53 protein-coding genes and 1 tRNA gene (1 of these 54 running past the window's edge) are annotated in these 54849 nt (G+C 72.4%); 27 read left to right on the top strand and 27 right to left on the bottom strand.

What is annotated here, in order from left to right; all coding sequences use genetic code 11:
- On the top strand, positions 1–450 hold the 3' portion of the coding sequence (locus ACFYZB_RS08715) for a PAC2 family protein (RefSeq protein ID WP_351206660.1). The gene continues 534 nt to the left of window position 1, outside the view; only the last 450 of its 984 coding nucleotides appear in the window; its start codon lies beyond the left edge, outside the window; its stop codon occupies positions 448–450.
- A gap of 65 nt (positions 451–515) precedes the next feature.
- Here ACFYZB_RS08715 and mshC read toward each other — a convergent pair whose 3' ends face one another.
- The 4 genes from mshC to ACFYZB_RS08695 form a co-directional block, all read right to left on the bottom strand.
- A complete protein-coding gene (gene mshC, locus ACFYZB_RS08710) occupies positions 516–1745 on the bottom strand; it encodes a cysteine--1-D-myo-inosityl 2-amino-2-deoxy-alpha-D-glucopyranoside ligase (protein WP_388755968.1) in 1230 nt (409 codons plus the stop codon).
- A gap of 102 nt (positions 1746–1847) precedes the next feature.
- Complete coding sequence (locus tag ACFYZB_RS08705) at positions 1848–2687, bottom strand: SCO1664 family protein (protein ID WP_388755966.1); 840 nt, start codon at positions 2685–2687, stop codon at positions 1848–1850.
- On the bottom strand, positions 2651–3241 hold the full coding sequence (locus ACFYZB_RS08700) for a DUF3090 domain-containing protein (RefSeq protein ID WP_228618626.1): 591 nt from the start codon (positions 3239–3241) through the stop codon (positions 2651–2653). Before ACFYZB_RS08700 ends, ACFYZB_RS08705 begins: the two co-directional genes overlap by 37 nt.
- A gap of 120 nt (positions 3242–3361) precedes the next feature.
- Positions 3362–4048, bottom strand: coding sequence for a histidine phosphatase family protein (locus tag ACFYZB_RS08695; RefSeq protein ID WP_351206667.1), 687 nt, complete (start codon positions 4046–4048; stop codon positions 3362–3364).
- A 62-nt stretch (positions 4049–4110) separates the two neighbouring features.
- On the opposite strand from ACFYZB_RS08695, the gene corA reads away from it, so the two are divergent.
- Positions 4111–5106 carry a magnesium/cobalt transporter CorA gene (gene corA, locus ACFYZB_RS08690; RefSeq protein WP_388755962.1) on the top strand — a complete coding sequence of 332 codons (996 nt, stop codon included), beginning with the start codon at positions 4111–4113 and terminating at the stop codon, positions 5104–5106.
- A gap of 17 nt (positions 5107–5123) precedes the next feature.
- Here the strand turns inward: corA and ACFYZB_RS08685 are convergent, their stop codons facing one another.
- On the bottom strand, positions 5124–5912 hold the full coding sequence (locus tag ACFYZB_RS08685) for a ferritin-like domain-containing protein (protein ID WP_388755960.1): 789 nt from the start codon (positions 5910–5912) through the stop codon (positions 5124–5126).
- A 177-nt stretch (positions 5913–6089) separates the two neighbouring features.
- The gene (locus tag ACFYZB_RS08680) at positions 6090–7145 is read right to left on the bottom strand and encodes an LLM class F420-dependent oxidoreductase (RefSeq protein WP_351206673.1); all 1056 of its coding nucleotides are present in this window, start codon (positions 7143–7145) and stop codon (positions 6090–6092) included.
- A 164-nt stretch (positions 7146–7309) separates the two neighbouring features.
- On the opposite strand from ACFYZB_RS08680, the gene ACFYZB_RS08675 reads away from it, so the two are divergent.
- Together ACFYZB_RS08675 and ACFYZB_RS08670 are read left to right on the top strand one after the other, a co-directional pair.
- Positions 7310–8293, top strand: a complete 984-nt coding sequence (locus tag ACFYZB_RS08675) for an aldo/keto reductase (protein WP_351206675.1) — start codon at positions 7310–7312, stop codon at positions 8291–8293.
- Positions 8290–10677 (top strand): helix-hairpin-helix domain-containing protein, encoded by a 2388-nt coding sequence (locus ACFYZB_RS08670; protein WP_388755956.1) that lies wholly within the window; start codon positions 8290–8292, stop codon positions 10675–10677. The genes ACFYZB_RS08675 and ACFYZB_RS08670 overlap by 4 nt, the downstream gene beginning before the upstream one ends.
- 60 nt (positions 10678–10737) lie before the next feature.
- Here ACFYZB_RS08670 and ACFYZB_RS08665 read toward each other — a convergent pair whose 3' ends face one another.
- Positions 10738–11442, bottom strand: a complete 705-nt coding sequence (locus tag ACFYZB_RS08665) for a hypothetical protein (RefSeq protein ID WP_388755953.1) — start codon at positions 11440–11442, stop codon at positions 10738–10740.
- A 47-nt stretch (positions 11443–11489) separates the two neighbouring features.
- Between ACFYZB_RS08665 and ACFYZB_RS08660 the strand changes: the two genes are divergently transcribed.
- The gene (locus ACFYZB_RS08660; protein ID WP_014671721.1) at positions 11490–11678 is read left to right on the top strand and encodes a DUF5703 family protein; all 189 of its coding nucleotides are present in this window, start codon (positions 11490–11492) and stop codon (positions 11676–11678) included.
- A gap of 66 nt (positions 11679–11744) precedes the next feature.
- Here ACFYZB_RS08660 and ACFYZB_RS08655 read toward each other — a convergent pair whose 3' ends face one another.
- The 3 genes from ACFYZB_RS08655 to ACFYZB_RS08645 all read right to left on the bottom strand — a co-directional run bounded on the left by ACFYZB_RS08655 (position 11745) and on the right by ACFYZB_RS08645 (position 14544).
- Entirely contained in the window at positions 11745–12671 is a 927-nt protein-coding gene (locus tag ACFYZB_RS08655; RefSeq protein ID WP_388755949.1) for a chaplin, read from the bottom strand.
- A 167-nt stretch (positions 12672–12838) separates the two neighbouring features.
- Positions 12839–13072, bottom strand: coding sequence for a chaplin ChpH (chpH, locus tag ACFYZB_RS08650; RefSeq protein WP_069781808.1), 234 nt, complete (start codon positions 13070–13072; stop codon positions 12839–12841).
- A 146-nt stretch (positions 13073–13218) separates the two neighbouring features.
- Positions 13219–14544, bottom strand: a complete 1326-nt coding sequence (locus tag ACFYZB_RS08645) for a M20/M25/M40 family metallo-hydrolase (protein WP_388755947.1) — start codon at positions 14542–14544, stop codon at positions 13219–13221.
- 218 nt (positions 14545–14762) lie between these two features.
- Here ACFYZB_RS08645 and ACFYZB_RS08640 point away from each other — a divergent pair.
- The 4 genes from ACFYZB_RS08640 (at position 14763) to polX (ending at position 22162) form a co-directional block, all read left to right on the top strand.
- Positions 14763–14850, top strand: a tRNA-Leu gene (locus tag ACFYZB_RS08640).
- 284 nt (positions 14851–15134) lie between these two features.
- Positions 15135–19025: a Pls/PosA family non-ribosomal peptide synthetase gene (locus ACFYZB_RS08635; protein WP_388755945.1), complete on the top strand. Its 3891-nt coding sequence runs from the start codon at positions 15135–15137 to the stop codon at positions 19023–19025.
- Between the two features lie 68 nt (positions 19026–19093).
- Positions 19094–20431 (top strand): M1 family metallopeptidase, encoded by a 1338-nt coding sequence (locus ACFYZB_RS08630; RefSeq protein ID WP_388755943.1) that lies wholly within the window; start codon positions 19094–19096, stop codon positions 20429–20431.
- Between the two features lie 9 nt (positions 20432–20440).
- Positions 20441–22162: a DNA polymerase/3'-5' exonuclease PolX gene (gene polX, locus ACFYZB_RS08625; protein ID WP_388755941.1), complete on the top strand. Its 1722-nt coding sequence runs from the start codon at positions 20441–20443 to the stop codon at positions 22160–22162.
- Positions 22163–22184: 22 nt separating this feature from the next.
- Here polX and ACFYZB_RS08620 read toward each other — a convergent pair whose 3' ends face one another.
- Positions 22185–22499, bottom strand: a complete 315-nt coding sequence (locus tag ACFYZB_RS08620) for a dsRBD fold-containing protein (RefSeq protein ID WP_351206691.1) — start codon at positions 22497–22499, stop codon at positions 22185–22187.
- A gap of 86 nt (positions 22500–22585) precedes the next feature.
- Here ACFYZB_RS08620 and ACFYZB_RS08615 point away from each other — a divergent pair, with 86 nt between their 5' ends.
- Positions 22586–22960 carry a YchJ family protein gene (locus tag ACFYZB_RS08615; protein WP_351206693.1) on the top strand — a complete coding sequence of 125 codons (375 nt, stop codon included), beginning with the start codon at positions 22586–22588 and terminating at the stop codon, positions 22958–22960.
- Positions 22961–22966: 6 nt separating this feature from the next.
- On the opposite strand, the gene ACFYZB_RS08610 is transcribed toward ACFYZB_RS08615, so the two are convergent.
- The gene (locus ACFYZB_RS08610) at positions 22967–23668 is read right to left on the bottom strand and encodes a FadR/GntR family transcriptional regulator (RefSeq protein WP_351206695.1); all 702 of its coding nucleotides are present in this window, start codon (positions 23666–23668) and stop codon (positions 22967–22969) included.
- 140 nt (positions 23669–23808) lie between these two features.
- Between ACFYZB_RS08610 and ACFYZB_RS08605 the strand changes: the two genes are divergently transcribed.
- Both ACFYZB_RS08605 and ACFYZB_RS08600 read left to right on the top strand, forming a co-directional pair.
- A complete protein-coding gene (locus ACFYZB_RS08605) occupies positions 23809–24327 on the top strand; it encodes a gluconokinase (RefSeq protein WP_388755938.1) in 519 nt (172 codons plus the stop codon).
- 38 nt (positions 24328–24365) lie between these two features.
- Positions 24366–25763, top strand: a complete 1398-nt coding sequence (locus ACFYZB_RS08600; protein WP_388755936.1) for a gluconate:H+ symporter — start codon at positions 24366–24368, stop codon at positions 25761–25763.
- A 120-nt stretch (positions 25764–25883) separates the two neighbouring features.
- Here ACFYZB_RS08600 and ACFYZB_RS08595 read toward each other — a convergent pair whose 3' ends face one another.
- The 3 genes from ACFYZB_RS08595 to ACFYZB_RS08585 all read right to left on the bottom strand — a co-directional run bounded on the left by ACFYZB_RS08595 (position 25884) and on the right by ACFYZB_RS08585 (position 28334).
- Positions 25884–26510, bottom strand: coding sequence for a cytochrome b/b6 domain-containing protein (locus tag ACFYZB_RS08595; protein WP_351206701.1), 627 nt, complete (start codon positions 26508–26510; stop codon positions 25884–25886).
- The gene (locus tag ACFYZB_RS08590; RefSeq protein WP_388755934.1) at positions 26494–27222 is read right to left on the bottom strand and encodes a molybdopterin-dependent oxidoreductase; all 729 of its coding nucleotides are present in this window, start codon (positions 27220–27222) and stop codon (positions 26494–26496) included. Before ACFYZB_RS08590 ends, ACFYZB_RS08595 begins: the two co-directional genes overlap by 17 nt.
- A gap of 101 nt (positions 27223–27323) precedes the next feature.
- A complete protein-coding gene (locus ACFYZB_RS08585) occupies positions 27324–28334 on the bottom strand; it encodes a hypothetical protein (protein WP_388755931.1) in 1011 nt (336 codons plus the stop codon).
- 330 nt (positions 28335–28664) lie between these two features.
- On the opposite strand from ACFYZB_RS08585, the gene ACFYZB_RS08580 reads away from it, so the two are divergent.
- The 4 genes from ACFYZB_RS08580 to ACFYZB_RS08565 are packed head-to-tail and all read left to right on the top strand — an operon-like array spanning position 28665 to position 30826.
- Complete coding sequence (locus ACFYZB_RS08580; RefSeq protein ID WP_351206707.1) at positions 28665–29561, top strand: DMT family transporter; 897 nt, start codon at positions 28665–28667, stop codon at positions 29559–29561.
- Between the two features lie 24 nt (positions 29562–29585).
- Entirely contained in the window at positions 29586–30101 is a 516-nt protein-coding gene (locus ACFYZB_RS08575; protein WP_388755928.1) for an NUDIX hydrolase, read from the top strand.
- 21 nt (positions 30102–30122) lie between these two features.
- On the top strand, positions 30123–30515 hold the full coding sequence (locus ACFYZB_RS08570) for a DUF202 domain-containing protein (protein ID WP_351206711.1): 393 nt from the start codon (positions 30123–30125) through the stop codon (positions 30513–30515).
- On the top strand, positions 30503–30826 hold the full coding sequence (locus ACFYZB_RS08565) for a DUF202 domain-containing protein (RefSeq protein ID WP_388755925.1): 324 nt from the start codon (positions 30503–30505) through the stop codon (positions 30824–30826). Before ACFYZB_RS08570 ends, ACFYZB_RS08565 begins: the two co-directional genes overlap by 13 nt.
- A gap of 30 nt (positions 30827–30856) precedes the next feature.
- Here ACFYZB_RS08565 and ACFYZB_RS08560 read toward each other — a convergent pair whose 3' ends face one another.
- Entirely contained in the window at positions 30857–31861 is a 1005-nt protein-coding gene (locus ACFYZB_RS08560; protein ID WP_388755922.1) for an NADP-dependent oxidoreductase, read from the bottom strand.
- Between the two features lie 56 nt (positions 31862–31917).
- On the opposite strand from ACFYZB_RS08560, the gene ACFYZB_RS08555 reads away from it, so the two are divergent.
- The 3 genes from ACFYZB_RS08555 (at position 31918) to ACFYZB_RS08545 (ending at position 34639) form a co-directional block, all read left to right on the top strand.
- Positions 31918–32217 carry a hypothetical protein gene (locus ACFYZB_RS08555; RefSeq protein ID WP_388755919.1) on the top strand — a complete coding sequence of 100 codons (300 nt, stop codon included), beginning with the start codon at positions 31918–31920 and terminating at the stop codon, positions 32215–32217.
- Between the two features lie 168 nt (positions 32218–32385).
- Positions 32386–33417 carry a phosphotransferase family protein gene (locus ACFYZB_RS08550; protein WP_388755917.1) on the top strand — a complete coding sequence of 344 codons (1032 nt, stop codon included), beginning with the start codon at positions 32386–32388 and terminating at the stop codon, positions 33415–33417.
- Between the two features lie 7 nt (positions 33418–33424).
- Positions 33425–34639, top strand: coding sequence for an acyl-CoA dehydrogenase family protein (locus ACFYZB_RS08545; protein ID WP_388755914.1), 1215 nt, complete (start codon positions 33425–33427; stop codon positions 34637–34639).
- A gap of 71 nt (positions 34640–34710) precedes the next feature.
- On the opposite strand, the gene ACFYZB_RS08540 is transcribed toward ACFYZB_RS08545, so the two are convergent.
- From ACFYZB_RS08540 to ACFYZB_RS08530, 3 genes are read right to left on the bottom strand one after another with little or no spacing between them, the layout of a single operon-like run.
- Complete coding sequence (locus ACFYZB_RS08540) at positions 34711–35304, bottom strand: TetR/AcrR family transcriptional regulator (protein WP_388755911.1); 594 nt, start codon at positions 35302–35304, stop codon at positions 34711–34713.
- A 26-nt stretch (positions 35305–35330) separates the two neighbouring features.
- A complete protein-coding gene (locus ACFYZB_RS08535; protein WP_388755908.1) occupies positions 35331–36998 on the bottom strand; it encodes a class I adenylate-forming enzyme family protein in 1668 nt (555 codons plus the stop codon).
- Positions 36995–37768, bottom strand: coding sequence for an SDR family oxidoreductase (locus ACFYZB_RS08530; RefSeq protein ID WP_388755906.1), 774 nt, complete (start codon positions 37766–37768; stop codon positions 36995–36997). The genes ACFYZB_RS08535 and ACFYZB_RS08530 overlap by 4 nt, the downstream gene beginning before the upstream one ends.
- 207 nt (positions 37769–37975) lie before the next feature.
- Between ACFYZB_RS08530 and ACFYZB_RS08525 the strand changes: the two genes are divergently transcribed.
- A complete protein-coding gene (locus tag ACFYZB_RS08525; protein ID WP_388755904.1) occupies positions 37976–39274 on the top strand; it encodes a serine-threonine protein kinase in 1299 nt (432 codons plus the stop codon).
- Positions 39275–39301: 27 nt separating this feature from the next.
- Here ACFYZB_RS08525 and ACFYZB_RS08520 read toward each other — a convergent pair whose 3' ends face one another.
- Positions 39302–42088 (bottom strand): penicillin acylase family protein, encoded by a 2787-nt coding sequence (locus ACFYZB_RS08520; protein WP_388755902.1) that lies wholly within the window; start codon positions 42086–42088, stop codon positions 39302–39304.
- A gap of 219 nt (positions 42089–42307) precedes the next feature.
- Here ACFYZB_RS08520 and ACFYZB_RS08515 point away from each other — a divergent pair, with 219 nt between their 5' ends.
- The 3 genes from ACFYZB_RS08515 to ACFYZB_RS08505 all read left to right on the top strand — a co-directional run bounded on the left by ACFYZB_RS08515 (position 42308) and on the right by ACFYZB_RS08505 (position 44970).
- The gene (locus ACFYZB_RS08515; protein WP_351206732.1) at positions 42308–42910 is read left to right on the top strand and encodes a hypothetical protein; all 603 of its coding nucleotides are present in this window, start codon (positions 42308–42310) and stop codon (positions 42908–42910) included.
- 139 nt (positions 42911–43049) lie between these two features.
- Complete coding sequence (locus ACFYZB_RS08510; protein WP_388755900.1) at positions 43050–43874, top strand: 3-keto-5-aminohexanoate cleavage protein; 825 nt, start codon at positions 43050–43052, stop codon at positions 43872–43874.
- A 28-nt stretch (positions 43875–43902) separates the two neighbouring features.
- On the top strand, positions 43903–44970 hold the full coding sequence (locus tag ACFYZB_RS08505; RefSeq protein WP_388755897.1) for an RNA ligase (ATP): 1068 nt from the start codon (positions 43903–43905) through the stop codon (positions 44968–44970).
- Positions 44971–45061: 91 nt separating this feature from the next.
- Here the strand turns inward: ACFYZB_RS08505 and soxR are convergent, their stop codons facing one another.
- Positions 45062–45520, bottom strand: a complete 459-nt coding sequence (gene soxR, locus ACFYZB_RS08500) for a redox-sensitive transcriptional activator SoxR (protein ID WP_351206738.1) — start codon at positions 45518–45520, stop codon at positions 45062–45064.
- A 116-nt stretch (positions 45521–45636) separates the two neighbouring features.
- Between soxR and ACFYZB_RS08495 the strand changes: the two genes are divergently transcribed.
- Complete coding sequence (locus ACFYZB_RS08495) at positions 45637–46098, top strand: MaoC family dehydratase (RefSeq protein WP_388755893.1); 462 nt, start codon at positions 45637–45639, stop codon at positions 46096–46098.
- 13 nt (positions 46099–46111) lie between these two features.
- Here ACFYZB_RS08495 and ACFYZB_RS08490 read toward each other — a convergent pair whose 3' ends face one another.
- The 3 genes from ACFYZB_RS08490 to ACFYZB_RS08480 all read right to left on the bottom strand — a co-directional run bounded on the left by ACFYZB_RS08490 (position 46112) and on the right by ACFYZB_RS08480 (position 48307).
- Positions 46112–46735: a TetR/AcrR family transcriptional regulator gene (locus tag ACFYZB_RS08490; RefSeq protein WP_351206742.1), complete on the bottom strand. Its 624-nt coding sequence runs from the start codon at positions 46733–46735 to the stop codon at positions 46112–46114.
- Positions 46736–46808: 73 nt separating this feature from the next.
- Positions 46809–47096 (bottom strand): YiaA/YiaB family inner membrane protein, encoded by a 288-nt coding sequence (locus ACFYZB_RS08485; RefSeq protein WP_351206744.1) that lies wholly within the window; start codon positions 47094–47096, stop codon positions 46809–46811.
- 59 nt (positions 47097–47155) lie between these two features.
- Positions 47156–48307, bottom strand: coding sequence for an acyl-CoA dehydrogenase family protein (locus ACFYZB_RS08480; protein ID WP_388756514.1), 1152 nt, complete (start codon positions 48305–48307; stop codon positions 47156–47158).
- Between the two features lie 78 nt (positions 48308–48385).
- Between ACFYZB_RS08480 and ACFYZB_RS08475 the strand changes: the two genes are divergently transcribed.
- From ACFYZB_RS08475 to ACFYZB_RS08465, 3 genes are all read left to right on the top strand, one after another.
- Positions 48386–49045, top strand: a complete 660-nt coding sequence (locus tag ACFYZB_RS08475) for a TetR/AcrR family transcriptional regulator (protein WP_351206746.1) — start codon at positions 48386–48388, stop codon at positions 49043–49045.
- 41 nt (positions 49046–49086) lie between these two features.
- Positions 49087–49800, top strand: coding sequence for an ArsR/SmtB family transcription factor (locus ACFYZB_RS08470; protein ID WP_388755890.1), 714 nt, complete (start codon positions 49087–49089; stop codon positions 49798–49800).
- 84 nt (positions 49801–49884) lie between these two features.
- Positions 49885–50823 carry a DMT family transporter gene (locus tag ACFYZB_RS08465; RefSeq protein WP_388755888.1) on the top strand — a complete coding sequence of 313 codons (939 nt, stop codon included), beginning with the start codon at positions 49885–49887 and terminating at the stop codon, positions 50821–50823.
- A gap of 6 nt (positions 50824–50829) precedes the next feature.
- Here the strand turns inward: ACFYZB_RS08465 and ACFYZB_RS08460 are convergent, their stop codons facing one another.
- The 3 genes from ACFYZB_RS08460 to ACFYZB_RS08450 form a co-directional block, all read right to left on the bottom strand.
- Positions 50830–51912 (bottom strand): Zn-dependent alcohol dehydrogenase, encoded by a 1083-nt coding sequence (locus ACFYZB_RS08460; RefSeq protein WP_388755887.1) that lies wholly within the window; start codon positions 51910–51912, stop codon positions 50830–50832.
- 16 nt (positions 51913–51928) lie between these two features.
- Positions 51929–53317, bottom strand: coding sequence for an aldehyde dehydrogenase family protein (locus ACFYZB_RS08455; protein ID WP_388755884.1), 1389 nt, complete (start codon positions 53315–53317; stop codon positions 51929–51931).
- A 158-nt stretch (positions 53318–53475) separates the two neighbouring features.
- Positions 53476–54816 carry an ABC transporter ATP-binding protein gene (locus ACFYZB_RS08450; RefSeq protein ID WP_388755882.1) on the bottom strand — a complete coding sequence of 447 codons (1341 nt, stop codon included), beginning with the start codon at positions 54814–54816 and terminating at the stop codon, positions 53476–53478.
- Positions 54817–54849: the final 33 nt, after the last annotated feature.

Raw genomic sequence — 54849 nt, 5'->3', positions numbered from 1 at the left:
GGCGTCCCGGCGGTGTCGCTGTGGGCGGCCGTACCGCACTACGTCTCCCAGCCGCCCAACCCGAAGGCCACGCTGGCGCTGCTCAACCGTCTCGAGGACCTCCTGGACCTGCGCATCCCGCAGGGCGAGCTGCCGGAGGACGCGCGTGCCTGGCAGGTGGGCGTGGACCAGCTGGCCGCCGAGGACAGCGAGGTCGCCGAGTACGTCCAGACGCTGGAGGAGGCCCGGGACACCGCCGAGCTGCCGGAGGCGTCGGGGGAGGCGATCGCCCGGGAGTTCGAGCGGTATCTGCGGCGCCGGGACGTGGGCCCTCCGGGCGGACACGCGACGGCCGACGGCGGGGACGGCGGCTCGTACCGCAGGGACACCCCCGGCGGAGGCAGCCGGCCGCCGAAACCGCCCAGGCCGGATGCGGCCGAGGGCGACGACGAGGACGGCGCGGAGGAGTGAGGACGCCGTAAGGGGCGGTTCCCAGGAGGGAACCGCCCCTTACGCATGCGTCGGAACCGCCGGAGCTAGAGCGCCACGCCCAGCAGCGCGTCCACCGCACGCGTGACCACGCCCGGCGCGCCGGTGTCCGTGCCGCCCTGCTCCTCCTGGCGCGCCGCCCAGAGGTCCACCGCCGCGAGGGCGGTGGGGGCGTCCAGGTCGTTCGACAGGGCCTCGCGGATCTCCTCCACCAGCGCGTCCGCGGACGGGCCGTCGGGGCGGGAGACGGCCGCGCGCCAGCGGCCGAGGCGGGCCACGGCGTCCTGCAGGACCTGGTCCGTCCACTCCCAGTCGGCGCGGTAGTGGTGGGAGAGGAGGGCCAGGCGGATGGCGGCGGGGTCGACGCCGTCCCGGCGGAGCTGGGAGACGAAGACGAGGTTGCCCTTGGACTTGGACATCTTCTCGCCGTGCAGGGCGACCATGCCGGCGTGGACGTAGGCCTTGGCCATGGGGAACTCGCCGGTGAGCACCTGGGCGTGCGAGGCGCCCATCTCGTGGTGCGGGAAGGCGAGGTCGGAGCCGCCGCCCTGGACGTCGAAGCCCATGCCGAGGTGGTCCAGGGCGATGGCCACGCACTCGATGTGCCAGCCGGGCCGGCCCCGGCCGAGGGAGCCGCCGTCCCAGCTGGGCTCGCCCTCGCGGGCCGCCATCCACAGCATCGGGTCCAGCGGGTTCTTCTTGCCCGGACGGTCCGGGTCGCCGCCGCGCTCGGCGGACAGCAGCCGCATGGCGGCCGCATCGAGGTTCGAGACCTTGCCGAAGTCCGGATCGGACTCGACGGAGAAGTAGATGTCGCCCTCCAGCTCGTAGGCGGCGCCGAGTTCGCGCAGCCGCTCCACGAGCGGGACGATGCCGGGTATCGCCTCGACGGCGCCTATGTAGTGCCGCGGCGGGAGAAGCCTGAGGGCGGTCATGTCCTCGCGGAAGAGGGCCGTCTCCTTCTCGGCGAGGGCGACCCAGTCGACGCCGTCCCGCTCCGCGCGCTCCAGCAGCGGATCGTCGACGTCGGTGACGTTCTGGACGTAGTGGACCTGCCGCTTGGTGTCGAGCCACACGCGCTGAACGAGGTCGAACGCGTTGTAGGTCGCCGCGTGCCCCATGTGGGTGGCGTCGTACGGGGTGATGCCGCAGACGTAGAGACGGGCGACGGGACCGGGGTCGAGGGTGACCAGACCGCCGGTCGCGGTGTCGTGGATCCTCAGGTCGCGGCCCTGACCAGGCAGGGCGGGGACCTCGGAAGCGGGCCAGGCATGCATGTACATGAGCCTAACCGGCTGCCCGCCGCGGATACGAACGGGATCTGGCCGGATGACCGATCAGGCGCTCTTGTGGATCGGCGCCCGATGTGCTGATCGTGCTCACACCGGCGGCCAGGGGATGGCGGGCCACTCGCCGCTGGGCTCCGGGTGCACTCCCGTGGTGAGCAGCGCCTCGACACGCGCGCGTGTGGCGTCGATCTCGGCCGGGGTGATCAGTGCGGTCAGCCGCTCGCCCAGCGGGCCGCCCAGGCCCTCCAGCAGTCCCTGGAGGACGTCGACGGCCTCGGTGGTCAGCGGTTCCCCGGCCCAGCCCCACAGCAGCGTGCGCAGCTTGTTCTCGACGTTGAAGGTGACGCCGTGGTCGATGCCGTAGAGCCGGCCGTCGGTGGTGGGCAGCAGATGGCCGCCCTTGCGGTCGGCGTTGTTGATCACCGCGTCGAGGACGGCGAGCCGGCGCAGCCGCTCGTCGTCGGCGTGCACGAGGAGCGCGGTGCGGCCCTCACCGACCTCGGCCAGGCCGATCGCCTTCCAGCCCGGCTCCGGTTCCTCGGCGTCGACGAGGGCGAGCAGCTCCGCCTCGGCCTGGACGTCGATCCACAGCTGGCACATGCCCTCGCCGTACGGCCCGTCGCGCAGCACGGTCGGCGGAACGAGCCCCCAGCCGGTGGCCTCGGAGACCTCGTAGGCGGCCACCTCGCGGCCGGCCAGGGTGCCGTCGGGGAAGTCCCACAGCGGGCGCTCCCCGGCCACCGGCTTGTAGATGCAGGTGGCTTCCCGGCCGTCGAGGGCGATGGTGCAGAACAGTGCGGCGTTGGACGCCTCGCGGATCCGTCCGCGCACGGTCAGCTCACCCCGAGCGAGCAGCTCGGCGGCGGCCGAGCCGGTCCCGGCGTCGGTGGGCGTCACGCTCCGCGGCGGTATCCGTTCTGGCGCGGACATACGTGTCCTTCCGGATCGAGCGGGAGGCTGCACAGCGGGCACGGCGGCCGCCCGGCGTTGACGACGTCGAGGGCGCGCTTGGCGAAGGCCCGGGCCTGCGCGCCGGTCAGCCGGACCCGCAGCATCGGGGGCCCGTTCTCCTCGTCCTGGAGCAGCCGCTCCTCGGCCTCGGCGAGGTCCTCCTCGGTGTCGGCGTCCAGCTCCACCAGGGCCTGCGCCTCGACGATCATGCGCTGTTCCTCGCCGTCCCAGGCCAGCGCCATGGTGCCGACCCGGAACTCCTCCTCGATGGGGGTCTCCAGCGGGGCGGTGTCGGCGATCTCGGTGGGCGCCATGGCGGGGACGGCGGCGCTGCCGCCACTGCGCCGTACGACCTCGTCGAGCAGTTCGTCCATGCGCTCGGCGAGCGCGGCCACCTGGGTCTTCTCCAGAGCCACGCTGGTCACCCGGGAGCCTGCGGTGGCCTGGAGGAAGAACGTACGGCGTCCGGGCAGTCCGACCGTGCCGGCCACGAAGCGGTCCGGCGGGTCGTAGAGGAACACCTGACGGGACACGTCCTGTCTCCATTGAGAGTGAGTGCGGTGAGGGTGGGGGCGGAGGGTGGGTTTCTCAGCGGTGCGGGCGGTTGCGGACACGCGGCGGTGTGGATCGCTTCACCCTACTGCGGCCGACGATCACGGTGCGCCCGCACCACCCCCGACCGGTGCGTCGCCCTCACCAGGTTCCTCGCGCGGGGCGAGCGAAGCGAAATCCCCGGTGTCGCCGAGGCGAACGAGAAACGGCCGCAGCCGGGTGTAGCGGATCGCGGTGACGGAACACGGTTCCACGGAGATCCGCTGGAACAGGTCGAGGTGGAGTCCGAGGGCGTCGGCGACCAGGGATTTGATGATGTCACCGTGGGAGCACATGAGGTAGACGGCGTCGGCGCCGTGCTCGCGCTCCACGCGCGCGTTCCATTCGCGTACGGCCTCGGCGGCGCGGGTCTGCATGGCCCGCATGGACTCGCCGCCGGGGAAGGCGGCGGCCGACGGGTGGGCCTGGACGACCTGCATCAGCGGCTCGTCCTTGAGCTCGGCGAGCTTGCGGCCGGACCAGTCGCCGTAGTGGCACTCCCCGATCCGCTCGTCGGTGTGGGCGCGCAGGCCGGGGCGGGCCTCGAGCAGCGGCCGTAGGGTCTCCTGGCAGCGCTGGAGGGGGCTGGTGACCACCTCGGAGATCGGCAGTGCGGCGAGCCGGCCGGGCAGCGCGGCGGCCTGGGCGGCACCGCGCTCGTCCAGGGCGACGCCCGGCGTCCAGCCGGCGAGCACACCGGAGGTGTTGGCGGTGGAGCGTCCGTGCCTGACGAGGATCAGCGTGGGCATGCGCCCCAGGGTAGGCGTACCAGCACATGCACCGGGGACCGGGCGAAGGGAGAATGCGCTCCGTGATCGTCGACTGCGCCATCTACCGGCACGGGCACCGCACCGAGGGCCCGGAGGACCTGTCCGACGCGCTCGCCGAGGCGCGGGCCGAGGGCGGGTTCGTCTGGATCGGCCTGTACGAGCCGTCCGAGCGGGAGTTCGACCTGGTCACCCAGGAGTTCGCGCTGCATCCGCTGGCGGTCGAGGACGCCCTCAACGCGCATCAGCGGCCCAAGCTGGAGGTGTACGCCGACTCGCTGTTCATGGTGCTGAAGCCGGTCGTGTACGACGCGGCGAGCGACACCGTCTCGGCCGGCGAGATCATGGTCTTCATCGGTGACTGCTTCGTGGTCACCGTCCGCCACGGCGAGCACTCGCCGCTGGCCGCCGTACGGCGCCGGCTGGAGGAGGAGCCGGAGATGCTCGACAAGGGTCCGACCGCCGTGCTGTACGCGATCTCCGACGCTGTCGTCGACCACTATCTGGAGGTGGCGACGGAGCTGGGGAACGATCTGGAGGAGCTGGAGGCGGAGGTGTTCCGGCCGGAGGGCGGCGGCTCGCGGGGCACCGCGTCCCGGATCTACGGCTTCAAACGGCAGATCCTGGAGTTCCGCCGGGCCACCGGCCCGCTGGCGCCGCCGCTGGCGCGGCTGGGCGGCACCGGAGCGTTCGGCGGCACGGTGCCCTTCGTGCACGACAAGGCCCGGCCGTTCTTCCGGGACGTGGGCGACCACCTGACACGTGTGAACGAGTCCGTGGAGGCCCTGGACCGGCTGGTGTCGGATGTCCTGTCGGCGCATCTGGCGCAGATGAGCGTGCGGCAGAACGACGACATGCGCAAGATCTCCGCGTGGGCTGCGATGGCCGCGGTCCCCACGATGATCGCGGGGATCTACGGCATGAACTTCGACCACATGCCGGAGCTGCACTGGCTGTGGTCGTATCCGGCGGTGATCCTGGCGATGGCCGCTCTGGAGGTGCTGTTGTACCGCCTGTTCAAGCATCGCGGCTGGCTGTGACGCGCCGGGGTGGCCGCTCAGGCGAACTCGTGGGCGGGGGTGGCGGGGCCGCCGAGGGGGTCGCGGCGCTCGGGCATGCGGAGGGTGACCATGCGGCGCCAGCCGACGAGGCGTTCGTAGGCGTACACCGCGTGGACACCGCCCGCGAGCAGGGCGTACCTGACCCTGGACCAGCCCAGGATGCGGGCCATGCGGGCCATCACGGCGAGGCTGACGTCCCGGTGGACGCGGATCTCTGCCAGGGCGCACTCGCGCAGGGTGCGCTGGATCAGCCGGCCGTGCCCGGCGGCGGCGAACCGCAGCAGTTCCTCGTGGGTGTAGGCGAGGTGCCTGCCCTCGTCGTCGGAGATCATGCGTACGGCCCTGCCCACCTCGGGGTGGTCGGCGAAGAGCCTGAGCAGCAGTTCCATCTGCTCGGCGGCGCGCTGTTCGGTGACGCGGCTGTGGGCGAGGTAGACGATGAGGTCCCGCTCGGTGAGCGGCTCGTCCCGCCGGAGCCTGTCGTGGGCGAGGCCGATGCCGTGCCGCTCCAGCAGCATGGTGTAGTCGGTCTCGGGCGGTACGGCGACGGGGGTGAGCCCGCGCCTGTGCAGCAGGGCGGTGAAGATGCGTCCGTGCTTGTCCTCGTCGGCGCCGTGCCGGGCGATCTTCGGGGCCAGGGCGCGTTCGCCGTGCGGGACCAGCGCCGCGATCCGCCCGTTCTCCCAGCCGCCCTGGGACTCCCCGCCGGCGGCGATGGAGCAGAAGAGCCGGAACGACTCGTCGTGGTCGAGGATCTCCTGGAACAGACTCTTGGCCGAAAGCATGAAACGAGTCAAATGCGGGCGAATGGGGGCCGCAACAGCTGTGTGCGCCCGCTCGGCCGAAAGGATGACGCCGGGGTCGTAACCACGCGGGGCCGGGCGCGTTGTTCCTCACGACGGCCGTGGCGGGGAAGACCCCCGAGCCCCCACCACGGCCGCTGAAGACTCCGACGACAGGGCCTAGGCCAGCCCGGCGCGCTCCAGGGCCTCGGCGCCGGCCCGCAGGGACGCGAGCCGCTCCTCCAGCGTGAATCCGGCCGGCGACAGGCTCAGCGTGGTGACCCCGGCGGCGGCGTAGGCCCTCATCCGGTCGGCGATGCGGTCGACGGAACCCAGCAGAGTCGTCTTGTCGATGAGGTCCTGCGGGACCGCGGCCGCGGCGCCCTGCTTGTCGCCGGACAGGTACTTCTGCTGGATCTCGGCGGCTTCCTTCTCGTATCCCATGCGCTGGGCGAGCTGGTTGTAGAAGTTCTGCTTGGCGCTGCCCATGCCGCCGACGTACAGCGCGGTGTAGGGGCGGAAGGTGTCGGCGAGGCGGGCCACGTCCTTGTCGTCACCGACGGCGACGGGCAGGGTCGGGCAGACGTCGAACCCGTCGAGGGTCCTTCCGGCCTTCTCGCGCCCGGCGCGCAGGTACTTCAGGGTGGTCTCCTCCAGGTGTTCGGCGGCGGGGAAGATCAGCAGGGCACCGTCGGCGATCTCGCCGGTCTGCTCCAGGTTCTTCGGGCCGATCGCCGCGATGTACAGCGGGATGTGCTCGCGCTGCGGGTGCACGGTCAGCTTGATCGGCTTGCCCGGGCCGCCGGGCAGCGGCAGCGTCCAGTGCTCGCCCTCGTACGTCAGCCGCTCCCGGGTCATGGCCCTGCGCACGATCTCCACGTACTCGCGGGTCCGCGCGAGCGGCTTGTCGAACTTGACTCCGTACCAGCCCTCGGAGACCTGCGGGCCGGACACCCCGAGCCCGAGCCGGAACCGCCCGCCGGACAGCGAGTCGAGCGTCGCGGCCGTCATCGCGGTCATCGCGGGCTGGCGGGCCGGGATCTGGAAGATGGCCGAGCCGACGTCGATGCGCTCGGTCTGGGCGGCGACCCAGGACAGCACCGTCGCCGCGTCGGAGCCGTAGGCCTCGGCGGCCCAGCACACGGAGAAGCCCAGCCGGTCGGCCTCCTGGGCCACGGCCAGATTGTCCCCGTCCATTCCGGCACCCCAGTAGCCGAGGTTGATCCCGAGCTGCATCGCCGATTCCCCTTACCCATGAGTAACGTCCCTGTGGGGGCGACCTTAGCGCGGGGACGGAGGCCGGGGCAGGCGCAGGGCACCTGAAAATCACCGGCCCGCGGCCCCACCACGTTATCCACAGGCAACCCACCGCACCGGTTCTGGCCAGTAATCTCGCCCGCATGGAGCAGAGGCATCTCGGCCGTACCGGCCTGCGCGTGTCCCGGATCGGACTCGGCACCCTCACCTGGGGCCGGGACACCGACGAGCACGACGCCGCGGACATGCTGAAGGCGTTCTGGGAGGCCGGCGGAACCCTCGTCGACACCGCCGACGTGTACGGCAACGGCGAGGCGGAGTATCTGCTCGGACAGCTGATGGACGGCCTGGTGCCGCGCCGGGATCTGGTGATCTCCACCAAGGCGGGCAGCGTCCCCGACCCGGACCGCCGTTTCGACGGCTCCCGCGGCCATCTGCTCGCCGCCCTCGACGCCTCACTGGCCCGCCTGGGCACGGACTGCGTCGACGTGTGGCACATCCACGCCTTCGACCCCGACACCCCGCTGGAGGAGACGCTCCAGGCCCTCGACATAGCGGTCAGCAGCGGCCGCGCCCGGTACGCGGGCGTCGCCAACTTCTGCGGCTGGCAGCTCGCCAAGGCCGCCACCTGGCAGCTCGCGGCGCCGGGCATGCGCACGCGCCTGGCCAGCACGCAGCTGGAGTACTCCCTGCTGCAGCGGGGCGTGGAGCGGGAAGTGCTGCCCGCCGCGCTGGATCTCGGGGTCGGCCTGCTGCCCTCCTCCCCGCTCGGCCGGGGCGTGCTGACCGGCAAGTACCGGCACACCACTCCCCCGGACTCGCGCGGCGCCTCCGAGCATCTGGCGCCGTTCGTCGAGCCGTACCTGGACGACACGGCGACCCGCATCGTGGACGCGGTGACGACGGCCGCCGACGGACTCGCCGTCACCCCGCTCCAGGTGGCCCTCGCCTGGGTTCGGGACCGGCCCGGCGTGGCCGCGCCGATCGTCGGTGCGCGCACGGCGCAGCAGCTCACGGCGGCATTGTCAGTGGAGGCCCTTAGTCTTCCTGACGAGATCTGCCGGGCGCTGGACGATGTGTCGGCGCCCGTGCACCGCTATCCCGATCACGACTGGAGCACGCTGTGAGCACGGAGCCGGAGACCACGGAGGAAGCCGGGCCGGGGACGCCGGACACACCCGAGGACCCGGGCGGGGAGGCCACGCCCGGGGGGAGCCGTGCGGATGGCACCGAGGCCGACCGGCCCGAAGAGGGTGGTTCGAGCACGGGCGGCGCCGAGGGAGCAGGGGCGGACTCCGCTCAGCGGTCCCGGCGCGAGGGCGAAGATGCCGGTGCCGTGCAGCGGCCCGAGGGCGACGGCGACGGCTCCCCCCAGCCGTCCGGGGGCGAGGGCGCAGGCACCGGCTCCGCCCAGCTCTCCGAGGCCGAGGCCGAGTTGGCCGCGCAGCGGCTCGAGCGGGAGCGGATCGAGCGGCGCAGGGCCGAGAAGAAGGGCCCGGTCGAGAGCGGCGCCAAGCTCAGCGGCAAGGCGGCCGACCTGCTCGCGGCGGTGCGGGCGGTCGAAAGCGGCGAGAAGCCGGTGACCGCCGTGTTCGACGAGCCCGCGCCGGCGCCGCGCCGCCCGGCCCCCGAGCCCGCACGCCGGCCGCAGCCCGCGCCCGCCCCCGCCGCCGTCACGGCCGCCGCACCGGCACCGGAGACGGTGGAGAGCGTCCGCCGGGTGCTGGCCGAGGGCGGCGCGCCCGAGGTCCTGGCCCCCCAGGTGGCCGCGGCGCTCGGCGAGGGCGCCGACGCGGTGCTCCGCGAGGATCCCTGGCAGTTGCTGCGGATCGGCGGCGTACGGCCCGACCAGGCCGACGGCTTCGCCCGGGCCCTGCTCGGCGCCGCCTGCGGCCCCGGCGACGAGCGGCGGACCCGCGCGATCACCGTCTGGCTGCTGGAGCAGGCGGCCCTGGCCGGACACACCGCGCTGGAACTGCCCACGCTCACCGCGGCGCTGGGCCGGCAGGGCGTCCCGGACCCGGACGCGGCGGTGCAGAGCACGCTCGCGGAGGGCGAGGCCCTGGCCTTCCAGGACGCCCTGGAGGAAACGGGAGCCGCCGCGCCGCAGGCGGCGGAGGAGGGCGAGGACGAACAGGAGCGGCCGGTCCGGGTCCTCGTCGGCCTGGAGCGGTACGCGCTGGCCGAGGAGAGCCTCGCCGACGGCCTGGCCCGGCTGGTCAACTCGCCGTCCAAGGAGGCCGAGCAGGCGTGGCAGGCGGCGGTCGACACCGTCTCCGGCGGTGCGGCCGAGCTGGTCCGCGCGGTCGCCGGGCACGGCCTGGTGCTGCACACCGGCGGGGAGGCCGCCCGCGCCGAACCGGCGGCGCTGCTCGGCGCCGCCCGCCGCGTGGGCCTGCGGGCCTTCGCCGTCTGCCACACGCCCGACGGACGCCACCGCCTCGCCGCCGCCCTGTCGGGCACGGACGGGCCGGGGCACGGTGCGGGTACGGCCGCCGGTCCCACGCCCGACGACCCCACGCGCCCCGCCGCCCTTCCCGGCCAGGACCCGGCGGAGCACGGCGTGTGCACGGTCGCCGGTCTGCTGTCCGGCGCCGAGGGGCCGGGCCGGGACGCGGACGGCGCGCTGGAACTCGATCTGCTGATCGTGCTGGACGCGCCGCAGCTCGACGTGGAGTGCGCCGCGATGCTGGTGGAGTCGCTGCCCGACGGGGCCCGGCTGGTGCTCAGCGGCGACCCGGCTCTGCTGTGGTCGGCCGGACCGGGGCGGGTCTTCGCCGATCTGCTCGCCGCCCGCGTCTGCCCGCAGCTCGCCTCGCGCCTGCCCGACCCGGGCCCGATCGGCGAGCTGGTCTCCGGCATCGGCATCGGCGAGCTGAACCAGGTCGCCGCTCCGGGCAAGGAGATCGTCATCGTCCCGGTGCGGGACGCGGGCGAGGCCGTGCACCGGACCGTCCAGCTGGTCGCCGACTCGGTGCCCCGGGCGATCGGCGTCCCGGCCGACCAGACGGTGGTGATCACCCCCGGGCACGGCGGCGCCGCGGGCACCCGCGCCCTCAACTCCGCGCTGAAGGAGCGCCTCAACCCCGGCCCGGGCCGCTTCGGCGGCTTCGACCCCGGCGACCGGATCGCCTACTCCCCCGCTCCGGGTCGTACGGTGCCGGGCGTGGTGGTGAAGGCCGATGCGGACGGGCTGCACCTGTCGTGCGCGGACGCCCAGGTGGTCGTACCGCGCGAGCGGGTGGAGGAGGCCGTACGGCACGGCTGGGCGCTGACCGCACACCAGGCGGTGGGCGCGCGCTGGCCGGCGGCGGTCGTCGTGCTGCCCGGCGACGCCGCGCAGGCGCTCAGCAGACCCTGGGTGTACACGGCCTTCGGCCGGGCGGAGCGGCATCTGTCCGTGGTCCACGGCGTGGAACAGGCCCTGCCGAAGGCGGTGGCGGAGACGCCGGCCAAGCCCCGCACGACCCGCCTGCAGACGCTGCTGCGCACACAGGTACCGGCGAACTGACGTCTCTGGAGTCCGGCGGTGCCGTACCGGCCTCGGGCCGCACGGCACCGCCGGCCACCCTCACCTCTCGGCGGCCTCGACCTCGACCTCGTCGTCGTTGTGGACCTCGTCCTCGTCCTCGACGAACTCGAGATCGTCCTCCTCGTCGGAGTCGTCCTCGTCGTCGAAGACGGCGCTGACATCGAACCGGCACACCACCCCTTGCGGATCGATGTGCTCGAACGGCGCCTCCAGCCACTCCCCCGCCTCGGGGGCCTCGTCCGCCGCGGTGACCCAGAGCGTGGAGTCGCCCTCCTCCAGACCGAACTCCTTGTGCCGGGAAGCGATCTCGTCCGGTTCGAACTCGCCGAACAGGATGCCGAGCGCGCCCGGAACCGTAGCGGCGGCATCCTCGGCCAGGCCGCCCGCGGCCTCGTACTCGGCCGCCTCGACCCGCTGCGCCTGCGCCATCAGGCGCTGCGGTTCCGCCACGGCGTAGTCGCGGCGGATCAGCACGCTGATCGCGTTCGGTTCCTCGGGGCCCGCGTACGGCGGCAGCTCCTCCGCACCGGGGATCTCGAAGGGCGTGACCTCGTCGTAGCGGTCGTAGAGCAGCTCGTCGTACACCTCGGCGGCCGCGGCCAGCTGGTTGAACGCCTCCAGCACGGCCGGGTCGTCCTCACCGGACCTGCGTTCGACCGCGGCCAGGTGACGGTCGAGCGCGGTCTTGACCGCCTCGGCGGCGGCGCGTACCTCGGCAGCGGTGGGCTGCGCAGCATCAGACATAGTGCAGACGCTATCCGTACCGGGCCCCAGCCCGCACAATAGATGCGATGCCGGAATACGAATTTGTCGACGTGTACGTGCCTCGCGGGGTGTCCCGCAAGGAGGCCACACGTCTGCTGACGGACCATGCCGAGTACGGACACTGGGAGTTGGACCGACTGAGCCTGCTGCGCGACGGCAGCCGCAGGGTGCGGTTGCGCCGGCGGATCATCCGCCAGGTGCGTGCCACATGGTGAGCGTGGACGGCTGAACCGAGCGGGCCCCGCCGGCATGGCGGGGCCCGCTCGGTTCGGTGTGACCGGCTACGCCGCGGCCCGCGCCTTGCGGTAGAGCACCGCGCCCGCGAGCAGCGCGCCCGCGCCGACCGGCAGCGCGAGACCCACCGGCAGGTCACTGCCGGTGTGCGCGAGCTGCCCGCGGCCGCCCTGCTGGTCGACCTGGGTGGATCCGTGGGAGCCGGGCGGCGTGTGACCGCTCTTGCCGGGCGGGGTCGTCGGACTGCCCGGATGCCCCGGCTGACCGGGATGGCCAGGGTGCCCGGGGTGCCCCGGGTGACCGGGGTGACCTGGGTGGCCAGGCTGTCCGGGGTGACCCGGCTGTCCGGGCGGGTTGCCGTGGCCGCCGCCCGGCGGCTGGGTGCGGTGGTCGCCGCCTCCGTTGGTGCAGTCGTTGCCTGCGGCGGCGTTGCCCGCCCCGATCACGTTCACACTGTTGCCGCACACGTTCACCGGCACGTCGATCGGCACCTGGACGGTGTTGCCGGAGCCGACGCCGGGCGAGCCGGTGCTGTGCCCGCCCGCGTGCGAGCCGCCGGAGCCGCCGTGGTTGGTACAGCTGTTGCCCGCCGCCGGGTTGTGCAGCCCGACCACGTTCACACTGTTGCCGCAGACGTTCACCGGGGCGTCGATCGGCGCCTGCACCGTGTTGCCGGAGCCGACGCCGGGCGAGCCGGTGCTGTGCCCCCTCGCGTGCGAGCCGCCGGAGCCGCCGTGGTTGGTACAGCTGTTGCCCGCCGCCGGGTTGAGCAGCCCGACCACGTTCACGGTGTTGCCGCACACGTTCACCGGGACGTGCACCGGCGCCTGCACCGTGTTGCCGGACAGCACGCCGGGCGAGCCGGCGGCGGCCCCGGACGCGCCGGCGTCGGCGTGGGCGTAGCCGCTCGCGGCGGCGATCACACCCGTGGCCGCCGCCATGGTCATCAGGCCCTTACGGGTGCCCTGTCGCATTTCCGTTTTCCCCTGCCTTCGATCCTGCTGTGCGTGCCTCGCGGTTGCGTGGCGTCGCGACCCGCGCCGGATCGTGCGCCACGCAAGAGGCCGGTCGGCCCCGGAGCGCATGGCATGCGCTCCAGGGCCGACGGCTCGAAAATGACGCCCCCCTCAGGAGGTCGTCGTCACTTGTTGACGCAGGTGTTGCCGAAGGCGGGGTTCAGGAGCCCGATCACGTTGACCGTGTTGCCGCAGACGTTCACCGGGACGTGCACGGGCACCTGAACGACGTTGCCGGAAACGACACCCGGGGAGTGCACGGCGGCACCCTGGGCTCCGGCGTCGGCGACAGCGAGGCCCGCGCCCGCGAGAACCAGCCCACCGGTGGCAGCCGCAGCAGCGACGACCTTCTTGATCATTATTCCTCCTTGTTGGCAAAGCGACCCCAAGGTGCGGAGTCACATCACCTGTAACGAGGAGGAACTAATGAAGCTACGAACCGATCGTCGCATTCACCCGTTCCAGTCGATCTCGTACGAGCGCCCGAATATCCCGGCCCAGAACCTCACGACGCGTCGATGAACCGGTCGAGCACGCGCACGCCGAACCGCAGCCCGTCCACGGGCACCCGCTCGTCCACGCCGTGGAACATGCCCGCGAAGTCCAGCTCCGGCGGCAGCTTCAGCGGGGCGAAGCCGAAGCCGCGGATGCCGAGGTCGTCGAAGGACTTGGCGTCGGTGCCGCCGGAGAGCATGTAGGGGATCGCCTTGGCGGCGGGGTCCTCGGCGAGCAGCGCGGACTGCATGGCCTCGACCAGGGCGCCGTCGAAGGTGGTCTCGACGGCCTTGTCGGCGTGCACGTCCTCCCGGCGCACGTTCGGCCCGAGCAGCCGGTCGAGGTCGCCGAGGAACTCCTCCTCGTAGCCGGGCAGGAAGCGGCCGTCGATGTGTGCGGTGGCCTCGCCCGGGATGACGTTGACCTTGTAGCCGGCGTTCAGCTGGGTGGGGTTGGCGGTGTTGCTCAGGGTCGCGCCGATCAGCTTGGCGATGCCGCCGAGCCGGGCGAGGGTGGACTCCATGTCCTCCGGGTCCAGCTCGGTGCCGAGCGCGTCGCCCAGTTCGTCGAGAAAGGCCCGGGTGGTCTTGGTGACCCGCACCGGGAACCTGTGCCGGCCGACCCGGGCGACGGCCTCGGACAGCTCGGTGATGGCGTTGTCGCGGTGGATCATCGAGCCGTGCCCGGCCGTGCCGGCCACGGTCAGCTTCATCCAGTGCATGCCCTTCTCGGCCGTCTGGATGAGATAGAGCCGGCGCTGCTCGTTCACGGTGAACGAGAAGCCGCCGACCTCGCTGATCGCCTCGGTGACGCCCTCGAACAGGTCCGGGTGGTGGTCGACCAGGTGGCGGGCGCCGTACGTACCGCCCGCCTCCTCGTCGGCGAGGAAGGCGACCACGATGTCCCGCGGGGGCCGCCGCCCGCTCCTGAGCCGGTCGCGCACGACCGCGAGGGTCATGGCGTCCATGTCCTTCATGTCGACGGCCCCGCGCCCCCACACGCACCCGTCGGCGATCTCGCCGGAGAACGGGTCGTGGGTCCAGTCGGCGGCGTTGGCCGGTACGACGTCCAGGTGGCCGTGGATCAGCAGCGCGGGCCGGGACGGGTCCCCGCCCTCGATGCGCGCCACCGTCGAGGCGCGGCCCGGGTGCGACTCGAAGATCTTCGGCTCGAGACCGACCTCGGCGAGCTTCTCCGCGACCCACTCGGCGGCCCTGCGCTCGCCGGGTCCGGAGTGGTCGCCGTAGTTGCTGGTGTCGAATCGGATCAGCTCGCGGCAGAGGTCCACGACCTCGTCCTCGCCGGTGACGCTCCTGGCCGTGTCCGTCTCGCTCACGTGCTTCCTCCCGCGCTGTCGCTGCTGGTGGTCCTCCTCATCCTCCCTCTGCCCCGGCCGCGGCCCAAGACCGGTCCCGGCCCGTCACACACCGTTCACGCGCGACCGGCCCAGGGGGGCGGGGGGTGATCAGCCACCCCTGAAAGCCTGGTAATGTTTCCTTCGTCGCCGCGAGGGAAACCCCGCCGAAAGGCAGTCCCGAGCACGACAGACACCTTGTCCGGGTGGCGGAATGGCAGACGCGCTAGCTTGAGGTGCTAGTGCCCTTTATCGGGCGTGGGGGTTCAAGTCCCCCCTCGGACACCACAGTGAGGGCCCCTGTTCGTCAGGGGCCCTCTGCTTGTGCCACGGCTTGTGCCGGGACCCCGAAACCGCAGCCCCAACCGCCCCGGTGTGTCCGCTCCTTGACGGTGTGTGAGTCATGTCTCGTCCGGCGCGAAGGCCAGCAGGTCAGCGACCGCGAAGCGAGGCGCCACGTCACCCGGACGGCCCTGTCGGGCGGCCGCGGGAAGGGGCCGGGACCTAACGTCGTACTAATATATCCGGCTTGTTACTCATTGTTACCGAGCCGGACCCGACGTGAGGACCCGATGGCAGCCATAGACGAGAGCCGCGCTCTCGGCCTGCTCGACGAAGAGATCCGCACGCAGTTCGGCGACCGGGCCCGCTTCTCCGCGGGGCCCGCCGCGCCGCCGCGCACGCTGGTCGACGTCTTCGACGCGACCGTGCGGTCCCACCCGGACGAGCCCGCGCTGGACGACGGTACGACGTGCCTCACCTACCGTGCCCTGGCCGGCGAGGTGGAGCGGCTGCGGCGGCGGCTCGCCGGTGCGGGGATCGGGCTCGGGGACCGGGTCGGGGTGCGGGTTCCCTCGGGGACCAACGAGCTCTACGTCGCGATCCTCGCCGTACTCGCCGTCGGTGCCGCCTATGTGCCCGTCGACGCCGAGGACCCGGACGAGCGGGCGCGGCTGGTGTTCGGGGAGGCGGGGGTGCGGGCCGTGATCGGTGCCGGGCACACCATCGGCGTCCAGGGCGGTCCCGGCACCGGCGATGTCATGGGCACCTCCGGCTCTCCCGGCGCACGGCCCGGCATCGAGCACGACGCGTGGATCATCTTCACCTCCGGGTCCACCGGGAAGCCCAAGGGCGTCGCCGTCCCGCACCGCAGCGCCGCCGCGTTCGTGGACGCCGAGGCCGCCCTGTTCCTCGCGGAGGAGCCGATCGGGCCCGGCGACCGGGTCATGGCCGGGCTCTCCGTCGCCTTCGACGCGTCCTGCGAGGAGATGTGGCTGGCCTGGCGGAACGGCGCCTGTCTGGTGCCCGTGCCCCGCTCGCAGGTCAGAAGTGGTGCCGATCTGGGGCCCTGGCTGGTCGAGCAGGAGATCACCGTGGTCTCGACCGTGCCCACGCTCGCCGCGCTGTGGGAGCCGGAGACGCTGGGCGACGTACGGCTGCTGATCTTCGGCGGTGAGGCCTGCCCGCCCGAGCTGGCGCAGCGGCTGGTCACCGAGGGGCGCGAGGTGTGGAACACCTACGGGCCGACCGAGGCGACCGTCGTGGCCTGCGCGGCGCTGCTCACCGGTGAGGAGCCCGTCAGGATCGGCCTGCCGCTCGGCGGCTGGGAGCTCGCCGTCGTCGACGAGGCCGGCGAGCCGCTGCCCATGGGCGGCAGCGGGCAGCTCGTGATCGGCGGGGTGGGGCTCGCGCGGTATCTCGATCCCGAGAAGGACGCCGAGAAGTACGCGCCCCTTCACTCGCTTGGCTGGGAACGGGCCTATCGCAGCGGTGACCTGGTCCGGGCCGACCCCGAGGGGCTGGTCTTCCTGGGCCGGGCCGACGAGCAGATCAAGCTCGGCGGGCGGCGGATCGAGCTCGGTGAGGTGGATGCCGCGCTGCAGGCCCTGCCCGGGGTCGCCGGGGCGGCGGCCGCCGTGCGCACGGCCCGCAGCGGCAATCAGCTCCTGGTCGGGTACGTGGTCACCCAGGACGGCTGGGACCAGACGGCCGCTGTCGAGAAGCTGCGCGCCGAGCTGCCCGCCGCGCTGGTGCCGCTGCTCGCACCGGTCGCCGAGCTGCCGACCCGGACGTCCGGGAAGGTGGACCGGAACGCGCTGCCCTGGCCCCTGGAGGGGCTCCAGGCGCCCGTCAAGGAGCAGCTCCACGGCACCGAGGCCTGGCTCGCCGAGCAGTGGGCCGAGGTGCTGGGCATCCCGGTGACCGGCGCGTCGGACGACTTCTTCGCGATCGGCGGTGGCTCGCTGGCCGCCGCCCAGCTCACCACCCGGCTGCGCACCCGCTACCCGAGCGCCGCCGTCCTCGACATCTACCAGCAGCCCGTCCTGCGCAAGCTGGCCCGGCGGCTGGAGGCCTCGGCGCAGGACGACGGCAGGGTCCGCACGATCGCGCCGGTCCCGGTGCGTGCCCGGGCGGTCCAGCTCCTGGTGCTGCTTCCGCTGGTCACCCTGCTCGGACTGCGCTGGACGGTGGTCCTGGCCGCCGCGGGGAACCTGCTGCCCGGCTACTCCTGGCTGCCGACCGCTCCCTGGTGGGCGGTCGCGGCCGGGGCACTGCTGTTCTTCACCCCGCCCGGCCGGATCGCGCTCGCCGCGGGCGGGGCGCGGCTGCTGCTGCGGGGCGTGGCGCCCGGGCGGTACCCGCGCGGCGGGAGCGTGCACCTGCGGCTGTGGACGGCCGAGCGGCTGGCCGAGTTCAGCGGGGCCACCGCGCTGACCGGGTCCTGGCTGGAGCGGTACGCCCGTGCGCTGGGCGCGAAGGTCGGGCCCGAGGTGGACCTGCACTCGCTGCCGCCGGTCACCGGCATGCTCAAGCTGGGCCGGGGCGCTGCCGTGGAGTCCGAGGTGGACCTGTCCGGGCACTGGCTCGACGGGGACCGTCTGGAGATCGGCCCGGTCAAGGTCGGTGCGCACGCCACGGTCGGCACCCGCAGCATGCTGTTCCCGGGCGCGCGCGTCGGCAAGCGCGCCGAGGTGGCGCCCGGCTCGGCGGTCGGCGGGCAGGTCCCCACCGGCCAGCGCTGGGCGGGCGCGCCCGCGGTCAAGCTCGGCAAGGCCAAGCGCAACTGGCCGAAGGAGCGGCCGCAGCGGGGCACGTACTGGCGGGTGATGTACGGCGTGGCGGGCATCGCGCTCGGCGCCCTGCCGCTGCTCGCGGGCGTGGCGGCACTGCTGGTCGCCCGTGTCTTCGTGGCGCCGGGAAGCTCGCTGCCCCGGGCGCTGCGCGAGGCCGCGCTCGCGCTGGTCCCGGCCACGCTCGCCTACGGGCTGGCGTACGCGCTGCTGATCCTGGCCGCCGTACGGCTGCTCGGCCTGGGGCTGCGCGAGGGCACGCATCCGACGCACAGCCGGGTCGGCTGGCAGGCGTGGACCGTGACGCAGCTGATGGACCGCTCGCGCGAGACGCTGTTCCCGCTGTACGCGGGGCTGGTGACGCCGGTGTGGCTGCGGCTGCTGGGGATGCGGATCGGGCGCCGTGCCGAGGTGTCGACGGTGCTGGCGCTGCCGAGCCTGACCACGGTCGGCGACGGGGCGTTCCTGGCGGACGACACGCTGACCGCGCCGTACGAGCTGGGCGGCGGCTGGGTGCGGATCGGGCGCGCGGAGATCGGGCGGCGGGCGTTCCTCGGGAACTCCGGGATGACCGCGCCGGGCCGGAGCGTGCCGGACGGCGGTCTGGTCGGCGTGCTGTCGGCGACGCCGAAGAAGGCGAAGAAGGGCACCTCCTATCTGGGGCTGCCGCCGGTGAAGCTGCCGCGCAGTGCGGCCGGCGGGGATCAGAGCCGTACGTTCGAGCCGCCCACGCGGCTGCTGTGGGCGCGCGGGCTGGTGGAGCTGTGCCGGATCGTGCCGGTGCTGTGTTCGGCGGCGCTGGCCGCGGCGACGGTGGCGGCGCTGTGCGCGCTGGGTCCGTGGGCCTGGGCCCTGTCGGGTGCGGTGCTGCTGGGGGCGGGTGTGGTCGCGGCGGTCGTCTCCGTCGTGGCGAAGTGGCTGCTGGTGGGGCGGCACCGGGCCGGGGAGCATCCGCTGTGGAGTTCCTTCGTGTGGCGCAACGAGCTGGCGGACACGTTCGTCGAGGTGCTGGCGGTGCCGTGGCTGGCCGGGGCCGTGCCGGGGACGCCGGTGCTGACGGCGTGGCTGCGCGGGCTCGGGGCGCGCATCGGCCGGGGCGTGTGGGTGGAGAGCTACTGGCTGCCGGAGACGGACCTGGTGACCCTGGAGGACGCGGCCACCGTCAATCGTGGCTGTGTGCTGCAGACCCACCTCTTCCACGACCGGATCTTGCGGACGGATACTGTGGTCCTCCGTGAGGGCGCCACGCTGGGCCCTGGCGGGATCGTGCTGCCCGGCAGCACGGTCGGGGCCCGTACGACCCTGGGTCCCGCGTCGCTCGTCATGGCCGCGGAGTCCGTCCCGGACGACACCCGCTGGCTCGGCAATCCGATCGAGGCATGGCGTCCCTGAGCGCGGGCCACCCGGGTGCGACGGCCCCGGCACCCAGTGGTGGCACAGCGCAGGGAGCGGACACAGCAGTGGCAGTTCAGCAGTCGGCCGGACGGGACCCGTACTTCCCGGACAACGGTGACCCCCGCTACCGGGTGCACCGCTACGAACTCGCGCTGGACTACCGCCCCGGCCCGAACCGGCTGTCCGGCACGGCCCGGATCAACGCCATAGCGGGACCGGCGGCGCTAGCCGAATTCCAGCTCGACCTGGCCGACTTCAGGATCGGCCGGGTGCGGGTGGACGGCCGGCAGCCGCACTTCACGCACCGCGGCGGACGGCTGCGGATCCGCCCGGCCAAGCCGGTCCGGGCCGGCGCCGCGTTCACGGTGGAGGTCCACTGGTCCGGCAACCCCGGGCCGGTGGCCAGCCCGTGGGGCGGGCTCGGCTGGGAGGAGCTGGCCGACGGGGCGCTGGTGGCGAGCCAGCCGGTCGGGGCGCCGTCCTGGTACCCGTGCAACGACCGGCCCGCCGACAAGGCGTCCTACCAGATCTCGGTCACCACGCCGTCGGCGTACGCGGTGGTCACGGGCGGGCGCCTGCTGACCCGTACGACGAAGGCCTCGACGACGACCTGGGTGTACGAGCAGTCCGCGCCCACGTCCAGCTATCTCGTCGGCCTGGCGATCGGCAGGTTCCAGACGGTGCTGCTGGGCGACCCCGGACCGGGCGGCGTGCCGCAGCACGCGCACATCCCGGCCCGTCTCCTCCCCGGGTTCTCCCGGGACTTCGCGCGGCAGCCGGCGATGATGGAGCTGTTCCAGGAGCTGTTCGGGCCGTACCCGTTCGAGGAGTACGCGGTCGTGGTGACCGAGGAGGAGCTCGATGTGCCGGTCGAGGCACAGGGGTTGTCGCTGTTCGGCGCCAACCACGTGGACGGCGCCCGGGGTTCGGAACGGCTGGTGGCGCACGAACTGGCGCACCAGTGGTTCGGCAACTGCGTGACCATCGCCGACTGGCGGCACATCTGGCTGAACGAGGGCTTCGCCAAGTACGCGGAATGGCTGTGGTCCGAGCGCTCCGGCGGCCGCAGTTCCCAGCATCTGGCCGCCGCCGCACACCGGTTGCTGGCCACGCAGCCGCAGGACCTCAGGCTGGCCGATCCGGGCCGCAGGGCGATGTTCGACGACCGGCTCTACGAGCGGGGCGGCCTGACCCTGCACGCGGTGCGCTGCGCGCTCGGCGACGACGCGTTCTTCCGGATGCTGCGCGGCTGGGTGCGGCTGCACCGGAACGGGTCGGTGACGACGGAGGCGTTCACCGAGCACGTGGCCCGGTTCGCCGAGGAGCCGCCGGCCGGGCTGTTCCAGGAGTGGGTGTACGGGGCGAAGCTGCCGCGGCTGCCGGTGCTCGGGGAGGTTCCCTAGACTTGAGGGGTGGCCCGGCCCAATGACGAGGTCGAGGCGCTCCTGCGGGAGTACGCGGACCTCATCGCGATCACGGGAGGCGACGCCTTCAAGGCGCGCGCCTATGAGAAGGCGGCGCGTGCCATCGGCGGGTATCCGGCCGACATCTCCAAGCTGGACGCGGACGGCCTGAAGGAGATCCCGAACGTGGGGAAGTCGATCGCCGACAAGGTGGCCGAGTACCTGCGCACGGGGAAGATGGCGGTGGTCGAGGAGCGCCGGGCGAAGATCCCCGCCGGGGTGCGGGAGCTGATCACGATCCCCACCCTGGGCCCGAAGAAGGCGCTGCGGCTCTACGAGGACCTGCACATCTCCTCGGTGAACGAGCTGGCCGCGGCGATCGAGGCGGACGCGCTGGCCGATCTGAAGGGCTTCGGCGAGAAGACGCAGGACAACATCCGGCACGGCATCGAGCTGTTGCAGCAGGCGGGCGCCCGGGTGCCGCTGTCGCTGGCCCTGGACACCGCCGAGGAGATCGTCGCGGAGCTGTCGGAGGTGACCGGGTGCAGGCGCTGCGCGTACGCCGGCTCGCTGCGCCGGATGCGGGAGACCGTCGGGGATCTGGACGTCCTGGTCGCGGCGAAGCGGTCGGACGCGTTCATGGCGGCGCTGTGCGAGCTGCCGGCCACCGCGGAGGTGATCGCGCGGGGGGCGAAGAAGACGTCGGTCCGCACGGGCAAGGGGCTCCAGGTCGATCTGCGGGTCCTGCCGCCGGAGTCCTGGGGCGCCGGGATGCAGTACTTCACCGGTTCCAAGGCGCACAACATCCGTACCCGCACCATCGCCGTGCACATGGGGCTGAAGCTGTCCGAGTACGGCCTGTTCGACGCCGAGAGCGGGGACTCGCTGGCCTCCCGCACCGAGGAGGAGGTGTACGCCCGGCTCGGGCTGCCGTGGATCACACCGACGCTGCGGGAGGACCGCGGGGAGATCGAGGCGGCCCTGAAGGGCGAGCTGCCCGAGGTGGTGGCCGAGAAGGACATCCGGGGCGACCTGCACACCCACACCGATCTCACGGACGGCCTGGCCCCGCTGGAGGAGATGGTGGAGGCGGCCGCGCAACGCGGTTACGCGTACTACGCGGTCACCGACCACGCGCCCAACCTGTACATGCAGCGCATGACCGACGAGAAGATCCTCGCCCAGCGGGAGCGGGTGCGGGAGCTGGACGGCGGCCACCGCCGGATGCGGCTGCTGCACGGCACGGAGCTCAACATCGACCCGGACGGCGGGGTGGACTGGCCTCAGGACTTCCTTGCCGGCTTCGACCTGTGCGTGGCCTCGCTGCACTCGCACTTCGACCTGGGCCGCAGGGCCATGACCCGGCGGCTGGTGCGGGCCTGCGAGAACCCGTACGTCAACATCATCGGGCACCCGACGACCCGGCTGATCGGCAAGCGGGCGGGGGTCGACGCCGACTGGGACGAGGTGTTCGCGGCCTGCGCGCGCACCGGCACCGCGCTGGAGGTCAACGCCCAGCCGGACCGGCTCGACCTGTGCGACGAGGACATCCTGCGCGCCCGGGAGCACGGGGTGAAGTTCGCCGTGGACACCGACGCGCACTCCGTCCCGCACCTCGCGCAGCTGCGCTACGGCGTCGGCACGGCGCAGCGTGGCTGGCTCACCCGGGACGACGTGATCAACACCTGGCCGCTGACGAGGCTGCGGCGGTTCCTGCGCAAGGGCAGGTGAAGGGCGTCATACCCGGCCGGGGTCACTCCCGGTCCAGCCACAGGGGTGACAGGTCCTCCTCCGTGTCGGCCGCTCCCACCGCCTTCATCTCCCCGTCGGCGGCGCGCAGCAGGATGCGGCCCATGGCGATCAGGGCACGCCCGGCCGCGAGTTCGTCGCCGATCTCCGGTACGTCGGGGTCGTAGGGGTTGCGGCGGGCCTCCGCGTGGCTCTCCAGGACGTTGTCGCCGGTGTCGAGGACGATCCGGGCGGTGGTGTCCGGGTCGTGCTCGGACAGGTACAGGTTCAGCCGCCACTCCTTGACGGCCGGAGGCCGGCTGGTCACGGGTCGGGTCATCGTCCGCCTCCCAGGACTGCATCGCCCTTCCACTGTGCACCCGGCCCGGCTCGGACGCCTCCCCCGGTACGGGCAGAATGTGGCCCATGACGTCGCCTGCCTGCCCCTGTGGACTCCCCCAGCCCTACGACGCCTGCTGCGGCCGTTTCCACGCCGGGCCGGCCGCCGCGCCGACCGCCGAACTGCTCATGCGGTCCCGGTACAGCGCGTTCGTGAAGGGCGACGCGGGGTACCTGCTGCGCACCTGGCACCCGCGGACCCGGCCCGAGCGGCTGGAGCTCGACCCGCGGATGAGGTGGACGGGGCTGGAGATCCTGGACACCACCGACGGGTCCGCCTTCCACAGCACGGGCACGGTGACCTTCCGCGCCTCCTACCGGGGCGGCTCGCTGCACGAGCGGAGCCGGTTCGAACGGGTCGACGGGGCCTGGGTGTACGTGGACGGGGACTTCCTGGAATAGCTCGGGCTAGGGCGCCAGGATGTCCAGTTCCTGCAGAGCGCCCACGGTGATCTGCCGGGTCAGTTCCTCGGCGCGGGTCGCGTCGCCCTCGCGGACCGCCTCCGCCACCTGCACGTGCAGGGTGACCGCCGCCGGGTCGGGGTCCGCGAACATGACCTCGTGGTGGGTGCGGCCGGCCAGGACCTCCGCGACGACGTCGCCGAGCCGGGCGAACATCTCGTTGCCGGAGGCGGTGAGGATGACGCGGTGGAAGGCCACGTCGTGGACCAGGTACTCGTCCAGTTTGTGGCCGCGCGAGTTGGCGACCATGCCGAGCGCGCACTCGGTGAGTTCGGCGCACTGCTGTGCCGTGGCGTGCCGGGCGGCGAGGCCGGCCGCGACCGGTTCGACCGCGGAGCGCAGCACGGTCAGCGAGCGCAGCTGGTGCGGGCGGTCGGCGCCCGCGAGGCGCCAGCGGATGACCTGCGGGTCGTAGACGTTCCACTCGGCCTTCGGGCGCACGGTGACGCCCACGCGGCGGCGGGACTCGACCAGGTGCATGGATTCGAGCACCCTGACCGCTTCCCGCATCACGGAGCGTGACACCTCGAAGTGCTGGGCCAGCTCGTCGGTGCGCAGGACACTGCCCGGCGGGTACTCGCCCGCGGTGATCGCGGGGCCGAGGGTGTCCAGTACGTGGCCGTGCAGCCCCCGGCCCGGTGTGGTCATGCACTCAGCGTACGGCGTGGATCACCGACGGATAAAGTCAGACTTATATGTCACACACTCTTGAATTCGTCGTACCTAATGGGTTTCAGTGTGGCGACGCCGCCGTGGCGTCGGATGTCGAGGAAGACAGCGAGGCAGTGATGCGAAGCCCCCAGGTCGTCGTCGTGATGGGCGTCGCGGGGACGGGCAAGACCACGATCGGTCCCCTGCTCGCCGCGCGGCTGGGCGTCCCGTACGCCGAGGGCGACGACTTCCACCCGCAGGCCAACATCGACAAGATGTCGGCCGGGATCCCGCTCGACGACAACGACCGCTGGCCCTGGCTGGACGCCATCGGTCACTGGGCGCACGGGCGGGCCGGACTGGGCGGGGTGGTCAGCAGCTCGGCGCTGAAGCGGGCGTACCGCGACCGGCTCAGGGCCACCGCTCCCGGCGTGGTGTTCGTGCACCTCACCGGCGACCGGAAGCTGATCGAGGACCGGATGAGGCAGCGGCAGGGTCACTTCATGCCGACCGCGCTGCTGGACTCCCAGTTCGCCACGCTGCAGCCCCTGGAGCCGGACGAGGCGGGAGTCGCCGTGGACGTCAGCGGCAGCCCCCAGGAGATCGCCGAGCGTGCCGTGAAGGCGCTCGAGGCGCTTCCCGACACCACCGCGTAGCACTCACCCCCGTCCCCCCGTAACGCAAGGGATCCCCCGTGACCAGACTCAGCGTCGAGATGCTGGCAGCGGACGCGCCTCCGCCGATCACCTCCGCCGGACACGCCCAGCTGGGCATCGCCGTCCTGGTGGGCATCGCCGTGATCGTCCTGCTCATCACCAAGTTCAAGCTCCATGCCTTCCTGGCGCTGACCATCGGGTCACTGACGCTCGGGGCGGTCGCCGGAGCGCCGCTGGACAAGGCCATCACCAGCTTCACCACCGGGCTCGGCACCACGGTGGCCGGCGTGGGCGTCCTGATCGCGCTCGGGGCGATCCTGGGCAAGCTCCTCGCCGACTCCGGTGGCGCCGACCAGATCGTCGACACGATCCTCGCCAAGGCCGGCGGGCGCGCGATGCCCTGGGCGATGGTCCTCATCGCCTCGGTGATCGGCCTGCCGCTGTTCTTCGAGGTCGGCATCGTGCTGCTGATCCCGGTCGTGCTCATGGTGGCCAAGCGCGGCCACTACTCCCTGATGCGCATCGGCATCCCGGCGCTCGCCGGTCTGTCCGTGATGCACGGCCTGATCCCGCCGCACCCCGGCCCGCTGGTCGCGATCGACGCGCTCCACGCCAACCTGGGCGTGACCCTGGCGTTCGGCATCCTGGTCGCCATACCGTCGGTGATCGTCGCCGGTCCGCTGTTCTCGAAGGTCGCGGCCCGCTGGGTGGACGTCCAGGCCCCCGACCGGATGCTGCCGCAGCGTCCCTCGGAGGAGCTTGAGCGCCGCCCCGGCTTCGGCGCGACCCTGTCGACCGTGCTGCTGCCCGTGGTGCTGATGCTGGCCAGGGCGCTGGTGGACATCACCGTCGACAACCCGGCGAACACGACCCAGCGCGTCTTCGACATCATCGGCTCCCCGATGATCGCCCTGCTCACCGCCGTGATCGTCGGCTTCTTCACGCTGGGCCGGCCCGCCGGGTTCAGCAAGGAGCGCCTCCAGCAGACCGTCGAGAAGGGCCTGATGCCCATCGCCGGCATTCTGCTGATCGTCGGCGCCGGCGGTGGTTTCAAGCAGACGCTGATCGACTCCGGCGTGGGTCAGATGATCCTGGACATCTCCAAGCACTGGTCGATCCCGGCGGTGGTGCTGGCCTGGCTGATCGCGGTGGTGATCCGGCTGGCGACCGGCTCGGCGACGGTGGCGACAGTCTCCGCGGCCGGTCTGATCGCGCCGCTCGCGGCCGGCACGTCGACCACCCACACCGCCCTTCTGGTCCTGGCGATCGGCGCCGGCTCGCTGTTCTTCAGCTTTGTCAACGACGCCGGCTTCTGGCTGGTGAAGGAGTACTTCGGGCTGAGCGTCGGGCAGACCGTGAAGACCTGGTCGCTCATGGAGACGATCCTCTCGGTGGTCGCCGGCGGCCTGGTCCTGCTCCTCTCACTGGTCGTCTAGGGGTACGGCGAGGAGTCACCCGCTCTTCGACATCGGCGGCCGCGCCGTCGCCTCGGTGGCCGCCGGGATCGCCGGAGTCGAGGAGCGGGTGGGCCCGCTCGGCATACTCGTCATCGGGAACTAGCCACGCCACAAAGGGTGTTCCCGCTTGGCCCACTCGCTGCTCACCGTCCCCGTGCGCAGGCCCCGTCGCGCCTCCGGGTCGCCCAGGGCCATGCCGATGTGGCCGGCCAGGACCACGCCGATGGTCAGGGCGAGCCAGTCGTGGACGAAGGTGGCCGAGGTGCGCCACATCAGCGGGGCGAGGTGGGTGAACCACATCAGCAGGCCGGTGCCGAGCATGACCAGGGTGGCGCCGGCGATCCAGGCGGCGTAGATCTTCTGGCCCGCGTTGAACTTGCCCGCCGGGCGCGAGGAGCGGCGTTTGTCACGGACGAGCGCGGCGCGCAGCCAGAGCCGGTCGTGCGGGCCGAAGCGGTTGAGGAAGCGCAGGTCGGCGCGGAAGGCCCGGGAGGCGAGGCCCAGCAGGACCGGCACCGGGAGGGCCACGCCCGCGCACTCGTGGATCCGGACGACCAGTTCCCGGCGGCCGACCATGACCGCCAGCTGGGGGATGTAGAGGACGGCCGCCGTCAGCACGCAGACGCCCATCAGCGCGGCGGTGGTGCGGTGCACCCAGCGTTCGGCCCGGCTGAAGCGGCGGACACGGGCGCCGGGCGGGGCCGGGGTGTCAGCTCGTAGGCTCATCGGTCCGTCCGTTCGACCGGCCGACCCAGGCGTCGACGTCGTAGCCGAGGCGCTCCCAGTAGCCGGGCTCGACCCGGTCGGTGACCGTGATCCCGGAGAGCCACTTGGCCGACTTGTAGAAGTACATCGGGGCGACATAGAGGCGGACCGGACCGCCGTGGTCGTGGGAGATGTCCTTGTCCTGCATGCGCAGGGCGACCAGGACGTCCGGGCGGCGGGCCTGGGCGAGGGTGAGGCTCTCGGTGTAGGTGCCGTCGAAGCAGGTGAAGCGGATCGCCTTCGCGCCGGGGCCGACTCCGGCCGCGTCCAGGAGGTGGGCGAGGGGTACGCCCTCGAAGGGCGTGCCGGGGACCCGCCAGCCGGTGACGCACTGGACGTCCTTGACCAGCCGGGTCTGCGGCAGGGCGCGCAGCTCGGCCAGGGTGTAGGTGCGCGGACGGTCGACCAGTCCGCCGATCCTCAGGTGGTAGTCGTTGGCGTTCAGGTGCGGCACGGACGCGGCGACCGAGTAGTAGCGGAAGCCGCCGCCGTTGGGCAGCAGGCCGGTCAGGCCCGTCGGGTCCTTGCCGGCGACGGTGCCGAGGAAGCCCTCCAGGCCGCGTTGCAGCGTGGGCGCGGCGACGACGCCGAGCGCGCCCAGGCCGAGGGTGCCGAGGAAGACGCGACGGCCTAGGGGGCGGCCTTCGGGCTCCTCGGATCGTTCAGGGTTCACGTTCTCATTCGAGCACTCGGGGCTGTGCGGAGCCAGGGAACGGGGTCAGGGGTCAGACTTCCGTAATCACTTCTTACGTACGTGCCGGAGAGCCGTGCCGTTCAGTGCCCGAGCGCGTAGGCGCGGGCCGCCCGGAAGGCCGCGCGCGGGTCGCGGTGGGCGTAGGCCCAGGGCGCCCGGGTGGCGTACCGGCCGATGCGCTGGAACAGGGCCGCCGCCTCGGCCGGGCGCCCGGCGCAGGACAGCGCGAAGGCGAGGTGGTTGAGGTCGATGTGGCGCCGGGGGTGTTCGTCGTGCTCCCACTCCAGCCACCACTCGAAGCAGGCGCGCAGGATGCGGCGGGCCCGGGGGCCGGACCAGTGCCCGGAGGCGGCGGGGTCGGCCGGGGCGAGACCGGTGGCGGCGAGGACCCGGTAGCGCTCGGCGTAGGCCACGACCGGCAGGACGGCCAGCGGGGAGTCCGCAGGGGCTTCGGCCGCGGCCAGCTCGGCGAGGTCGTACACCTCGTGGTCCTCGGCCGCCCGGCCGCCGGAGGGCCGTTCGGCCAGGCGGGCGAGGAGCAGATGGTGGGCGTGGTGGTGCTCGGGATGGCGACGGCGCAGTTCGGCGAAGGTGCCGAGCACCTCGCGCTCGGGGCCGAGGGTGCGGGCCAGCAGGAGGGAGCCGAGCCAGGGGGTGGGGTCGGCGGGGGCGAGCGCGGTGGCGGTGGCGCAGGCCTCGCGGGCGCGATCCGGGTTCTCCTTGCCGCGCAGGGCGCGCCGGACCAGGGCGAGGGCGTACAGCGCGGCGGCATCGGCGGAGCCGGGTTCGGCGTGCAGCCAGTCGCGGGCCCACGCCACGGCGTACGGTTCGCGGGCGAGCGCGATGAGGCGGTGGCCGCGGCGGTCCCAGTCGTCGCCGGTGTGCCGCAGCAGGGAGCGGGCGGCCTGCCGTCGGCCCTGTGTCAACGCGGCGCGTGCGGAGCGCAGTTCGGCGTCGTCGAAGGCGTCGTCGAAGCCCCCGTCAGGGCCGCCGTCGGAGCCGCCGTCCGCGCCGGAGTCGTCCGGGGCGGTGCCGCCGGACGGGTCCGTCAGGGCCCGGCGAGCGCCGAGCAGGGGTGGGAGAGGGGGCACCGCGGGACTTCCTGTTTGTCGGGCTGCCATCGACCGATCACGCACAGCAAACCCTCAGCCAAGGTTTGCGTCAAGCGGAACGGGGCTGATACTGACTTCAACTACCGTGATGCACAGGGAACTTGGGGAACTCCGCGCAGGTGGGCCGGTGCCCCGGCGGGGATGCGCGACGGTCCGCTGTGGCGTACGCCATGGCGCCGGGCCGGCCGGCCCCGCAGCATGGCGGGTCCACTGCCCTGTTCCGCGCACTTGCGGGCCATTGCCGTCCCGGGGGCGCTACAGTCGGCCACTACGCACCCGTGGTCCGGCCGGATGATCGAGGTACGCAGCGTGTCCGTTCTGGTTCTCCTTCTCGCCGTGAGTGCTGCCTGCTGTATCGGCTTCGGGTTCGTGCTCCAGCAGAACGCGGCGCAGGAGGCACCGCTGAGCGACTTCCTGTCCTTCAGGCTGCTGCTCGACCTGATGCGGGTGCCGCGCTGGCTGGGCGGACTGGGGCTGATGGTGGCCGGCATGGTGCTCGGCGCGGTCGCCCTCGGCAAGGGCGAGATCTCCCTGGTCGAACCGCTGCTCGCGACCAATCTGCTGTTCGCGCTGGCCCTGTCCCGGTACCAGACCAAGCAGCCCCTGGGCCGCCAGGGCTGGGCGGGGCTGCTGCTGCTCGCGGGCGGGGTGAGCGCGTTCATCCTGGCCGGCGAGCCGCGGGCCGGCCATGCCATCGCCGATCCGCTGCGGCACTGGCTGATCATCGGCGTGATGGTGGGCGTGGCCCTGGTGCTCACGACGTACGGCAAGCGTTCCCGGCTGAGCTGGGGCCCGGTGCTGCTGGCCACCGCCGCCGGGCTGCTGTACGGCGTGCAGGACGCGCTGACCCGGGTGAGCGGCACTCGCTTCTCCGAGGGCGGCCTCACCGAGCTGTTCACCGGCTGGCAGCCGTACGGCGTGCTGGCCTGCGGGGCCACCGGGCTGCTGCTGGTGCAGAGCGCCTTCGAGACGGCCCCGCTGCGCATGTCGCTGCCGGCGCTCACCGCGGCCGAACCGCTCGCCGGGATCCTGTGCGGCGTCGGCTTCCTCGGCGACCGGCTGCGCACCGACACCGGGGCGCTGGCCTGGGAGGCGGCCGGGCTCGCGGCGGTGGTCGCGGGCATCGTGCTGCTCGGGCTGCACCCGGCGATGCCGTGCGGCACGGCGGAGGCGGAGCCCTCGGCCCGGGACCTGCAGCGGCGCTGAGCGCACCCCTGCTTGGATGGGGCCATGAACCCCGCAGACGAGATCCTCGACATCGTCGACGAGAACGACCAGGTGATCGGCCAGTGCCCGCGCGGCGAGGCGTACGCGAACGGCCTGCGCCATCGCTGCGTGTTCATCCAGGCCCGGGACGCGGCCGGCCGGCTCTTCGTGCACCGGCGCACGGCCACCAAGCTGGTCTTCCCCGCGCTGTACGACATGTTCGTCGGCGGCGTCGTCGGGGCCGGCGAGTCCTACGACGAGGCCGCGCTGCGCGAGGCCGAGGAGGAGCTGGGCGTCACGGGGCTCCCCCGGCCGACGTATCTCTTCAAGTTCCTGTACGACGACGGGGCCGGGAACAGCTGGTGGTCTGCGGTGTACGAGGTGCGCTGCGAGCTGCCCGTGCGCCCCCAGGCGGAGGAGGTCCAGTGGCACGACTTCCTGCCCGATCAGGAGGTCGAGCGGCGGCTCGGCGCGTGGGAGTGGGTGCCGGACGGGCTGGCGGCGTACGAGCGGCTGAGGGCGTTCCGGGCGGGCCGGTGACCGCCCGGTAGGGTCGGCCGCGTGAGCGAATTCGTACGGAACATCCGGCTGTGGTTCGCGCCGGAGCAGGTGCGGGACGAGGGCGGCACGCCCGACTACCGGTTCTCGCTGGCCAACGAGCGCACCTTTCTCGCCTGGCTGCGCACGGCGCTCGCACTGATCGGCGGCGGGTTCGCGGTGGACCAGTTCCTGCCGGAGCTGCGCTGGGCGTGGCGGGTCGGTCTCGCGCTCGCCCTGCTGGGCGCCGGGGTGCTGTGCTCCCTGCGCGCGGTGAACCACTGGGTGCGATGCGAGCGGGCGATCCGGCGCGGTGAGGACCTGCCCGCGTCCCGGTTCCCGGTGCTGCTGAGCCTGGTCGTGGCGGTGGTGGCCGTGGCGATGGTCGTGGTGGTGCTGGCCGGATGGGCGGGGTGAGCACGGCCGGGCGCGACCCGGGGCTGCAACCGGAGCGGACCCGGCTGGCCTGGCGGCGTACGACCCTCTCGGCCGCCGTGGCCGCCGTACTCGCCGTCAGGACCGCCCTGCACGGTGGCGCCTCGGTCACCGGGGTGACCGTCTGCGGCCTGTGCTGTGTGCTCTTCCTGGGCTTTCTTGCGGTGGCCCACCGCCGGATCCGGGCCCTCGCGACCGGTCACCGCCCGCCGGCGCTCGCTCCCCGGCACGCGACGACGGCCGTTCTGTGCGCGGTGGCCCTGGCCGTGTGCGCGGCCGCACTGGTCGTCTAGAGACTGCCCCCGACCGGTCCAGGGGGTGCTCTAGAGGGTGCCCTCCTGGCTGGCGCTGTACGGGGTGCGTTCCTCGCCCCTGGTCCAGACGGTGCCCTCGCCTTCCTGCCGCTCCACGGTGACCACGATCTTCCCGCGGGTGCGGCCCTCCTGGTTCAGCCGGTGCGCGTCCGCCGCCCGCTCCAGCGGGAACGTCTCCTGGACGTGCACGGAGACGACGCCCTGCTCGGCCAGCCGGGCGAGCGTGCCCAGGTCCTCGGCGTCCGGGCGGACGAAGCAGTAGCGGCCGCCGTGGCCGACCACCTCGGGGTCGGCGATCGACGCCAGCCGGCCTTCCGGCGCGAGCAGGTCGGCCGAGGTCCTCAGGGTGTCGCCGCCGACGGTGTCGAAGACCGCGTCCACGCCCTCCGGGACGAGCGCGCGCACCCGTGCGGCCAGGCCCTCGCCGTAGGTCACCGGCTCCCCGCCGAGGCCGCGCACAAAGTCGTGGTTGCGCTCGCTCGCCGTACCGACGACCCGGGCGCCGAGGTGGGTGGCGATCTGGACGGCGAGGGAGCCGACCCCGCCGGCCGCCGCGTGCACCAGCACGCTCTCGCCGCGCCCCACCTCCAGTGCCTTCACGAGCACCTGGTAGGCGGTGAGCCCGGCGAGCGGAAGGCCGGCGGCCTCCTCGAAGGACAGGTTGCGCGGCTTGCGGGCGAGGGTGCGCACGGGCGCGGCGATGTACTCGGCGAAGGTGCCGCGGGAGAGGAAGTCCTCCCGGCAGTAGCCGATGACCTCGTCGCCGACGGCGAACTCCGTGACCGAGGCGCCGGGCCGCACGACGACCCCGCTGACGTCCCAGCCGGGGATCACCGGGAAGACGGCGTCCAGGACCGCGTCGAGACGGCCCTCGCGGCACTTCCAGTCGACCGGGTTGACGGCGGCGGCACGGACCTTGACCAGGACCTGGTCGGGGCCGAGCTTCGGGTCGCGCAGGTCGCCGTACTCCAGCACCTCCGGTCCGCCGTAGTGGCGGTAGCTGATGCCCTTCATGCCCTCGACCCTCCGGGGTACTCGGACTTCACGCAAGCCGTACGAAGGTGAGCACCATGACCAACCTTCAGCACGAACACACCGAACACGGCACGCACAGCCACGGTCCGGGCTGCGGGCACAGCGCCGTGGCGCACGGCGACCACCTGGACTACGCGCACGACGGGCATCTGGACCGCGAGCGCGAGGGCCACTGGGACGAGTGCGAGCCGGCCGGGCACACCGTCCACGAGGGCCACGAGCACGTGCACTACGACGAGTGCGGACACGCCCAGGTGCAGCACGGCGACCACGTCGACTATCTGCACGGCGGCCACCGGCACGCCGAGCACGAGGGCCACTGGGACGACCACTGACCGCGACGGAACCCGGGCCGACGGCCCTCCCGGCAGCGCGCCGGGGCGCCGTCGGCCTATCGTGGCTCCGGTCACGTTTGACCACCTGATCGCTCCACGCACTGGACGGCATACCGACCGGTCGGCATCATGAGTCGAGTCCTGTTCATCCGTTCGTAGGAGTGATGCATGAGCGCCGACCACCCGCCCGGACTCGACCTGGACCGGCTGCGCGCACACCTCGACCGCGAGCGCCCCGGTCTGGTGACCGGCCCCCTCACCGGCCGGCTGATCGAGGGCGGACGGTCGAACCTCACCTACGCGGTCTCCGACGGCACCTCGAAGTGGGTCGTACGCCGGCCTCCGCTCGGCCACGTCCTGGCCACCGCGCACGACATGAAGCGCGAGCACCGCGTGATCAGCGCCCTGCACCCGACCCGGGTGCCGGTCCCGCGCCCGGTGCTGCTGTGCGAGAGCCCCGAGGCCGACGAGGTGCTCGGGGCGCCGTTCTACGTCATGGAGTTCGTCGAGGGCACCCCGTACCGCACCGCCCAGCAGCTCGCCCCGCTGGGCCCCGAGCGCACCCGGAACGCGGTGCTGTCCCTGGTGGACACGCTGGTCGAGCTGCACGCGGTCGACCCCGCCGCGGTGGGCCTCGCGGACTTCGGCCGCCCCGAGGGCTTCCTCGACCGGCAGCTGCGCCGCTGGGGCAAGCAGCTGGACGCCTCCCGCAACCGTGAGCTGGCCGGCATCGACGAGCTGCACGCGGCTCTCGGCCGCTCCCTGCCCGTCTCCCCCGCCCCGGCCGTCGTCCACGGCGACTACCGGCTCGACAACGTCCTGATCGGTGACGACGACACGATCAGGGCGATCCTCGACTGGGAGATGTCCACGCTCGGCGACCCGCTCACCGACCTGGGCCTGCTGGTGATGTACAGCCAGCCGCTCGGCATGGCCGAGTCCCCGGTCTCCACCACGGCCGAGGCCCCGGGCCACCCGTCCCCGCGGGAGCTGATCGAGCGGTACGCCGAGCGCTCGGGACGCGACGTCTCCGGCGTCTCCTGGTACACGGCGTTCGCCTGGTTCAAGCTCGCCGTGATCCTGGAGGGCATCCACTACCGGTACACGCTCGGCCAGACGGTCGGGCGCGGCTTCGACCGGATCGGCGACCTCGTGCCCGTCTTCATCGACCACGGACTGACGACTCTTCAGGAAGGCTGATCCGGACATGGACTTCGCGTTCGACGCACGCACCGAGGAGCTGCGCGCCAAGCTGCTCGCCTTCATGGACGAGTACGTCCACCCGGCCGAGGCGGTCGCCGAGGAGCAGCGGGCCGCGCTCGCCTCCCCGTGGGACACCCCGGCGGTGGTCGAGGAGCTGAAGGCCGAGGCCCGCAGGCAGGGCCTGTGGAACCTCTTCCTGCCCGACGCCGAGTACGGCGCGGGACTCACCAACCTCCAGTACGCGCCGCTCGCCGAGATCACCGGCCGCTCCCCGCACCTGGCGCCCACCGCGACCAACTGCGCCGCGCCCGACACCGGGAACATGGAGGTGCTGGCGCAGTTCGGCAACGAGCAGCAGAAGAAGCAGTGGCTGGAGCCGCTGCTGGCCGGTGAGATCCGCTCGGCGTTCGCGATGACCGAGCCGGAGGTGGCCTCCTCCGATGCCACCAACATCACCACGCACATCGAGCGGGACGGCGACGAGTACGTCATCACCGGCCGCAAGTGGTACATCTCCGGCGCGATGAACCCGGACTGCAAGATCTTCATCGTGATGGGCAAGACCGACCCGGACGGCGCCGACATCCGCCGCCAGCAGTCCATGGTCCTGGTCCCGCGCGACACCCCGGGCGTCACCGTCGAGCGCGCCATGCAGGTCTTCGGCTACGAGGACCACTCGCACGGCGGGCACGCGGAGGTGATCTTCGACCACGCGCGCGTGCCGGTGTCGAACCTCATCGGCGAGGAGGGCGGCGGCTTCGCCATCGCCCAGGCCCGGCTCGGCCCCGGCCGGATCCACCACTGCATGCGGCTGATCGGCATGGCCGAGCGCGCGATCGAGCTGATGTGCCGGCGGGCCGTGGCCCGTACCGCGTTCGGCAAGGCGCTGGCCCAGCAGGGCGTGGTCCAGAACTGGATCGCCGACGCCCGGGTGACGGTGGAGCAGCTGCGGCTGCTGGTGCTGAAGACGGCCTGGCTGATGGACACCGTCGGCAACAAGGGCGCGCACACCGAGATCCAGGCCATCAAGATCGCCACGCCGCGCGCGGTGGTCGGCATCCTGGACCGCGCGATCCAACTGCACGGCGCGGGCGGGGTGAGCCAGGACTTCCCGCTGGCCGAGCTGTACGCGAGCGCCCGCACCCTGATGCTGGCCGACGGCCCGGACGAGGTGCACCAGCGGTCGCTGGCGCGGCGGGAGCTGAAGAAGTACCTGTAACGGGACGTGCAGGGGACATGCGCAAGGGGCGGTTGCCATGGCGACCGCCCCTTGCACGTAGCGGGACGCCGCTACGGCCGCAGCGCCCGCAGCAGCAGATCCGCGAGGTGGTCGGCGACCTGCTGCCCGGTGAGCGGGCCGTCCGGGCGGTACCAGGTGGACAGGTGGTGGACGGAGCCGAAGTGGTAGTCCACGACCAGGTCGGCCGGGGTCGCCGTGGAGAAGACGCCCGCCTCCTGGCCCTCCTCGATCAGCGCGCGGAAGCGTTCGTGGTAACGCCGGCGCTCGGCGCGGACCTGCTTGTTCTTCTCCGGGCTGAGATGGTGCATGGACCGGAAGAAGATCATCGCGTCGTCGAGGTTGTCGATCGTCGTGACGACCACGTCCGCCGCGGCGGCTCTGAGCCGTTCCTCGACCGGCGCGTCCATGCCGGCGAAGTGGTCGAGCCGTTCCTGCTGGATGCGCAGCACGCGCGCGTACACCTCGTGCAGGAGGTCGTCCTTGGAGCCGAAGTAGTGGTACAGCGCCCCCTTGGTGACGCCTGCGGCCTCGACGATCTCCTGCACCGAGGTGCGGTCGTATCCCTGCTCGGCGAAGAGCCGGGTGGCGGCGGCCAGCAGCCGCTGCGGAACGGGCGTCCCGTCTCCGTCCGTCGTCCTGGGCACTGCCGCCACCTGCCTTTCCGTGATGCTTACCGAATGTCCTGCGTGCGGGAACGCAGTTCCCGCCGGAGGATCTTCCCACTCGCCGTCTTGGGCAGATCGGGCAGGATCTCCACCTGGCGCGGGTATTTGTAGGCGGCCAGTCTCTCCTTGCAGTACACCGCGAGTTCATCCGGGTCCGCCTCGGCGCCCGGACGCAGGCTGATGTACGCCTTCACGGTCTCGCCACGGTAGCCGTCGGGGACTCCGACGACGGCCGCCTCGCGCACCGCCGGGTGGGTGTACAGCACGTCCTCGACCTCGCGTGGCCACACCTTGAAGCCGGACGCGCTGATCATGTCCTTCTTGCGGTCGACGACATAGAGCCAGCCCTGTTCGTCCATGAAGCCGATGTCGCCGGTGCGCAGCTCGCCGTCCGGGAAGGACTCGGCGGTGGCGTCGGGGTGCCGCCAGTAGCCGGGGATCACCTGGGGCCCTCGTACGACGATCTCGCCCTGCTCCCCGAAGGGCACCTCCTCGCCCTGCTCGTCCACGATCCTGACGACCGTGTCGGGGCCGGGCAGTCCCACCGACAGCGTCCCGGAGACGGGGTCCACGGGGGCCTCCAGGCCGGGCGGGACGGCGGCGCACGGGCCGGAGCACTCGGTGAGGCCGTAGCCGACGCGGATGTACGGCCCGAAGCGCTCGCGGAACCTCTCCACCAGCGCCGGGGGCACGGGCGCGCCGCCGGAGGACAGGTTCACGAAGGAGGCGAAGTGCTCCGGGGAGGCGTCCGGGTGGGCGGCGAGCGCCATGTAGGCGGTGGACGGGCCGACCGTGTAGTGCGGGTGGTGCTCGGCGAAGGCCTCCAGGACGAGTCCGGGTTCGAAGCGGTAGGCGAGCACCAGGGTGCCGGCGCTGTTCAGGCAGGCGCCGAACTGGCAGACCATGCCGGTGATGTGGAACAGCGGGGCCAGCGCGTAGTAGACGGGCGCCTCGGGCAGCGCGAGACCGGTCCGCTGCCGCTCGGCGTTGTGCATGATGTTGCCGTGCGTGTTGGTGGCGCCCTTGGGGGTGCCGCTGGTGCCGGAGGTGTAGCTGATCAGGGCGATGTCGTCGGGTCGCGGGTCGCGGCCCTCGGGCGCCTTGCCGCCCTGCCGGGCGACGGCCACGAGGTCGTCGGCGTCCGGCGCCTTCGGCAGCCGCTCGAAACCGAGCACGCGTGCGTCATGGCGAGTTTGGAAATCCAACTCGCACCCGGTGAGCACGATCCGCACCGGCGACCCGGCCGCCGCCTGGCGCAGATACGCCTCCCAGGCGCGGTCCGAGCAGATCAGCGCGGCCACCTCGCCGTCCCGCAGGATGTGCGCCATCTCGGCCGACTTGTACATCGGGTTGACCGGGACGACGGTCGCGCCGGCCTTCCAGGCGCCGAGCACGGCGAGCACGAAGTGCGGGGAGTTCTGCAGCAGCACGGCCACCCGGTCGCCCCGCTCCAGCCCGCGCCCGGCCAGGTGGGCGGCGACCGAGTCGGTCAGCTCGTCCACCTCGCGGTAGCTCAGCCGGGCGTCGAAGTAGGCCAGGAAGGTGCGCTCGGGCGCCTCGGCGACGGCGGCCCGCAGGGCGTGCACCAGCGAGTCGGCGGGATCGACCGGAGCGCACAGGGCGTCGTCGAGCAGGGCCAGCCAGGGCCGCGCCGCGTACCGGGAAGTGCTCACCGGGCCTCCTCCCACTTGCGCTGGAGGTGGTTCATACCGCTCAGCCAGCGGTCCGGATCGGCGGCCCGCGCCTGGTAGTACTCGGCCACCTCGGGGTGCGGCAGGATCAGGAAGCGGTCCTCCTCGATCCCCCGGAACAAGGCTTCGGCGACGGCTTCCGGTTCGATCGCGGTCGGCTGCAGCACCAGGTCCCCGGCGCTGCCGGTCGCGGCCAGCATGTCCGTGCGCACACCCTGGGGACAGATCGCGTGGACCTTCACGCCCCGGTGGCGGTACGTCAGCGACAGCCACTCGGCGAAGGCGTGGGCGCCGTGCTTGGTGACGCTGTAGGAGGGCGCGCCGATCATGGTGAGCAGCCCGGCGGCCGACACGGTGGACACGAACCGGCCGGCGCCGCGCTCCAGCCAGCCGGGCAGCAGCTCGTGCGCCGCCCGGACGTGCGCCATGACGTTCACGTCCCAGGCGACCGCCCAGGACCGCTCGTCGAGCGGCCCGCCCGCGCCGCCGTCCTCGAAGGCGACACCGGCGTTCGCGCAGTACACGTCGACGGTGCCGCCCAGCGCGTCGCGGGCGTCGCCGACGATCGCGGAGGCGTCACCGGGCACCGCGATCCCGCCGATCTCCTCGGCCACCGCCTTGGCCTTCTCACCGTCCAGGTCGTTCACGACGACCCTGGCGCCCTCGGCGGCGAACCGCCGGGCCAGTGCGGCTCCGATCCCCCCGCCGGCCCCGGTGACGACCACTCCCGCATCCTGCACGGCTTCCACCATCGGTCTCCCTCGACACGACTTCGCGCGGCGCGCGTCGGCTCTGACCGCCCCAGACTAACCAGTCGGTATGTAGGAAGGAAGGGTCACTGCCCGAACGCCGTGCGGAACAGGTGAGGCGCCGTGTATGGCCAACCCCGCCCCGGCGCAGGACGATGCGTCCGCAGCACAGTGTTACGCATCGTTTCCGGCGGGACGAGGGAGCCTGGCATGGCGGATCCCGGGATGAGCGTGACTCCCTACTGGGAGCTGACCTTCGACGCGGACGGGGACGTGGACGGCCCCGAACGCGATCGTCTGACGGCCCAGGCCATGGAACACGGCGTCCGTGACCTGATCGTCTTCGCACACGGCTGGAACAACGACCGCTCGGGCGCGACGGCGCTGTACCGGCAGTTCTTCGCGCCGGTCCCGGCGCTCGCGCCACGGGCCCGGCTCGGGTACGTCGGCGTGATCTGGCCGTCGATGCGGTTCAGCGACGAGCCGATCCCGAACTTCCCGAAGTCGGTGGCGGCCGTGGCGGCTGAGGCGGCACCGGGTCCGGCGCTGGACAAGGACACCCGGCGTGCCCTGCTGGAGACCTTCCCCGGGCGCGCCCCGGTGATCGACCAACTGGCCCGGATGCTGGACGAACGGCCGGATGGGGACGGTCAGTTGACCGAGTTCGGGCGGCTGGTGCGGTTGCTGGTGGACGGGGAGCGGCCCGGTGCGGCCGACACCGGTCAGGAGGGCGAGCCGCTGGTGTTCAGCGAGGACCCGGTGACCGCCTGCGACGAGTTCGCCGAGGCGCTGTCGGCCGTCCGGTCGCCCGGCGCACCCGCCGGGTTCAGCATCCCGAACCCCTGGGAGGGCGCCAAGGAACTGCTGCGGCAGGCGGCCTACTACTCGATGAAGCGGCGGGCCGGGACCGTCGGCGAGCACGGGCTCGGGCCGGTGCTCGGCCAGTTGGCGCATGCGGCGCCCGGGGTGCGGGTGCATCTGATGGGGCACAGCTTCGGCGGGCGGCTGGTGTCGTTCGCGCTGCGCGGGCTGCCGGACGGGGTGGCCACGGTGAAGTCCGTGACCCTCCTGCAAGGCGCCTTCTCCCACTACGCGTTCGCGGACCGGCTGCCGCAGGACCCGGACAAGGCGGGGGCGCTCAAGGAGATGCAGCGGCGGATCGACGGCCCGCTGGTGTGCTGCTACTCGCACTTCGACTCGGCGCTCGGCACGTTCTATCCGCTGGCCTCCCGGCTGTCGGGGGACGACCGCTCGTGTGTGGGCAGCGAGATCGCGGCCGTGCTGGGGCCGGAGTGGGGCGCCATGGGGCACGACGGTGTGCAGGCGGTGCCGGGCACCGCCCGGCTGGACCTCGCGTCGGCTCTCGCCGGACCGCTGCCCGCGTCGGGGTGCGTGAACGTCGACGCGGCCGCGGTCGTCCGCCAGGGCGGCCCGCCGGCCGGGGCGCACAGCGACATAGTGCACCCCGAACTGGCCCGGCTGGTGCTGGCGGCGGGCCGCATCACCTGACCCGCCGCCCACGTCACGCCGATCGGTTCATCGGTGTGACGTGTACTCCACCACCTGCTGGAACGTCGGCCGGTTCTGCCAGCTGATCTTGCCGTGCTTGATGCCGCCCAGCGTGCGCTGGACGATCGAGTCGGCGCACCACTGGTCGCCGGCCGAGCACTGGTCGTCGCCCGGGTAGACCTGGGCGGCGGTCATCCCGGCCGCCTGGTCGAGGGTGCTGATCAAGGCGTCCCGGCAGGCGCTGAGGCTGCCGCCCCCGCAGTACTTCTCGGCGAGCCCGCCCTGCACCTTCTCCCCGAGCACCGCACGGATGTCCTTGTCGACATAACTCCACCAGCCGAACTGGAAGGAGCTTCCGGCGTGCGAACCGGTCGGGCCGTGACCGGCGGACGGGGCCTCGTCCACCGGCAGGTTGCCGGTGAAGGCCGTGTACAGGTCGCTGCCGAGGCCCGGTTCGAACTCCGCCTTGACCAGCAGCGGCCACCAGGCGTCCAGGATGCGGATCGCGTCGGCGTCGGCGTAGGTGTGCGAACCGGCGGACGTCTCCGTGCGCCCCGCGCCCGCGTCCAGCCACGCCTGCAGCTTGCTCACCGCCGCGGCGGCCGTGGAGTCGGTCACCGTGGAGGAGTCGATCACCTTGAGCAGCTTCGGCAGCACGTCCTCGGCGCGCAGGTCGGCGACGGCCGCGTCCGCCATGGCCTGCACCAGTTTGGTGCGGGTCACGCCGCCGGCCGCGACCAGCTTCTTCACCCGGTCGTCGAGCAGGTTGCCGCGGTGCACGGAGCCGTCGCCCCAGCCGGCGGCCGAGTAGTCCTGGGCCTGCTTGTTGTTCCAGGAGACGTAGTAGTCCTGGTCGACGGAGTTGGGGTGGGCCGAGGCCGGGGTGTAGTCGGCGGTGTTGGTGGCCGGGTCCCAGTTCTGCCACTCGTACGCCGGCTGCGCCCACACCGGGAACTCGGCGTCGACGCCGGACGCGCGGACCGGGTTGTCACCGCTGTTGTAGTACGCGGTGTGCTGGGAGTCGGCGTAGAACCAGTTGAAGGTGTAGTTGATGTGCTGGGCCGCGCTCTGGAAGTCCTTCGGGCCCTTGACGAAGCCCGGGTCGTTCAGCATCTGGAAGCCGATGATCGAGTCGGCCTCGTGCAGGTACGAGGAGCGCAGGGTGGTGTAGGCGACCTTCTTGCCGCCGACGGTCGCCCGGTACTCCACCGGGCCGTACTTCGTCCGCCACACCCGCATGGTGTACGACCCCGCCGGTGTGCTGTCGGCCGTGGTCGGCGACCAGGAGTTCTTCTGCTCGACCTTGTCCATCGCCGTACAGGTGCCGTGGTAGAGGTAGTGGTAGTCGTCCTGGCACAGCTCGACGGCGTAGGTGTCGATGATGTCCTGGCCCGAGGTGGTCGCGCTCCAGGAGTAGTCCTGGCCGCGGCCGAGTTCGACGTACATGCTCAGGCCCGCGAAGGAGGCGCCGCGCGCGCTGATGCCCGGGCCCTGGATCTCCTGGAGCATGAGCAGCTGCGGGGCGAAGTAGCCGGTCTGCGGTCCGAAGACGGCGATCGGGTGTCCGCTCGCGGTGTACCTGCCGCTGACCACGAGCGCGTTGGACATCCCGCGCCTGGCCGAACTGAGCGTTGCCTTCGCGGCGGTGGCCGAGGTGCTCCTGGCGGCGGCGGTGGCCGCGCTGCCCGTACGGTCGTAGACCAGCGGTTCCTGGGTGACCGAGCCGGCGTCGGGCAGGGCCTCGCCCTTGGCGTCCGCGGGCTTGCCGCCGTACGGGAAGCTCTGGCCGTCGTGGACGGTCAGGACGGCCTCGGGGTCGTTGCGCTCGCGGAAGGACTCCCAGACCTTGGTGCCCTCCTCGACGCCGTACTTGGACTGGGCGGCGAGCAGGGAGAGGGCGTTGTTGACCTCGCCGCCCCCGCCGGAACCGAACAGCGAGCCGATGACGGAGGCCAGCGCCACGAGGTCGGTGATCTTGAAGTGGTCGATGGTGCCGGCGTTGGTGATCGGGTCCTTGTGACCGGTCAGGTCGTACTCGCCGGGGAAGTAACGGCCGCTGTCCGAGGCGTCGATGTAGGCGTTGACGCCGTCGAGGTAGGCGTTGGCATCGGTGAGGGCCTGCTGGCCGCGGGCGCCGTTCTTCGCGACGGCGTTGTCGATCTGCGCCTGCAGGTCGGCCTCGGTGTAGGGAGCGTTGCGGTAGAACTCCTGCTCCAGGCCCTGGTTGGCGGCCGCGCCGCCGGCGAAGGAGGTCAGCTGTCCGCGGCCGACGTGCCGGAAGACGTCCATCAGCCACAGCCGGTCCTCGGCCGCCGCGTAGCCGGCTCCGTACTCGGTACCGTACCGGGTGGTGCCTGTGATGTGCGGCACACCGGTCTTCTTGTCGCGGACGATCGTCACGTCGCCGCGCCCGCCCGGCTTCTCGGTGGAGGCGACCTGGTCGGACGGGACGCCGAAGGAGGCGTCGTTGAAGAAGTTGTTGATCGTGGCGTCCGTGAGGCCCTTGTAGCCGGTCGCCAGATTCGCGTACGGGCCGAGCTGGTCCTCGGCGTGCGAGGGCTGGGTGCCGAAGGCCTGGTTGAGCAGGATCTGGGCGAGCGTGGCGTTGCCGTTCTCGCCGGGCGGCAGGATGTCCGAGCACTGGCCGCCGCAGTAGTCGTTCGAGGCGGTGGCGTCGGCCGCGGCGGCGGTCTGGCCGAGGGGGGAGAGAAGTCCGGCGACGAGGACGCATATGGACGCCGTCTTCAGGAACCCGGTGAAGCGGCGGGACGTTCTCAGTCTGTCAAGCGTGGTATGTGGGGTTCGCCGTGGCATGGCGGCTCCTAGCGACAGGGGTGGCCGAAGGTTACCGCCGGTATCCCCAGCTTTGAAGGTGAACATGCGTCACTTTCCGGAGTCCTCAAGCAGAACGCAGAAGACAACACGCGAAGAGATGGAGCCGAATCGCCTGTCGATACGTCTATTCGGCGACGTCCGTGCGACGACGCCGAAGTGACCGAAGTACAGGTGCAGGTGTGACGGAGGTGCAAGGCGATGGCCGGTTTCCGGAGTCTGGCGAGACAGGTACGCGATCCGGGCTGCGATCTGGCACTGCGGCGCTACTCACTGCGCAAGTGCCTTGAGAAGTTCGCCCCTTACGGGCATCGGGCGACCTGGGACCATCTGTGCTCCCGGGCGGGCTTCGGCCCCGAGGACCGCTCCCCCGACCCGGCGCGGCTCGTGGCCGCACTGGAGGAGCTGGAGGAGGCCCGGTCCGTCTGGCTCGCCTACGAGACCGACTTCACCGAGCGGCGCAGGAAGGAGAAGCACGACGGGCTGCGCCGGCCGGGCAGCGTGGACGACTGGCACCGGCTGACCTGGGGAGGCTTCGGGGTCGCCTGGTGCGACGACCCGCGGCTCCACCCCGAGGCGCCGCTGGCCGAGGTGCTGCGCCGGCTGATCACCGCACTGAACCGGGAACCGGGCTCGTCCTGCCCGGTGTGCGGTGGTGACCGCCTGGTCTGGCGCTACGGCCTGGACCACGAGCCGTCGTCCGGCCCGGTCTGCACGGACTGCGGCATCCTCGTGCCACGCCCGGTGCTCACGCCGCAGGCGCTGGGGTACGCCAGGCGGGGGCGGCTTCTGATGTCGGCCTGAGCAGTGCTCTGTCAACGGGGGGCCGTTGTTCTTCTGGGGGGTGCGAAGGGGATGCCGCGCCCCCTGCGGTGCGGTGAGGCCATGCGCTCGCGGTGCGGTGACCGGGGCCGTTGTCGGTGGTGACTGGCACCATCGGAGCATGCTGCAGGTGTGTCTCAACGGAAGCCGTTCCGCCGCCGACGGCGCGGGGATTCCGATGTCGCCCGAGGAGATGGCCCGTTCCGCGGCACAGGCCGTGGCGGTCGGGGCCGGCTCGGTCCACGTGCACCCCAAGACGCCGTGCGGACACGACAGCCTCTCCCCGCGCGTCCTCGCTCCGGCCCTGGAGGCGATACGGGCGCGGGTGCGGGTGCCGGTCGGGGTGACGACCGGTGCCTGGGCGGAGCCCGATCCGCAGGCCCGGCTCGCCCGGGTGCGCAGCTGGTCCGTGCTGCCCGACTTCGCCTCGGTCAACTGGCATGAGCCGGGCGCCGAAGCGGTTGCCGGACAGCTCGTCGCCATGGGCGTGGGTGTCGAGGCGGGCATCTGGTCCGGTACCGACGGCGCGGCCCGGTTCGCGGCCTCGCCCCTCGGGCCGAGGGTGCTGCGTGTGCTGGCGGAGGTGACGGACCCGGACCCCGCGACCGCCGAGGAATCGGCACGTGCCCTGCTGGCCGAGCTGGGGAGCGCCCACGACCGGCCGGTGCTCCTGCACGGCGAGGAGGGCGGCACCTGGCCGGTGCTGCGGCTGGCCGGACGGCTGGCCCTGGCCACCCGTATCGGACTGGAGGACACCCTGTTCCTGCCCGACGGCCGACGCGCGTCCACAAATGCTCAGTTGGTCGCGGAAGCGCTGGTCCAGTACGCGTCGTTCCAGCGACAACGCGTGCGCGCACTGCAGCAACAGGCGCCGCGTCAGGGGGACGCTACCAGCACCAAATCCGCTCGCTCCAGCGGATTCTCGCCCGGACAGTGGAGCCGATGAAACCGAACCGATGAACACGGGGAGTCCCATGTCCACGCTGCGGGTCACCGCCGAAGTGCTGACCGTCCACGAGCATCCGAACGCCGACGCTCTCGAGCTGGCCCAGGTGGGTCTGTACCGAGCCGTCGTCGCCAAGGGCGCGTACCGCACCGGTGAGGCCGCCGTCTACATACCCGAGCAGTCCGTGCTCCCGTCCGGTCTGATCGAGGAGCTGGGTCTGACCGGACGGCTCGCGGGCGGCGAGGCCAACCGCGTCAAGGCGGTGCGGCTGCGCGGCGAGTTGTCGCAGGGCATCGTGTGCCGGCCGAAGGCGCTGGCGGACGTCGACCTCACGCGGGCGGCGGCCGAGGGCACGGACTTCGCGGAGCGGCTGGGCATCACCAAGTGGGTGCCGCCGGTCCCGCCGACCATGAACGGCGAGGTGGAGTCCGCCACCGACCTGCTGTCATGGGTCGACATCGAGAACATCCAGCGTTACCCGGACATCTTCGCCCCGGGCGAGCCGGTCGTCCTGACGGAGAAGCTCCACGGCTCGGCCTGCCTGCTGACGTACGTCGCCGACGAGGGCCGGATGTACGTGTCGTCCAAGGGCTTCGGCGCCAAGTCGCTGGCCCTGAAGGAGGATCCGCGGAACCTGTACTGGCGGGCGATCCGGGGACACGGCGTCGCCGAGGCGGCGGCCCGGCTGGCGAAGCGGCTCGGGGCACGCCGGGTCGGCATCTTCGGGGAGGTGTACGGCGCGGGGGTGCAGGACCTGTCGTACGGCGCCGACGGGCGGCGGGACACGCTGGGTTACGCGGCGTTCGACGTCTCGGCGGACGTGGACGGCACGGTGCGCTGGCTGGACGCGGCGGAACTGCTGGAGGGCGAGCTGCCGGTGGTGCCCCGGCTGTACGCGGGGCCGTACGACATCGCGCGGGTGCTGGAGTTCGCGAGCGGGCGGGAGACAGTGTCCGGGCGGGGGCTGCATCTGCGGGAGGGCGTGGTGATACGGCCCGTGGTGGAGCGGTACAGCCCGGTGACCGGGGGCCGGGCCATCGCCAAGGCGGTGAGCCCGGCGTACCTCACGCGGAAGGGCGGCACCGAGTACGAGTGAGACACCCTCCGCCGGGGGGCGGGCGGGCGCTTGCCCGCACGTGCGGGGTGCCGGCGCCTCGAAGGCGCCGGCACCGCGACCCCAGCACATCTCAGCGCCTCTCCCCGAACAGGGACGAGCCCGTGAGCCGTTCGCCGTACACGTCGTCCGGGTTGGACAGCACACAGTTCTCCAGGGACAGGCACCCGCACCCGATGCAGTCGGTGAGGTGATCGCGCAACCGGTTCAACTGCTTGATGCGTTCGTCGAGCTCCGAGCGCCACCTCTCCGACAGCCGCGCCCAGTCCTCCCGGGTCGGTGTGCGTTCCTCGGGCAGCTCGGCCAGGGCGTCCCGGATCGTGGCCAGCGGAATGCCGACCCGCTGCGCTGCCCGCACGAAGGCGACCCGGCGCAGGGTGTCGCGGCTGTACCGGCGCTGGTTGCCGGGGGTGCGGCGGCTGCTGATCAGGCCCTTCGACTCGTAGAAGTGCAGCGCGGAGACGGCGGCGCCACTGCGCGCGGACAACTGGCCGACGGTCAGCTCGTGGATCTTCTCGGGGATCTGGGGCACCCCTCAGAGCCTAGTCGCCCGGCGCAGGTGGCCATCCGTTGACAGGCGCCCCTCACCCGACCATGCTAAGCAGTTGCTTAGAAATGTGAGCAAGAGGCGAGCGAGAGGCCGGGAACATGGCAGAACCGAGGACCTTCACCTCCCCCGACGAGCTGAAGGCGGCCGTCGGCGAGCAGCTGGGGCACACCGACTGGCTGGAGGTCGACCAGAAGCGCATCGACCTGTTCGCCGAGGCCACCGGCGACCACCAGTGGATCCACGTGGACCCGGAGAAGGCCGCCGCGGGCCCCTTCGGGACGACCATCGCCCACGGCTACCTCACCCTCTCCCTGCTGCCGCTCTTCGGCCCGCAGCTGATCCGGGTCGAGGGCGTGAGGATGGGCGTGAACTACGGCACCAACAAGGTCCGCTTCCCCGCCCCGGTCCCGGTCGGCTCCCGGCTGCGCGCCACCGCGAAGATCACCGGCGTCGAGGACGTCGCCGGCGGCGTCCAGGTGACCGTCGCCTTCACCGTGGAGCGCGAGGGCGGCGACAAGCCGGTGTGCGTCGCGGAGTCGGTGTCCCGGTACTACCTGTGAGCCCAGGGGCCCGCTACTTCGCCCCGACCATCCGGAGCACGAGGTCGGCGTAGAGCGCGCCGACCTCGTCGGGGGTGAAGGGGCCGTCCACGGTGAACCAGCGGGCCACGTCGATGCACAGGGACAGCACGGCGAGCGTGGTGCCCTTGGCGTCCAGCACGTCGAACTCGCCCGAGGCCACGCCGTCGTCGATGATCCCGCGCACCTCGGCGTCGACCTGGCGGCGCAGCGCGACGATCTCGGCGCGGGCCTCGGGGCCGAGGGCGTCGAGTTCGTACTGCACGACCCGTGCGGTGGTGCGCCGCCCCGCGTGCCAGCGGACGAAGGAGCCGACCGCGTCGGCCAGCCGCTCGGTCGCGGTGCCCTCCCGCTGCGCGGCCGTGCGCAGGATGTCCAGGGCCTTGTCGTGACCGATCCGGCTGATTCGGTGGAGCAGCTCTTCCTTGGTCTTGTAGTGGATGTAGAGCGCGGCCGGGCTCATGCCGGCGCGGCCCGCGATGTCACGGGTGGTCGTCGCGTGGTAGCCGCGCTCGGCGAAGGCCTCCACGGCGGCGACGAGCAGCCGCCGGGCCGCGTCCGGGGTGACCTCTTCCCACGGCTCCACTTCGCCGCCGGTCGTCTCCTCCGCCGTACTCATCGCTCGCTCGCCCCTCTCGATGACAGGAGCACCACCATACCGCCGAAGGTGAGCGGGCGCTTAGTGCAGCCGGTCAGAGCTTCTCGAAGGGGTCGTGTTCGGCCAGCAGCTTCTCCAGGCGCGCCTGGTCGACGCGGCTGACGATCTGCCCGGCCTCCTGGCGGTCCCGGATCACCTTGGCGAGCGTGAAGGCGGAGGTGACGAGGTAGAGGACGGCGATGGCCAGGAAGGCGCGCACCCAGGCGTCGGCGCCGAGCTGGTAGATGCCGACGGCGGTGGCCACCATGGCGACTGCGAAGGACGCGACGGCCTGACCGTAGAAGGCGGCCGTGCTCTGCTGTTTGACCGGTGTGTCACTCATGGGAAGAGCATCGGCGGATGTGGCCCGCGCCACATCCGCTCGCGTACTCAGATCGGTACTCAGAACGCCGAAACCCCGGTCAGGGAACGCCCGATGAGCAGCTTCTGGATCTGGCTGGTGCCCTCGTAGAGGGTCATCACGCGCGCGTCGCGCAGGAGTTTGCCGGCCGGGTACTCGTCGATGTAGCCGTAGCCGCCGAAGACCTGGAGGGCGTTGTTCGCGGCGCGGACGGCGGCCTCGGAGGCGAACAGCTTGGCCTTGGAGGACTCGACGGCGAACGGCTGCCCGCGGTCGATCAGATCGGCGACGCGCCAGGTGAGCAGCCGGGCGGCGTCCACGTCGACGGCGATGTCGCTGATCAGTTCCTGTACCAGCTGGTGGTGGGCGATGGGCCTGCCGAACTGCTCGCGCTCACCGGCGTACCGCACCGCCGCGTCCAGTGCGGCCTGGGCGATGCCGACACAGCCCGCGGCCACCGACATCCGCCCCTTGGCCAGTGCGGACATGGCCACGGAGAAGCCCTTGCCCTCCTCGCCGAGCATCGCCGACGCGGGTACCCGCACGTCCTGGAGGACGAGTTCGGCGGTGGCCTGGCCGCGCAGGCCGAGCTTGCCGTGGATGGTGCGCCGGGTCAGGCCGGGGGTGTCGGTGGGCACGAGGAAGGCGGACACGCCCTTGTGGCCGGGGGCGTCGGTGGAGCGTGCGAAGAGCAGGACGACGTCCGCCCACGTCCCGTTGGTGATGAACATCTTGGCGCCGTTGATGACGTAGTCGTCGCCGTCGCGTACGGCACGGGTGGTGAGGTTGCCCGCGTCGGAGCCGGTGCCGGGCTCGGTGAGGCCGAAACAGCCGACGTACTCGCCCGCGGTCAGCCCCGGCAGCCAGCGCCGCTTCTGCTCCTCGCCGCCCCAGGCGGCGATCGTCTTGGCCACCAGGCCCAGCGAGACGGAGACGATGCCGCGCACCGAGGAGTCGCCGCGCCCCAGCTCCTCCGTGACCAGGCAGTACGCGAGGTGGTCGCCGCCCGAGCCGCCGTACTCCTCGTCGATGGTCAGACCAAGGAAACCCACCTCGCCGAGCTTCTTCACGATGCCCCGGTCGACCTCCTCGGCGCGGTCCCACGCGACGACGTGCGGAGCGATCTCACCTGCCACGAATTCCCGGGCCAGCTGCCGGACCGCGGTCTGCTCCTCACTGAGCTCCAGGTTCACCACGAGATCACCCCACTTGAAATCCGTACATTTAAATTAGCACTGCTAGTTTCTGTTCGCAGCCCTACTATGTGCGCCATGGCCCGACCGCGCAAGCCCCTCCTCAGCACCGACCGGATCGTCGAGACGGCCCGGGAACTCGTGGACCGGGAGGGCCTGGCGGCCGTCTCCACCCGTCGGCTCGCCGCCGAGCTCGGGGTGAGCGGCCCCTCGCTCTACAACCACTTCCGCACCAAGGACGAGATCCTGGAGGCGGTCGCCGACTCGGTGAGCGGTCTGGTGGACCTGTCGATGTTCGAGGACGGCCGGGACTGGCGCACCGCGCTGCACGACTGGGCCGTCTCCTACCGGGCCGCCCTGCGCGACCACCCGAACATCGTCCCGGTCCTGGCACGGGGGCCGGGACGTCGTCCCGCCGCGCTGCGCCTCGCCGACGCCGTCTACGGCGCCATGGTCGACGCCGGCTGGTCACCGGCCCAGGCGACCTCCATCGGCGCGCTGATGCGGTACTTCATCATGGGCTCCGCGCTCGGTTCGTTCGCCGGGGGGTTCGTGGACGACGCGAGCGCGTACGATCCCGCCGACTATCCCCATCTCGGCCAGGCCCATCTGCTCGCCGAGCAGCAGGAGAAGATCGACGAGCGGGCCTTCGAGACCGGGCTCACGGCGCTGCTGGACGGGCTGGCGCAGCAGTACGAGGCGGTACGGCAGCAGGTGCAGCCGGGCGTGCAGCGATAATTCGGTGGGGGCCGAAGTGTCCGTACCGCATGCTGGTCGGCATGACCGCCAAGGATCCGCAGGCAGCCGGTCTGGCCGCGCTCGCCTCCCTGATCGCCGACGAGACCCGGGCCGCATGCCTGCTGGCGCTGCTCGACGGGCGGGCCTGGACGGCCGGTGAGCTGGCCCGGCACGCGGGGGTCGCGGCGTCGACGCTCAGCGAGCACCTGGACAAGCTGGTGGCCGGGGGCCTGCTCGCGCAGGAACGGCAGGGACGCCACCGGTATGTGCGGCTGGCCGACGCGCACACGGCGCAGCTCGTCGAGGACCTGGCCGGTCGAGTGCCTCCGGCGGCCGTACGGGGGGCTCCGCGCAGCCTGCGCGAGTCGAGTGCCGGGGCGGCCATGGCCCGGGGGCGTACCTGTTACGACCACCTCGCGGGGCGGCTCGGGATGGCGGTCACCGATGCGCTGACCCTCCGGGGGTTGCTGCGGCAGGACACGGGGTTCGCACTGACGGACGCGGGGGTGGAGTGGTTCGGCGCGGCGGGTATTCCGCTGGAGGTTTCGGGTCGGCGTCCGCTGGCCCGTGCGTGCCTGGACTGGACCGAGCGGCGGCCCCATCTCGCGGGGGCGGCCGGGGCCGCGTTGTGCCGGCATGCGCTGGAGGCGGGGTGGTGCGTGCGGATCGGCTCCGCCCGGGCCGTGAAGGTGACTCCTTCGGGGGAGCGGGTGCTGTCGGACCTGTTGGGGATCACTTCGGAGGCGCTCCGCTGAATCCGGCCACCGGGGCGGGACGTTGTGTGGCCGTCCGATATCCGCCAGCCCAGTCAACGATCCGTACCTGACCTCAGGAGCATGATGAGCACCAACCGAAGCCGCGCCCGACTGCTCGCCACCGGCGCCGCCTGCGTGACCGTCGTCCTCTGGGCCTCCGCCTTCGTGGCGATCCGGAGTGCGGGCGAGGCCTACTCCCCCGGTGCGCTGGCCCTTGGGCGGTTGGCGGCCGGGGCCCTCGGACTCGGGGTCATCTGGGCGATACGGAGGGAAGGGCTGCCTCCCAGGGCCGCCTGGCGGGGGATTGTGCTGTCCGGGGTGCTGTGGTTCGGGCTCTACATGGTCGTGCTGAACTGGGGCGAACAGCAGGTGGACGCGGGGACGGCGGCGCTCGTCGTGAATGTCGGGCCGCTGCTGATCGCCCTGCTCGGGGCCCGGCTGCTGGGCGATCCGATGCCGCCGCGGCTGCTGGCGGGCATGGCCGTGTCGTTCGCCGGTGCGGTGACCGTCGGGCTGTCGATGTCCGGCGGCGGGGGCAACTCCGTGCTCGGGGTGGTGCTGTGTCTGCTCGCCGCGGTGGCGTACGCCGGCGGGGTCGTGGCGCAGAAGCCCGCGCTGGGGCACGGGAGCGCGTTGCAGGTGACGACGTTCGGGTGTCTGGTCGGTGCGGTGGGCTGTCTGCCGTTCGCCGGGCAGCTGGTGCACCAGGCGGCCCACGCGCCCCTGTCGGCCACCCTCAACATGCTCTACCTGGGCGTCTTTCCGACCGCGCTCGCGTTCACGACCTGGGCCTACGCCCTCGCCCGCAGCACGGCCAGCCGGATGGGCGCGACGACGTACGCCGTGCCCGCACTGGTGGTGCTGATGTCCTGGCTGGTGCTCGGTGAGGTGCCGGGCGTGCTCACGATGGCCGGTGGGGTGCTGTGTCTCGCGGGTGTGGCCGTGTCGCGGTCCCGGGCCCGCGGGGGCCGGGTGGTCCGGGTCGCGGCCGATGCGCGGCCGCGACCCGAGAACGTGCGCTGATCCGCCTCAGAACACCACCAGCGCGCGGCCGCCCTTGCCCGCGAGCATGTTCTCGAAGGCGGCCGGGATGCCCTCCAGGGCGATCCGCTCCGTCACCAGCGCGGAGAGGTCCAGGCGGCCCTCCCGCACATGTGCGGCGAGCACCGGGATGTCGCGTGCGGGGTCGGTGTTGCCGTAGACGCAGCCGGACAGGGTGCGGCCCCAGTGGAAGATCTCCAGGGCGTTGAAGGTGACCTCCTGGTCCTTGCCGCCGATGCCGACGACCGTCGTACGGCCGCCGCGGCGGGTGGAGTCCCAGGCGGCGCGGATCGACACCGCGCGGCCCACGCACTCCACCGAGACGTCCACGCCCTGTTTTCCGGTGAGGGCGCGGATCTCCTGCGGAGTGTTCTCGGAGGCGAGGACGTAGTCCGTCGCGCCGGCCGCTCGGGCCAGTTCCTCCTTCTCCGGGGAGACGTCGACCGCGATGATCCTGGACGCGCCCGCGAGGCGGGCCGACTGGAGGGTGGCGAGGCCGACGCCGCCCGCGCCGAAGACGGCGACCGTCTCGCCGGGACGGACCTTCGCCGAGTGGTGGACGGCGCCGTAGCCGGTGAGGACGGCGCAGCCGAGGAGGGCGGCGTCCACCAGCGGCACCCCCGCCGGGAGGGGCAGCACGCAGGACGCGGAGACGACGGTCTGCTCGGCGAACGCGGCCACGTTCAGGCCGGGGTGCAGCTCGGTGCCGTCGGTGGTGCGGGCGTAGACGTCGGCGGCGCCGTTCAGGGCGTTGGCGCACAGCCAGACCTCGCCGAGCGTGCAGGCGTGGCAACTTCCGCAGGACGGGGCCCAGTTGAGGACGACAGGGTCGCCCTCGGCGACATGGGTGACGCCCTCGCCGACGGCCACGACCGTGCCGGCGCCCTCGTGGCCGAGGACGGCCGGGACGGGGACGCGCATGGTGCCGTTGGACAGGGACAGGTCGGAGTGGCACACACCGGCGGCGGCGAGGCGGACCCGGACCTGTCCGGGGCCCGGGTCGGGCAGGTCGATGCCGGTGATCTCCAGGGGTGCGCCGATGGCGGGCAGGACGGCGGCTCGTACGGCCATGGGTTCGCGTGCTTCCTTAGAACTGGAGGGACTTGGTCTGGAGGTACTCGGCGAGTCCGTGCGCGCCGAGCTCCCGGCCGACGCCGGACTGCTTGTAGCCACCGAAGGGGGCGAGGGGATTGAAGCGGCCGCCGTTGATGTCCACCTGGCCGGTGTCCATGCGCCGGGCGAAGGCGACGGCCTCGGCCTCGTCACCGGCCCAGACGGCACCCGCGAGGCCGTAGACGGTGCCGTTGGCGATGCGCAGGGCGTCCTCCTCGTCGTCGTACCGCAGAATCGACAGGACCGGGCCGAAGATCTCCTCCTGAGCGATGGTCATGTCCGGGGTGACGTCCGCGAAGACCGTGGGGCTGACGAAGCAGCCCTTCTCGTGCGGGGATTGGGGACCGCCGGTGACCAGGCGGGCGCCCTCGGCGATGCCCTTCTCGATGTAACCGCGCACCCGCGCCTGCTGCTTGGCGTTGACGACCGGGCCGATGCGGTCGCCGTACTTGGCGGCGGCCGCGGCGGCCAGCTCCACGGCCTCCTCGTACCGGTCGCGGTGGACCAGCATGCGGGTCCAGGCGCTGCAGGTCTGGCCGGAGTTGGACATCACGTTGGCCACGCCGACGTTCACCGCCTTGGCGAGGTCGGCGCTCGGCAGGATGACGTTGGCGGACTTGCCGCCGAGTTCGAGGGCGACCTTCTTGACGGCCGCGCCCGCCACCGCGCCGATCTGCCGACCGACCGCCGTGGAGCCGGTGAAGGAGACGAGGTCCACGCCCGGGTGCTCGGCGAGCGCCTGGCCGGCGACCGGGCCGAGGCCGGTGACCAGGTTGAACACGCCCGCCGGTACGCCCGCCTCGTGGACGGCCTCGGCGAACAGCTGGGCGGTCAGCGGGGTGTCCTCGGCGGGCTTGAGGACGATCGTGCAGCCGGCGGCGAGCGCGGGGGCGACCTTGGCGACGATCTGGTGGAGGGGGTAGTTCCAGGGGGTGATCGCGCCGACCACGCCGATCGGCTCGTGCAGGACGGTGGAGTTGCCGACCTTCTCCTCGAAGGGGTGGCTCGCCGCCAGCTCGGCGTAGGAGCCGGCGACGGCGATCGGCACGGCCGCGTGCACCGCCTGGGAGAACGGCAGCGGGGCGCCCAGTTCGGCGGTGACCGTGCCGGCGATCTCGTCCTTGCGGGCCACGAGGGTGTCGCGGAGGGCGGTGAGGCGCGCGGCGCGCTCGGCCGGCGGCGTGGCGGCCCAGGCGGGCAGGGCGGCGCGGGCCGCGCGTACGGCGGTGTCGACGTCCAGCGCGCCGCCCGCCGGGACCCGGGCGATGACCTGCTCGTCGGCCGGGTTCACGACCTCGATGACCTCCGTGCTCTCGGCGGGGCGCCAGGCGCCGTCGATGTACAGGCCGTCGTGTGCCTTCATGCTGCGTTCCTCCCGGCGGGTCTGCGTCGTCCGGCACACAAACTAGCGGCGTTAGTTTTTTGGCGCCAGACGCACTCCGGCGCCGGACGCGGTGCGACGCGGACGTACAGGACATCATCGCCGGGGCGGCCCGTGCCCACTCGTGCGGGTGTCGGAGCTCACTCGTCCAGGTCGGGCAGCCGGTCGGGGGACGGGCAGATGCGGTCGCCCTGCTGGTCGAAGACGAAGAGATGGGCGAGGTCGACGAGGAGCGGGACCTGCATGCCGTGGTGCAGCCGCAGGTCCGGGGTGGTGCGCACCACCAGGTCGCCGGGGAGCCGGCCCTCCGGCGGCGCGGGCTCGCCTTCACCGTCCTCGGGGTGTTCGAGCACCACCACCGGTCCGGCGCGCCGTGCCCCCGTCCGTTCGCGCAGCCGGTCCAGCACGGTCGGGCCCTCCCTGCGGCGGCGTCGGTTCGGCCGGGCGGCCGGGCGCGGGGCCTCCAGGTCGGGTACGACGGCGGGGCGGGAGCCGGTGTTGAAGTGAACGAGGATCTCGTGTCCCTGGAACTCCACGTGCTCCACCAGCCCGGTGATCGCCACCTCCCCCGGCCGGGCGGAGCTGTGCTTGGCGATGCGCACCGCCTCCGAGCGCAGTCCCACGATCACCTCGCGGCCCTGCTGCACGCGCAGCAACTGGTGGTCAAGACAGAGCGGTTCGGGCAGCCGCAGGGCCTGCTTGCCGAGGCTGATGGTCATGGCGCCGTCCAGCGGGGCGCGGACCAGGCCGCGCAGCAGGTTGATGCGCGGGGTGCCGATGAAGGCGGCGGTGAAGACGTTGCGGGGCAGTGCGTAGACCTGGCGCGGGGTGCCGACCTGCTGGAGCACCCCGCAGCGCAGCACGGCGACCCGGTCGCCGAGGGACATCGCCTCGGCCTGGTCATGGGTGACGTACACCGTGGTGACGCCCAACTCGCGGGTCAGCTGCGATATTTCGGCCCGAAGTCGGTTGCGCAGCTTGGCGTCGAGGTTGGACAGCGGCTCGTCCATCAGGAAGGCGGAGGGGTGGCGGGCGATCGCCCGGCCCATGGCGACGCGCTGCCGCTCGCCGCCGGAGAGCTGGCTCGGGAAGCGGTCGAGCAGGTCCTCGATGCCCAGCATGCGGGCGGTGGCCGAGACACGCGGGGCGGGGTCGGCGCCGGGGTCCTCGATGCGCAGCGGGAAGCCGATGTTGTCGGCGCTGGTCATGTTGGGATAGAGGGCGAAGTTCTGGAAGACCATGGCCATGCCCCGCTCGGAGGGCTGCCAGTGGTTGGCGCGCTCGCCGTCGAGCAGCAGCTCGCCGGCGTCGATGTCCTCCAGGCCGGCGATCATCCGCAGCACGGTGGACTTGCCGCAGCCGGAGGGGCCGAGCAGGACCAGGAACTCGCCGGGCGCGATGTCCAGCGAGAGCCCGTCGACCACGCGCGTGCCGCGGGTGTAGGACTTGCTCACGTCGTGCAGTTCGATGGCGCGTGTCATGCCTGCCGCCCCCGGGGGCTGTCCGGAGCGCCG

The organism is Streptomyces sp. NPDC001852 (assembly GCF_042891825.1).
GTDB lineage: Bacteria > Actinomycetota > Actinomycetes > Streptomycetales > Streptomycetaceae > Streptomyces.
Note: the sequence above shows the minus strand (reverse complement) of the source record. Positions and strands in the feature narration are given on the sequence as shown.

What these genes read in the sequence shown, in the direction of transcription:
- ACFYZB_RS08565 (WP_388755925.1), top strand. Translation starts at nt 30,503, where the DNA reads ATGGGCGGGGTGAGCACGGCCGGGCGCGACCCGGGGCTGCAACCGGAG.
- ACFYZB_RS08475 (WP_351206746.1), top strand. Translation starts at nt 48,386, where the DNA reads ATGGCCCGACCGCGCAAGCCCCTCCTCAGCACCGACCGGATCGTCGAG.
- ACFYZB_RS08530 (WP_388755906.1), bottom strand. Translation starts at nt 37,768, where the DNA reads ATGGTGGAAGCCGTGCAGGATGCGGGAGTGGTCGTCACCGGGGCCGGC.
- ACFYZB_RS08520 (WP_388755902.1), bottom strand. Translation starts at nt 42,088, where the DNA reads ATGCCACGGCGAACCCCACATACCACGCTTGACAGACTGAGAACGTCC.
- ACFYZB_RS08515 (WP_351206732.1), top strand. Translation starts at nt 42,308, where the DNA reads ATGGCCGGTTTCCGGAGTCTGGCGAGACAGGTACGCGATCCGGGCTGC.
- ACFYZB_RS08560 (WP_388755922.1), bottom strand. Translation starts at nt 31,861, where the DNA reads ATGAAGGGCATCAGCTACCGCCACTACGGCGGACCGGAGGTGCTGGAG.
- ACFYZB_RS08675 (WP_351206675.1), top strand. Translation starts at nt 7,310, where the DNA reads ATGGAGCAGAGGCATCTCGGCCGTACCGGCCTGCGCGTGTCCCGGATC.
- ACFYZB_RS08470 (WP_388755890.1), top strand. Translation starts at nt 49,087, where the DNA reads ATGACCGCCAAGGATCCGCAGGCAGCCGGTCTGGCCGCGCTCGCCTCC.
- ACFYZB_RS08680 (WP_351206673.1), bottom strand. Translation starts at nt 7,145, where the DNA reads ATGCAGCTCGGGATCAACCTCGGCTACTGGGGTGCCGGAATGGACGGG.
- ACFYZB_RS08455 (WP_388755884.1), bottom strand. Translation starts at nt 53,317, where the DNA reads ATGAAGGCACACGACGGCCTGTACATCGACGGCGCCTGGCGCCCCGCC.
- ACFYZB_RS08555 (WP_388755919.1), top strand. Translation starts at nt 31,918, where the DNA reads ATGACCAACCTTCAGCACGAACACACCGAACACGGCACGCACAGCCAC.
- ACFYZB_RS08525 (WP_388755904.1), top strand. Translation starts at nt 37,976, where the DNA reads ATGGCGGATCCCGGGATGAGCGTGACTCCCTACTGGGAGCTGACCTTC.
- chpH (WP_069781808.1), bottom strand. Translation starts at nt 13,072, where the DNA reads ATGATCAAGAAGGTCGTCGCTGCTGCGGCTGCCACCGGTGGGCTGGTT.
- ACFYZB_RS08495 (WP_388755893.1), top strand. Translation starts at nt 45,637, where the DNA reads ATGGCAGAACCGAGGACCTTCACCTCCCCCGACGAGCTGAAGGCGGCC.
- ACFYZB_RS08575 (WP_388755928.1), top strand. Translation starts at nt 29,586, where the DNA reads ATGAACCCCGCAGACGAGATCCTCGACATCGTCGACGAGAACGACCAG.
- ACFYZB_RS08460 (WP_388755887.1), bottom strand. Translation starts at nt 51,912, where the DNA reads ATGGCCGTACGAGCCGCCGTCCTGCCCGCCATCGGCGCACCCCTGGAG.
- ACFYZB_RS08705 (WP_388755966.1), bottom strand. Translation starts at nt 2,687, where the DNA reads ATGTCCGCGCCAGAACGGATACCGCCGCGGAGCGTGACGCCCACCGAC.
- ACFYZB_RS08660 (WP_014671721.1), top strand. Translation starts at nt 11,490, where the DNA reads ATGCCGGAATACGAATTTGTCGACGTGTACGTGCCTCGCGGGGTGTCC.
- ACFYZB_RS08655 (WP_388755949.1), bottom strand. Translation starts at nt 12,671, where the DNA reads ATGCGACAGGGCACCCGTAAGGGCCTGATGACCATGGCGGCGGCCACG.
- ACFYZB_RS08465 (WP_388755888.1), top strand. Translation starts at nt 49,885, where the DNA reads ATGAGCACCAACCGAAGCCGCGCCCGACTGCTCGCCACCGGCGCCGCC.
- ACFYZB_RS08510 (WP_388755900.1), top strand. Translation starts at nt 43,050, where the DNA reads ATGCTGCAGGTGTGTCTCAACGGAAGCCGTTCCGCCGCCGACGGCGCG.
- ACFYZB_RS08685 (WP_388755960.1), bottom strand. Translation starts at nt 5,912, where the DNA reads ATGCTTTCGGCCAAGAGTCTGTTCCAGGAGATCCTCGACCACGACGAG.
- ACFYZB_RS08695 (WP_351206667.1), bottom strand. Translation starts at nt 4,048, where the DNA reads ATGCCCACGCTGATCCTCGTCAGGCACGGACGCTCCACCGCCAACACC.
- ACFYZB_RS08620 (WP_351206691.1), bottom strand. Translation starts at nt 22,499, where the DNA reads ATGACCCGACCCGTGACCAGCCGGCCTCCGGCCGTCAAGGAGTGGCGG.
- mshC (WP_388755968.1), bottom strand. Translation starts at nt 1,745, where the DNA reads ATGCATGCCTGGCCCGCTTCCGAGGTCCCCGCCCTGCCTGGTCAGGGC.
- ACFYZB_RS08490 (WP_351206742.1), bottom strand. Translation starts at nt 46,735, where the DNA reads ATGAGTACGGCGGAGGAGACGACCGGCGGCGAAGTGGAGCCGTGGGAA.
- ACFYZB_RS08450 (WP_388755882.1), bottom strand. Translation starts at nt 54,816, where the DNA reads ATGACACGCGCCATCGAACTGCACGACGTGAGCAAGTCCTACACCCGC.
- ACFYZB_RS08635 (WP_388755945.1), top strand. Translation starts at nt 15,135, where the DNA reads ATGGCAGCCATAGACGAGAGCCGCGCTCTCGGCCTGCTCGACGAAGAG.
- ACFYZB_RS08505 (WP_388755897.1), top strand. Translation starts at nt 43,903, where the DNA reads ATGTCCACGCTGCGGGTCACCGCCGAAGTGCTGACCGTCCACGAGCAT.
- ACFYZB_RS08610 (WP_351206695.1), bottom strand. Translation starts at nt 23,668, where the DNA reads ATGACCACACCGGGCCGGGGGCTGCACGGCCACGTACTGGACACCCTC.
- ACFYZB_RS08665 (WP_388755953.1), bottom strand. Translation starts at nt 11,442, where the DNA reads ATGTCTGATGCTGCGCAGCCCACCGCTGCCGAGGTACGCGCCGCCGCC.
- ACFYZB_RS08550 (WP_388755917.1), top strand. Translation starts at nt 32,386, where the DNA reads ATGAGCGCCGACCACCCGCCCGGACTCGACCTGGACCGGCTGCGCGCA.
- ACFYZB_RS08595 (WP_351206701.1), bottom strand. Translation starts at nt 26,510, where the DNA reads ATGAGCCTACGAGCTGACACCCCGGCCCCGCCCGGCGCCCGTGTCCGC.
- ACFYZB_RS08605 (WP_388755938.1), top strand. Translation starts at nt 23,809, where the DNA reads ATGCGAAGCCCCCAGGTCGTCGTCGTGATGGGCGTCGCGGGGACGGGC.
- ACFYZB_RS08545 (WP_388755914.1), top strand. Translation starts at nt 33,425, where the DNA reads ATGGACTTCGCGTTCGACGCACGCACCGAGGAGCTGCGCGCCAAGCTG.
- ACFYZB_RS08615 (WP_351206693.1), top strand. Translation starts at nt 22,586, where the DNA reads ATGACGTCGCCTGCCTGCCCCTGTGGACTCCCCCAGCCCTACGACGCC.
- ACFYZB_RS08485 (WP_351206744.1), bottom strand. Translation starts at nt 47,096, where the DNA reads ATGAGTGACACACCGGTCAAACAGCAGAGCACGGCCGCCTTCTACGGT.